A 57,671-nucleotide genomic window follows, 5' to 3' on the forward strand; every position below is an offset into this window, starting at 1 on the left:
GACCTGGCCGACCACCCAGTAGACGACCAGCCCGCCAAGGAGCACGAGGACCGCCACGTCGAACCAACGGCTGTACCGCTCGACCTGCTGCCACTGTGAACCGAGCGCGAACCCGGCACCGACGAACAGCGCGTTCCATGCCCCGCTGCCCAGCGTGGTGAAGGCGCTGAACCGGGTCAACGGCATCCGGTCGGCGCCGGCCGGCACCGAGACCAGGCTCCGCACGACCGGCACCATCCGGCCGAACAGCACCGCCCACCGACCGTACCGCTCGAACCAGCGGTCTGCCTTGTCCAGGTCTTCCAGATCGACCAGCGGCACCTTGTCCAACCAGCGTCGCAGTCGTGCCTCGCCGATCGCCGCACCCAGCCAGTAGAGCAGCAACGCGCCGGCCAGCGAGCCGATCGTCGCCCCGGCCCAGACCCCGACCAGATTCACCCGGTCCTGGCTGGCCAGGTAGCCGGCCATCGCCAGCACCACCTCGCTGGGGATCGGCGGGACGACGCTCTCCAACGCCACCAGCAGGCCGACCCCGATCTCGCCCAGCCGGGCGATGACGTCAGCCACCCAACCGGTCAGCCCACCGACCTGGTCCGGCGGGGTGTCGACGGTGACTGCCATGGTGCTCCCTGCGTCCGCGGTAAGCCCATCCGGTACCCGGCGGCCGACAGCGCTACACCTGCTCAACGACCGCTGGCGGCCGGCGACGTACCGAGCTCTCCCGGACCTGCAGCTTGGTGGGCAGGGTGACGGTGGTCGCGGCCCGGTCGGGGCTGGCGATCCGCTCGATGAGCAGCTGGGCGGCGGTCTCGCCCAACTGGTACGTCGGCTGGGTGACGGTGGTCAACGCGGGCCGAACCAGATGTGCCCACGGCAGGTCGTCGAAGCCGACCACACCCATCTCCGCCGGCACCGCGATGCCCTGGTCGACCAGGCACTCCACCGCACCGACGGTCATCAGGTTGTTTGCCGCGAACAGCGCGTCCGGTCGCGGTCGCAGCCGCAGCAGCTCCGTCATCGCCCGGTAGCCGCCGTCGGAGCGGAAATCGGCGTGGCGGACCAACTCCTCCTGGTACGGCTGTCCGGCATCGGCCAACGCCCGCTGGTAGCCGCCGAGCCGTCGGCAGGCGGTCCAGACGCCACGTCGGCCGGTGATGCAGGCGATCCGCCGGTAGCCCGAGTCGAGCAGGTGTGCGGTGGCCAGCCGGGCGCCGTGCTCGTTGTCCACCAGCACGGTGTCGATCCGGCTGCCGTGCAGCTGCCGGTCGACCACCACCACCGGCACCCGGGCGGCGATGAGCTGCCCCAGATCGGCGGCCGGCCCGGACGGGGCGATGATCACCCCGGCGACCTGTTCGGCGAGGACCGCGTTCAGGTAGCGGCTTTCCTTGACCGGATCCTCGTCGGTGTTGCACAGCACGACCGAGTAGCCGGCCTGCTGAGCGAGGTCCTCGACGCCGCGGACCAGGGCGGTGAAGAACGGGTTGCCGATGTCGCTGATCACCACCGCCCACAACGTGGTCCGGCTCCGGCGCAGATTACGGGCCACCGCGTTGGGCCGGTAGTCCAGCTCGTGCATCGCCCGCCGGACCCGGTCGGCCAGCGCGGGATCCACGTTGGTGTGGCCGTTGACGACCCGGGAGACGGTAGCTGGGGAGACCTTCGCTTTCCGCGCAACGTCGTAGATGGTCGCCATTGTTCATCGCCCTCTTTACTTGCTCCCGGCCCGAGGGTGCCGGTGACGGAACCCGGGACAATAATTACAGACCGGGCATGGAGCGCGATGGCCCAGCAGGTCGGACGCGCATGGCGGAGCGCATGCAGTCCGGCGCTGAGCTGCGATGCCGGCACCGTCCACTGTCGGGATACCGACATCAGCGACGGTTCCACAGCGGACGCCGGCCGGCAGGTGGCCGAGCCGGCCCGAGCGTCGGTGGCCGGCCTACGCCGGTGCGTCGGCCTCAGGACCGGCCGAGGCTCGGCTGCGGCGCAGCCAGAGAAGCCCGACGACCGGCAGCACCAGCGGAATGTAGCCGTACCCGCTGCCAAAGCCCGACCAGACCGTCTCGTCCGGGAACGCCGCCGGCACCGCGAAACTCACCGCGCCGATGCCGAGTACGCCGACCAGCTCCACCGTGCAGCAGCCGTATGCGATTCGGCGACCGACCGGGCCGTCGATGATCAGCCCGGCGGCCGCCACCAGGTACACCACCGCGGCGAAGGCGGAGAGCAGGTATGCCACCGGCGCCTCGCCGAACCGGGTGGCGATCTGTACGCCGGCCCGGGACGAGGCGGCGATCGCGAACAGAATGTAGACGCCGATCAGCACCCGGCCCGGCCCGCTGCGGGTCCGCGCCGTCCGCCCGGTCCGCGCCGTCCGCCCGGCCGTCGATGTCGGGTCAGCCACCGCCGACCGCCGTCCAGGTCTGCTGCAGCCGGACCACCAGCACCGGGATCACCAGGGCGAAGACACCGATGGTCAACGAACCCCACCGGGTCGGCTCCATCCGGCCCAGCACCCCCGCCATCGGCGGCAGGCTGAGCGTGGTGATCAGGTAGCCGGCGAAGACCGGTGGTTCACCGGGACGTTCCCCGCCGACCAGCGCCACCACGGCGGCCACGGTCAGTGCGAGCAGGGCGACCTCGACCACCGCCAGCCCGCCGTACTGGATCAGCCCCGGCGGCCGGTCCAACGCTGCGCAGAGCAGTGCCCAGCCGGCGACGGCCAGCGCGCCGACGATGACCACGGTGGCGATCGGCCCGTTCACCGCCGCACCGCCGTCTCAGCTGCCACAGTCACGCCGAACACCCTACTCACCAGCTACGCGACCCGCCGAGGTGCGCCCCCGCAGGTCGCCGAGGACCGGTGACCGGTGCTCCGATCCGCAGTGTCCGGACGGTGGCTCTCGGTATCAGCCGGAGTCTATAGTCAGTCCGGGACGGTCCGATCCACCCTGGGGAGGGTGTGGTGGTTGGCGTCGGCATCTGGGGCCTCCTGATCGCCAGCTGTCTCGTCCTGCTCGCCCTGCTAGCTCTGGCCGCGTTGGCTGCCCGTACGGCAGAGCACCCGACCGACCGGCGGGCGCTGCGGGCCGAGGCCGACGAGCTCGCCGCCGAGGCGCAGACCATCGCCGCCGCGGCCGACACCGCCCGGACCACCGCCGAGCAGCTGCGCGACCGGGCGGCCGCCGCTGAGCTGGCCCGCGACGACGCCTGGCAGCGGCAGGAAACCGCCGGCCAGGCCTATCAGCAGGCGTTGTTCGCCGACCAGGAGGACCGGCCGGCGGCCGTCGTCACCGGTGCGGCGCTGCCCGCCGAGCACGGGCGCGACGTCAGCCGGGCCGCGCTCACCGCGTACCGCCGGGGCGACATCTCGGTGCAGCAGCTGCGTGCGGTGTGGCGGCGGGCCGGCGGCGCGCCGCCGGACCCGACGGCGGGGGACCGGGCCGACCGCGCCGTCGACCGGCACCGCGTCCGCGACCAGGCCGCCCGCCGGGAGTACGACGTGGTCGCCGCCGCCGCGCGGCGTGCCGCAGAGGCGGCGTACGTTGCCGAACTGAGCGCCGCCGCGCTGGCCGAGGAGGCGGCGGCCGCCGCCGTTGACGCCGAGGAGGCCCGCTACGTCGCCGACCGGGCTGAGCGGTCACACTGAACACCGGTCGACGGAGGGAAACGTGGCAATGGCATTGCGGTTTGGTCTGTTCGGCACCGGGCACTGGGCGGCCGAGACCCACGCGGCCGGGCTGGCCGCGCACCCCGACGCGGAACTGGTCGGCGTCTGGGGGCGGGACCGGGCGAAGGCCACGGCGCTGGCGCAGCGGTACGGCGTCGCACCGTACCAGGATGTGGACGCGTTGCTCGCCGACGTCGACGCGGTCGCCGTCGCTCTGCCGCCCGACGTACAGGCCGAGATCGCGGTCCGTGCCGCCGACGCCGGCCGGCATCTGCTGCTGGACAAGCCGTTGGCGTTGACCCTGCCGGACGCCGACCGGGTCGTCGCGGCGGTCGACCGGCGGGACGTCGCGTCGGTGATCTTCTTCACCAGCCGGTTCAACCCGTCCATGATCGACTTTCTGGCCCGCCCGGCCGACGGTGCCTGGCACGGTGCCCGGGGAGCGCTGTTCGCGGCGATCTCCGAGCCCGGGAACCCGTACGGTGCCTCGCCCTGGCGGCGCACCTACGGCGGGCTGTGGGACATCGGCCCGCACGCGCTGTCGGTGGTGCTGCCGGTGCTGGGCCCGGTCGCCCGGGTCGCCGCGATGCCCGGCCCGGCCGGCGGGGTGCACCTGCTACTGCGACACACCGGCGGGGCCACCAGCACGCTGTCGCTCAACCTGGACGGCCCGGTGGCGGCGAAGACCTTCGACGTCACGTTCTTCGGCGAGCCCGGGATCGTGCCGGTGCCGCACCGGGACGTGACCACCGGGCAGGCGTTCCACTCGGCCATCGACGCGCTGCTCGGGCAGGTCACCGCCGGGTCACCGGGACACCCCTGCGACGTCCGGTTCGGCCGGCAGGTGGTGGCCGTCCTGGCCGCCGCCGACACCGCCCGGGTCGAGCAGCGCATCATCGACGTCCCGGCTGGAAGACCGGTCGCCTGAGCGATCCTCGCCGGCTGGCCTGCCACTGGCCGGAGCAGTGGCTCACCCTGTTCCGGCTGATCACCGCCCGCTGACCCGTCGCCTCAGCCGGTGGCCAGCGCCAGCCACTGGTGGCTGGCGACCTCGGCGCTGGGCGGCACCAGCAGCCGGTCGAGCGTGCCCGGTGTCGCGGCCACCAGGTCCCACAGCGCGCCGCCGGGCAGCCGGACCCGGGCCAGCGGGGTGCCCGCCGGATACGGCTGACCCGGCACCACCAGCCAGCGGTGCAGCCGCGCGGACCCGCCCGGGATGCCGAACGACAGCGGAACCATTCCGGTGGTCTCCGTCGACGCCCGGATGGTCCGCGGGCCGCTGCGCGGCAACCATCGGGCGGCACCGTGCACGGTCGCCAGTTCCGGCTGCTCCACCTGACGCAGCGGGCGCTGGAAGGCGTCGTGCACCGCCTGGGCCACGGCTGGCATCCGGGCCCCGCCGCCGACCAGCAGCACCGATCCGATGCTGGCCGGTGGCACCCCTACAGCGGCCAGCATCTGCCGGCAGCAGGCGATCGTCCGGTCCAGCAGCGGAGCCACCAGCTGCGCCAGGTCCGCCCGGGTCAGCCGGTACGCCGGAGTGTCCGGCAGCAGGAAGTCCTCCACCGCCGGAGTGTCGCTGAGCTGATGCTTGATCCGGTTCGCGAAGTCGGTGACCGCCATGCCGAGCCGCAGGGTGGCCGGTGCGGACTGGCTGGCGGCCGCGCTCGCCAGCAGCGGTGCCAGCCACTGCTGCCCGTCGGCGTGGATCCTGCCGGCCAACAGCGAGTCGATGTCCCGGCCGCCGCAGTCGTCGATCGCCGCGTGTCCGAGCACCTCGTGCCAGCGTTCGTCGATGCGCACCAACGCGGTGTCGAAGGTGCCCCCGCCCAGGTCGTAGACCAGCACCAGCTCGCCGGGGACCGGCGGTGGGCCGGCGACCGGGGCGAACGCGGCCGCAACCGGCTCCGGCAACAGCTCGACCGGGCCGAGACCGGCCGCTTCGGCTGCGGCGATCATCTGTGCGCGGCGCGGGTCGTCCGGGTCGTACGACGCCGGGACCGTCACCACCGTCCGGTGCACCGGCGCGCCGTACCGCCGCTCGGCCTCCACCCGTAGCGCGGTCAGCACCGCCGCGACCTGCTCGATCGGCCGGAACCGGCGGTCGCCGAGCATCATCGGCACGTCGGCGGCCATGCCGCGTTTGAACTCGGCGGCGTACGCCGTCGGCTCGGACCGCTTCCGCCGCTCGGCCAGCGCGCCGACGATCATGCTCTGACCGTCCCAGTGCACGGCGGACGGCCAGGTCGGCGCACCGGTGACCGGGTCCGGCACCAGCTGACCGGTCTCACCGGTGACCACCATCGCGGCGGAGGAGGAGGTGCCGAAGTCGACCACCAGGACGGGCTGGTCAGACATCCCAGACATCGATCAGGCTCCGCTCGTTGGACTCCCAGTTGGCCAGCAGGTGCCGGCTGTCGGCGCTGAACCCGACCCGGACCCGTTGCCCGGTGCCGCCCAGCACCCGGAACAGCTCCTGTCCGGTCGAGGTGTCCTGCAGGACCACTGCGGCGATGCCGTCGAGCGCGTCGGCGACCACGGCCCGTAGTTGCCCGTCGGCGCTGACCGCAGCCGTGCCGAACCCTTCCCGCCGGCTGTGGTCGGCGAACTCCGGCATCCGCTGCTCCCACCGGTCGTCGACGATGCGGTCGATGTGGGTGCCGGTACGCAGATCCCACAGGGTCGTCGCGGTACGCCGGGACCGGCCCACGGCTTTCGCCCGGCCTTCGGCCGCCGCCCGCCACCCGATCTCGTCGATCAGCACCCGGTGCGGCCCGCCCGGGTCGTGGAACCGGGCGCTGATCTTGCCGGTCTCGATGTCCCACACCGAGATGAACCCATCCGTGGCCCAGGCCACCACCGCCAGCCGGCCATCCGGGTCGACGAACACCCGGCCGGTCGGCTGCGCGCCGGCGGTGTGCTCCGGACGGAACTCGGCGCGGACCGTGTCGTCTGCGATCGCCCGGAGCCGGACCAGCCGGGCCGCCGGGTCGCACTCCACCAGATGCTCGCGGTCCGGGGTGAGCAGCCAGCTACCGGTGGACTCCAGGTGCCGCCGCCGGGGTGGCGGCTGGCGCTGCAGGGCCACCGCGTCCTTCGCGGTAGCCACCACCAGGACCGGGCCGACCAGGTCGCCCGGGTACGCCTGCTGGCCCAACTGCCGGCCGTGCTGGGCGGCGGTGAGCTCGAAGACCCGCTCGTCGGGGGTACGGACGTGGGCGAGCACCGCCCCGGCCGGGTAGGGCTCGCCCGGCGGTACGCACCAGCGCAGCAGCCGGGCCCGACCGCCCGGGATCTCCCACGAGGTCGGCTCGGTGCGCCACCGCTGCGGCTCGGCGGTGACGGTGCGGCCGCTGGCGCCGGCCGCGAACCGGGCCGCGCCGCGCAGCACCGCCAGCTCCGGGTCCGAGCCGCAGCGCAGCGGCCCCGGCGACCCGGCGTCGATGATGCCGAGGCCGGACCGCAACGTGGTGTGGACCGCCGGCAGGTAGGCGTTGCCGCCAGCGACGACCACTGCGGCCAGGTCGGCCGGTGCGGCGCCGACCGCGCCCAGCACACCTGCGGCGCCCTCCACCAGCCAGCGCAGCGCCGGTTCGGCGAACGCGTCCAGCCAGGCCCGGGTCAGCCGGTACGGCGGCGTGAGCGGGGTGAGGTGATCGACCACCTCGTCGGCGTCGACCAGTTGGTGTTTGAGTCGGCGGGCGAAGTCGATCGCCTCGTGGTAGGCGCGCAGCCCGGCGTCACCGGGTGCGGCGAGCATCGGCTCCAGCCAGGCCCGCCCCTCGGTGCGCAGGTCGTTGATGAGCAGCGCGTCGAGTTCCTGCCCGGCAGGGCTGGTCTGCTGAGCGAGTTGGACGGTGTGGCTGCCGTACACCTGCACCAGCGCGACGGTCCAGGTCGCGCCTAGGTCGCAGACCAGCACCAGAGCGCCGGCCGGCAGGTTGTCGCCGGTCGTCGGGTCCAGCGCCGCCGCCACCGCGCTGTCGATCAGCTCCACGTCGCGGAACCCGGCGGCCTCACCGATGGCGAGCATCGTGTCCCGGCGGGGGTCGCCGGGCAGGTAGTCCGCCGGCACGGACAGGGTCAGCCGGTCGATCTGGCCCCCGTACAGTTGGCGGGTCTCGTTGGCGACCACGGTGAGGTACACGGTGAGCGCCTCGGCGCCGGTGACCTCACGGTGCTCCAGCCACATGGCGGCCTGGGCGTCGACGGCCCGGCGTGGCCCGTCGATGTACCGCCGCGGCATGGCCCGTTTACGTACCTCGGACGGGGTGCCGACCAGGAATCCCTCGTCCGCCAGACACACCGACGACGGCCAGCTGGTCGCCCCGCTGGCCGGCTCCTTGACCAGGGTCGTCTGGTCGGCGACGACCAGCGCCACCCGGGTGCCCGAGGTGCCGACATCGACCACCATGATCGGCTCGGTCATGTTCCCGCCCTCACCACAGCAGTCCGGCGATTGATCGTCCTGGAAGTTCCGGGACAGTGTCCGTGAGTGCCGCCGTCACGTCCACCCTGGGCGATGTGCGCGGTACGCCACGGACAGGGGTGAACGTAACGGAAACTGGTCGCGTTGGTGGACCCGCCCCCGTGTGTTCGGTCACCAACTGCGATCGTCGCTGCTGGAGCGGCTAGACTCGGCGACTGCGAAGGGGAGTAGCTCCCAACATCGCGGTCGACACACTGGTGCTGCGCACCCGGCTGCGGCGACCCGGCGGTACGTCGGGTGGGCGAGACCTTCGACCCAGGCTTCAGCAGCCGGGTCGAGGTCCGCGTGCCACGATCCGGCCCCGACCGGATGAGAGGCACCATGGACGGCTTCCTTGCCGCGACCGCGATCAGCTTCGGCGTGATCTTCGTAGCCGAGCTGGGCGACAAGTCACAGCTGATGGCGTTGACCTTCGCCACCCGATTCAGGACCTGGCCGGTGCTGGTCGGTATCACTGCTGCCACCGCCGTCGTGCACCTGGTGTCGGTCGCCCTCGGGTACGGCCTCGGTGTGGCCCTGCCCACCGGCTGGATCGCGCTGGCCGCCGCGCTGGCGTTCATCGGGTTCGGCTTCTGGACGCTGCGCGGCGACACCCTCACCGACGAGGAGTCCCGCCGGGCGCAGCGGACCACCAGGACGGCGGTGATCGCCGTGTTCACCGCGTTCTTCCTCGCCGAGCTGGGGGACAAGACGATGCTGGCGACGATCACGTTGGCCACCCGGCACGGCTGGTTCGGCACCTGGCTCGGCTCCACGCTCGGCATGGTCGCGGCCGACGCACTGGCCATCGTGGTGGGCCGGCTGCTCGGCAGGCGGCTTCCCGAACGGGTGATCGCGTACGGGGCGGCCGCGCTGTTCTTCGTGTTCGGCTGCTGGCTGCTGGTCGAGGCGGTCGTCGAACTGGCCGGCTGACCCAGCGCGCGCCGGCTGGCCGGCTGATTCGGCGCACGCAGTGGTCGGCCGTGTGCACGGCAACACGCGTACCGACGGCCGGTTCTGGGTACCTTGAGTGGTATGCAGCACTTCACGATCGCCACCGTCGCTGAGCAGAGCACCGATTTCCGCCGGGTGCTCTGGACCGGTGAGCATTCCCAGCTTGTGATCATGACCATTCCGCCGGACGGCGAAATCGGCGAGGAGGTCCACGAGGACATCGACCAGATCCTCACCTTCGTCAGCGGTGTCGGCGAAGCGCTGGTGGCCGGCGAGCGGCGGGCCGTCGCCGCCGGGGACCTGGTCGCCGTGCCGGCCGGCACCAAACACAACTTCGTCAACACCGGTCCCAATCCACTGGTGCTCTACACCGTCTACGGCCCGCCGGAGCACGCCGACGGTGCGGTACACCACACCAAGGAGGAGGCGGACGCGGCGGAGGAGTCCGGCCAGGACGAGCCGCCCACGTCGTGACGGCGGCCTCCGCCGGGTACCTCGGCCACCCGCCGGCGGGGCCGGTTCAGCCCTCCGTCGCCCCGTTGAGCAGTGACGGATCGCGTCGGATCAGCTCCGCCAGGCGGGCCGCTGGACCGTCCTGGGTGGGCTGTCCGCGTGGCGGCCACTCCGGTGGACGCCCGGCGGTCGGCACCCCGGGCGCCGCCGGGTCGCCGGACGGCGGGTTCGGCCCGACCGCAGGCGTACCGCCGTCGACCGTCACCTGCACCCGGCCGTCCCGGTTGCCGACGGTGAGCTGCACGGCCTGACCGCCGTGGGCGAGGTGGACCGTGGCGGTCAACCCAGGGTGGCGCTCCACCACCTGCCGGACCGCCGCAGCGATCTCGTGCGCCGCCGACGCCGTCCGGTCGTTGCCCTGGCTGACCCGCTTCTGCAGCTGGTCGCGTCGGGCGAGCCGGGCGAGCGCGTCGTCCAGGTCACCACGCATCTGTCCTCCTCTGCTACCACCTCAGGATGGCTGACTCCGTACCGCTCGGTCCAGCGCCCGGTCCAGGACCACCAGCAGGGCGTCTCGGACCGACAGCCGGTCGCGGGCGTCGTACGCGACGACCGGAACGGCCGGGCCGGTCGCCAACGCCCACTTGACCTCGTCAATGCTATGACCAAGGCGGCCGTGGAAGGTATTTACTCCCACCACGAACGGCAGCCCGGCCCGTTCGAAGTAGTCAACGGCGGGGTAGCAGTCGTCCAGGCGTGAGCTGTCCACCACGACCAGTGCGCCCAACGCCCCCCGGGCCAGGTCGTCCCACATGAACCCGAAGCGGGTCTGACCCGGGGTGCCGAACAGATACAGCTTCAGACTCTGGTCGATCGTGACACAGCCGAAGTCCATCGCGACGGTCGTGGTGGTCTTGCCGGACTCTGGGCCGGGGTCGTCGACCCCGACGGAGACGGCGGTCATCTCCGCCTCGGTGGTCAGCGGGACGATCTCGGAGATGGCCCCGACGGTGGTGGTCTTGCCCACCCCGAAGCCACCCGCCACGACGATCTTGACCGGGATCGGCGCGGTCCGGGGTGGGGCGCGGTGCCGGGCTGTCGGGGGCGGTCCGGCGGTCGGCCGGTCAGGAGATGGCACGTAGTCCACGGATCACTCGCAGGATGGTGTCGGCATCGGCAGGGGCGTCGACGTCGGGTACGTGGACGTCGAGATGGGCGGAGGCGCGCAGATCGCCGACGAGCACCCGGGTCACCCCCAGGTGCAGCCCCAGCCGGGCGGAGAGTTCCGCGACGGAGATCGGGTCGGCGGCGAGCGAGATGATCGCCCGCAGTTCAGGGGCGAGGCCGGATCCCGAGGGGCCGGGGTCGAAGGGGTCCGGAACCCGCGCGGTCACCTGCGTCTCCAGGTTGATGTCCGGGTCCGCCCCGGTTACCCGACCGGCGGTCAGCACGAACGGCCGCAGCGTCGTCGCCGCGGCGTCGCCGTCCGACCGGTCCGGCACGCCGCCGTCGGACCCGCCGACGCCGGGCGGACCCCCGCCCGCCGCCGGGGTGTCACCCGACGGCGGGGTACGCAGGTAGGGGCGGATGCGCGGCTGCGGATCGACCGGCTCGTCCGCCCCGTACGGCGGTCGGGTCACGACTGGACGGAGTTCTTCAACTCGGCGATCAGCCGGGGAGTGAGCGGGCCACCGGCGCGCCCGGCGAACAGGGTCATCTCGTAGGCGACCGTGCCGAGGCTGGCCGAGCGGTCGGCGATCACCCCCAGCACCGACCCGGAGCTGATCGAACTGACCAGCAGGTAGCCGTCGGCCATGTCCACCACCACCCGGTTCAACGTGCCGAGCGAGTACCAGTTCGCCGCACCACCGGCCAGACTGGTCATGCCGGACACCACCGCCGCCAGCCGCTCGGCATTGGCCCGGTCCTGAATCGCGGACATGGCCATCAGCAGTCCGTCGGAGGAGACCGCGATGGCTTCGCGGACACCGGCGGTGCTGGAGGTGAACGAGTCCAGCAACCAGTTGAAGGTCTGCGCTTCGGCGCTCAGCGAGCCGCTGCCATTGCCGGCCGGGGTCGTCGGGCGTTCCGCGGTGTCCGGCGTGTAGGGACTGTTCATCCGTTGGTTCCTTTGCTGCCGTGCTGGAAGGTGGTGGTGATCTCGGTGAGCGCGCGCTGAACGCCCGTCTCGAACTCGTCCAGGGACTCCTTGGCCTGCTGCGGGTCCGGCGGCCAGGGCTGGCCCTTGCCGGGGGATGCGCTGGCCGGGGGCGGGTCGGGCAGGCTCGCGCCGGGCACCCGCTGGGTGAGGCGGTCCGACCTGGCGACCGTCGGGTCCTGCGCCACCTCCCGCTGCGCCCGCCGTACCCCGGCCTCGAACTCCTCCAGCAGTGCCCGTGCGGCGACCGGGTCGGCCGGTGCGTCGCTGAGCGCCGCCGGTCCGCCGCCGACCGGGTGCTGGGCACCGGGAACGCGTTGCCGCAGCGGCCCACGTCCCACCGGCTCGGCGGTGGGGGCTGCCGCCGGCTGATCCGGTGCCCTGGCTGGTTCGGCCGGCGTGCCGGTCGCTGGCGTACCCGTGCCGGCCGCAGTGGTGTCGGAGCCGGCGGCCGGGGCACCGGCCCCGGCCGCTGCGGTGCCGAACGCGTTCCACGGGGTTCCGGTGCCGAGCGACCGGGTGGCCCGCTGCACCGCCGACGAGTCGAAGCCAGCGCCGGAGCCGTCCGGCACGCCGGTGCGGACGCTGGCCCGGGCGACGGTCCGTTCCAGACGGGGTCCGCCGGGGGCCGCCGGCGTCACGGCCGTCGGCCTGTCTCCGGACGGACCGTCTCCGGGCGGACCGCCCGGTGCGGTGCCAATCAGCACGGCGTTGGCGGGGACCGTGCCGGGCAGCGGCGCGATGGTGGGCGCGACCGCTGGTGGCCGGCCGGTGGGACCGGTGGCCACGGCCCGTCCAGGGGCGCCGGTGGCCGGCACGATCAGGTCCGGTCCCAGGTCGACCGTCACCGTGACCCCGCCGCCCGGCGTTGCGGTCAACTCGACGGCCATCGCATGCCGGCGGGCGAGTCGGCCGACCACGAACAGGCCGAGGACCTCGGTCGGTACCAGGTCGAGCCGTTCCCGTCGGGTCAGCCGGGCGTTCTCCTCGGCCAGTCGTGCCGGGGACAGCCCGAGCCCACGGTCGATGACGCTGACCCGCAGGCCGTCGTCGAGCGGTCCGGCGGCCACGGTCACCCGGGTGTGCGGTGGGGAGAAGACGGTGCCGTTCTCCATCAGCTCGGCCAGCAGCAGCACCAGGTCGGCGATGACCGACGGCTGCAGGGCGTACCCGGCCGGTGCCTGCACGTCGACCCGGGTGTACTCCTCGATCTCGCCGAGAGCGAGCCGGATGACGTCGGAGACCGGCAGCGGGGCCATGTGCTCCTCGGCGCCGGTCGCCCCGGAGAGCACCACCAGGCTGCCGGCGTTGCGCCGCAGCCGGCTGGAGACGTGGTCGAGCCGGTAGAGATGCTGCAGCCGGCGCGGGTCGGTCTCCTCCCGCTCCAGCCGGTCGATGATCGCCAACTGGCGGCTCACCAGGTTCTGGGTCCGCCGTCCGACGTGGCCGAACATCTGCGCCACGTTGCGTCGGCTCGACACCTGTCGTTCGACGAGCCGGGCGGCGGTCTGCTGTACCCGTTCGAAGGCGCGGGCCAGATCGCCGATCTCGTCGGTGGCGGAAACCTCGACCGGGTCGAGGCGCACCGGGTCGGGGCGTTCCGACTCGTCATCGGCCACCCGTACCAGCTCCGCCTCGGCGATCCGGGCGACACGGTCGGCCGAGGAGGTGAGCCTGGCCAGCGGCTGGGCGACCGACCGGGCCACGTACAGACTCAACGCGACGACCGCCAGCAGGACCAGCAGCGCACCAGCCACCACGCTGTACGCGATGAACAGGATCTGTTCCTGCCGTCGGGTCACGTCGACTGTGACGTCGATGACGATCTTGCGTTCGACGAACCGGCCGAGGGCGATCAGCGATTCCAGGGCCGGGAACAACGTGGTTACGGACAGGCCGGCCAACGCTTGGGTCGGGTCGACTGTGAAGCCGTCCTGCGCGCCGGCCTGGGAGGTGGCGGTGAACCCGCTGCCGAGCCGCTGGTCGAGTGCCTCCTCGACCAGGCTGTAGAGGGCCACCTGATCGGCGGTGGCGAATCGGCTGAACCGGGCGGCGTTCTCCTGCGCGGCGACCAGGCTCATCGCGTACCGGGTGGCGGACTGCGGATCGCGGGATCCGACCACCAGCAGCATGTGAGTCGCTCCGGCGCTGATCGCGGCATCCAGCCGCAGCGCGGCGTCCAACGCTACGATCTGGCGTCCCTCAGGGGTGGCGACGTCGGCCGAGTCGACCAGCTTCAATCCATCGATCAACCGCTCGATGAGATCGCCGTACGTGGTCATCACCTGATCGCTGGTTGCCGTGCGGTCGCGTACCGCGGACCGGACCTCAGCGAGGTCGTCGACAGCGTCGACCGCTGCGGCCAGTTCGGTGCCGAGGTGGTCACCCAGCTCCGCCCGGAGGTCGGCGACCCGGTCGGTGACGGCCGCCTCCTGCAACACCAGTCGGGACCGATCCACGCTGTCCAGCAGGTAGCCGATCGCCAGCAGACGCTCCTGCTGCAGGTCCTGGGCGAGCGAGCCGATCTGGCCGCCGGTCTGCACGGTGCGGACCGTGTCGGCGGCTCGGCCGGCCAGCGCGGCGCGGTCGATCACGATCGGCACCGCCAGGGCAGCGACCGCGATCAGCGGGATCATGACCAGCAGGGCCAGTTTTCCCCGGATCCGGAGCCTATCGAGCAGCAACGGTCGGCCCCCATCGTCCGGTGCCCGGGTCGGCGGTGCCGGCGGGGGCGCCGCCGTGCGCCGTCGGGTCGAGTTTCGGCCAGCGGGTCGGCTGGTCCGCCGTGTCGGGACCGGGCTCAACCGGTTCCAACGGCTGGCCGACCCCGACATGGCCGCCACTGCCGGCACCGGGGCGACCGGGCTGAACGAGGTAGGCGATGACCATCGGGGCTACGGCCAGAGCGAAGGCCACCACCAGGGCGCCGACCGAGACCCACTGGCTGCGTTGCAGGGTGCTGATCCGGTCGGTGATCAGATTGTCCAGCTCGGCCAGCATGGTGCCGGTGAGTTCGGCCGCCGCCACCTGGGCATCGACCCGGAGCCCGACGAGGGGATCCAGGTCGGGCAGCGCTGCCCCGCCGCCCGGCCCGGCGGACCCGTCGCCCGAGACGACATCCGCGGGTTTCAGCGCGGCGGCGGCCGCGGCAATGGTGTCCATGCTGCGCCGGAACCGGTCGACCTGGGTGAGCAGGTTGCTGCTCATCGTCCGGCTGTCGGTGCTCTCCACCGCGGCCTGGACGTTGTCGGCCAGGTCGCCTGCGGGGGAGAGCACGTCGCCGACCGCGCTGATCAGTTCGACCAACGCCAGTGGCCGGTCCTGCGCCGGTCGGGTCGGCAGCAGCACCGCGAGATCCGCGAAGCGTCCGGTGGCGACGATCGCCTCCGGCAACTCTTCGGCCGCGCCGTCCTGCAGGTGGTAGGCGTCGCCTTCCGGGTCACGCGTCAGGTTCGAGCTCTCCCGGATCCTGTCGTACTGGGCCAGCAGCAGGTCGGTGGCCTGGCGGTACGCGTCGAAGGCTTCGGTCGGCCGGCTGAACTGCCGACCCGACAGGGATTCCACGGCGGAGCGCAGCGTCGCCCACCGTTGCTGGGCTCGTAGCGACGCGCCGATCCGCTGGTCGACCTCGGTGACCGCATCGAGGGCCCGAAGCAGCGCCTCGTCGTTGACCGGCTGACCGGCGACGGCAGCTGACTGCGCGTCGACCAGGGCCACGGTCAACTCGTTGAGCGCGCCGAGATACGCCACACCCTCGCGTTCGCGTTCGGCGAAGGCGATGTCCGCCGAGGTGCCGCGCCACAACTGGGTGAACAGCACACAGATCGGCACGAGCATCAATACGGTGATGACTGATCGGAGCAACGCCCCGTCGAGCCATCGCTTTCGGCCTACGGCGTCCTGTCCGGGTCGCCGTGCGGCATCGTGTGCGGGTTGCATCGCCCACCCCTCTGGCGGTAGCAGCAAAAACGGCGGACAGCGTCGAGTGCGCAGGATCGCGTCGTTCGTGCGGCCCACCGGCAGGGAAAGATAGATGTCCTGCCGGCGGGCCGGAACCATCCGTGAGGACGCCAGTTGCGCACCGTACGGTCGACTCGACCCACCGTGAGAAGGTGGCTACGAACAGTGAGAATCTGTTGATCAGTAACCGTTTTCTGTCTTATATGCAGCTTATGTCGTAATCAACGGCATCTGCGGGTGGTCAGCCGAATGGGTATTGGTATCGGGCAGACTGTCGGATCGGCGTTGGTCGACGCGGCTCCCCTACTATCGGGTAACTGCTAATCGATCGGACCGCCGACCGGCGGAGCCTCGCCTTCGCCCAGCAGATCGAGCACCAGCGCTGCGGTCCAGCTGAATGCCGCCGAGCCGACCCCGTCGCCGGTCTCCGGGTGGAAATACTCGTAGTAACCGGACCGGCGAACCAGTTCCAGCATCGCGTCACGCAGAGTTTCGGCCTGATCCAGATGGCCATGCTCACGAAGTCCCCGACGGAGCAGCCAGTTGATATTGATCCACACCGGTCCGCGCCAGTACCGCACCGGGTCGAAGTCGACGGCGGCCCGGTCGTAGCTGGTCACCGGCATCGACGCTGACAGCCCGAACCGGTGCGACTCGGCCGTAGCCACGAGCGCCGCGACCCGGTCGGGCGGTAGGCCGGGCAGGATCAGCGGGACCAGTCCGCTCACGCAGCGTGCCGGGCTGAGCCGTCCGGTCCGGACGTCCCGGGCGTGGTACATGCCGGTCCGCGGATCCCACAGTTGGTCGTCGACGGCCCGGGTGATCCGCGCGGCGCGGTCCAGGTGGACCGCTGGATCTGCGCCGACCACGGCGGCGATCCGGGCGAGCGCGTGTTCGGCGGCGGCCAGCAACGCGTTGAAGGTCGGACACTCGACCACGAAGTCGTGTCGGGCGGCCAGCTCGTCGTCCCGGTAGCCGCCGTCGCGGTACGCCAGTGCCAGCGCGACGAACCGGGCGTAGTCCTCATCGGTCGGCCGGTGGGACGCTGCGGCCACCCGGTTGTCATGCCGCTGCCGCCCGACGAGCACGCCGAGGTCGGCCGGTACGGCGGACAGCGCCGCATCCCAGGCCGGGCTGTTGTCCAGGCCGGACTCCCAGGGGTGCACGATGCTGGCCAACCCGTCCCCGCCGACGTCGCGACTGCTCGACAGGTAGTCCTGAGCGGCGACCAGCCGTGGGTAGAACCAGCGCAGCTCGGCTTCCGCCTGCGGCCCCGGTGCCCGTTGGTAGATCTCCCAGATGGCGACGGCGTGGGCGGGCGGCTGGACGATGCCGGTGCCGTCCGGGTGCCCGGGGCGGCGCAGCGGCACCTGCCAGAATCCCGGTCCGGGGAAGTAGTCGCGTTCGGCGACGTCCGGGTCGAAGACGATGTGCGGGACCCGTCCGTCCGGCCACTGCGCCAGGAACAGGCTGCGCAGGTCGTGCCAGGCCCGATCGGGGTCGATCCGGGCCAGGCCGATCGCGATGAACGCCGCGTCCCAGCTCCACTGGTGCGGGTAGAGGGTGCGCGACGGCACGGTGTGGTTGCGCGACCAGTTGGCGTCGAGCACGGCTCTGGCCATGTGCCACAGGTCGGCGGGCGTGCGTTCGGTGAGTTGTTCGGCCGGTAGCCGGTCCGTGACCGGGATGCTCGCGATGGCCGTGTGGGCGGTGCTGATACTGCTCATTCTTCCGTCCTGGTCAATCTCCCGCCGGGCCGTCGGCCAGGCAGAAACCACCGCCAGCGGTGGGGTGGTAACGACGAATGTACGCGCGGTGAACAGCATGTGCCCTTGTCACAGACGGCGGTAGGGTCTGTCGGCTACCGGACGATGAGTCGTCCGGTCAAGGAATACGTGCAGGTTGAAGGGGGTAGGCGGGGAGGATGGCAACGCATGGTGAGCAACCTGTGGCAACCTTGCCGTCCGGGATCGGGATGCCGCTGCTCGGGTTCGGCACCTGGCAGGCGTCGGGCGACGCCGGGTACCGGGCGGTCCGAGCGGCATTGGACGCCGGCTACCGGCACGTCGACACCGCCACGATGTACGGCAACGAGGCCGAGGTCGGCCGGGCGATCAAGGACAGCGGAATCGCCCGGGACGAGATCTTCGTCACCACCAAGCTGCCACCCGATCGGGTCGGGCGGGAGGCGGAGACGCTGGCCGTGAGCCTGGCCGCGCTGGGCACCGAGTACGTCGACCTGTGGCTGATCCACTGGCCTCCGGCCGGCGGTGCCGGCGTGCCGACCTGGCGCGAGTTCGTCGCCCACCGGGACACCGGTGCGGTGCGGGCGATCGGTGTCTCCAACTACGGCCTCGACCAGATCGACGAGCTGACCGAGCGGACCGGGGTGGTGCCGGCGGTCAACCAGGTGCCGTGGGCGCCGGCGATGCACGATCCGCGTACGGTGGCCGAGCACCGTGACCGCGGGGTGGTGCTGGAGGGGTACAGCCCGTTCAAGAACACCGACCTCGACGACCCGGTGCTGGTGCGGGTCGCCGCGGCCCACCGGGTGAGCGCCGCCCAGGTGGTGCTGCGCTGGCACATCCAGCACGGCATCGTGGTGATTCCCAAGTCGGTCACTCCGGAGCGGATCCGCGGCAACGCCGACGTCTTCGGCTTCACCCTCTCCGCCGAGGAGATGGCCACAGTCGACGCCCTGCGCGACTGAGACCACGACACCCCGGGCGGTGCGGGCCGGCCGCGGAGGGGGCCTCACCCCCCGCCGAGGCCGGCCCCGGCGTTCGCGGATCAGCCGGTGGTGCAGGTGGTGCCGTTGAGGGCGAAGCTGCTCGGTGAGGAGTAGTTGCCGCTGTAGCTGGCCTGGTAACCGAACGAGGTGGTCGCCCCCGGCGCCAGCGTGCCGTTCCAGCCCACGTTCCGGGCGGTCACCGACGATCCGCTCTGGGTGACGGTGGCGTTCCACGAGTTGCCGACCGTCTGCCCGGCCGGCAGCTGGTAGGCCAACGTCCAACCGTTGATGGTGCCACCACCGGTGTTGGTGACGCGTACGTCGGCGGTGTAGCCGTTGTTCCAGGTGTTCGCCGTGTAGCTGACCCGGCACCCGCCACCACCGGGCGGCTGACTGGTCGGCGGGGCGGTGGTCGGCGGGGCGGTGGTCGGCGGGGCGCCGCCGGTGGAGACCGAACCGGAAAAGGAGTTCACCCCGAGGCCGACGCCGCCGTTCCACGGCTCGAAGCCGGCCTGGACGCTGGTCAGGTACCAGGAGTTGGTGATTTGCCCTCGGGCCCGGACGTCGGCGATGAAGTCGAGCACGTTGAAGCTCCAACTGGTGATCGACGACGGGGCCAGGTAGGACACCACGTTGTTGGAACCGTTGCTGCCGGTCCAGACCTGCCAGTTGCGGCCGGCGACGGTGGCGTTGCCGACCGGCGAGCCGATCGGCTGGATGGAGCCCTGCCGGTGGAACCAGATCATGATCTCCATCTGGCTGACGCCGTTGGTGCGCGGGGTCGGGTCGAGCCAGATGTCGTACGAGGCGTTGTACGTCCCGTTACCGACGTACCGGTAGTTGATGCTGGTCGGCGCGTTGCTGATCCGGCTGACCTGGATCGGCAGGTTGGTGCCGGGAGAGCAGTTGGTGTAATGGCAGCCGTAGAAAATCGACGGGTACGACACCGGCGCGCCATTGGTCGGCGAGCTGCCCTGCTGCGAGGTCACCGAGAAGCCGGTGTCGGTCACGTTGATGCACTGTTCGGCGGTGGTGCCCCAGCGGTTGTTCTGCACCACGTAGCGGCCCTGAATGGTGGTGCTGCCGTATTGTTCGCAGATTCGCGTGTCGGCCTGGGCTGGTGTGGCGGCGACCACGGTGACGAGGCCGCCGGTGAGCAGCAGGACGGCTGCGGCGGCGGCGCGGATCGGACGTCGCATGGTTCTCCTTGTGTCCGTGGAGACGGCGGGTAGGAACCAACGTCGCGGGAGCGCTCCCATGATGGTAGATCACATCGACATGTATGAAAAGAATCAGCGGGAGATCAGCCCGCGGGCGGCGGCCATCTGGTCGGCGGCGGCCCGCAGTGCCTCGACCATCCGGGCCTCGCCGGCGGCGTCGATCCGGGTCGCTGGGACGGACAGGCTGATCGCGTCGGCGGCCGGCCGCCGCAGTGGCATCGCCATCGCCAGGCAGACGATCCCCTCAGCGTTCTCCTCCCGGTCGACGGCCCAGCCCTGGGCGCGGACCTCGGCCAGCGCGGCGTGCAGGGTGGCCGGGTCGGTGATGGTTCGCCGGGTCATCCGGCGCAACGGCCAGCTCAGCAGTTGGTCGACGACGTCGTCCGGATGTTCGGCGAGCAGCGCCTTGCCCAGTGCGGTGGCGTGCGCCGGCAGGTGTCGGCCGATCGCGCTGTACAGCCGCAGCGGGTGCACCGACTCGCGCTTGGCCAGGTAGACCACGTGCGGGCCGTCCAGCCGGCCGAGATGGACGGTCTCACCGAACTGCCCGGCCAGCGCGTCGAGCACGCCGTCCAGCAGGCTGACCGCGTTGTCGGCGGCCAGGTACGCCGCGCCCACCTGCAGCGCCCGTACGCCGAGGCCGAACCGGGTGCCGGTGGGATCGGTCTCCACCCAGCCACGGTGCATCATCGTGCGCAGAATTCCGTGCAGGCTGCTCTTCGGGATCTGCAGGACCCGTGTCAGTTCGCCGAGGGACCGGCGGTCAGGGGTGGCGGCCAGCGCCTCCAGCACCTCCAACGTCCGGCCGGCGGACTTCACCGGCTGGAAACCCTCCTGCGCCGCCATGGCGGTCACTCTAACCAGCGTCGCACCCGGTTGACAGCGATGTACCGCCGAGTATGGTCACGTACGTGACCGATGTTCATGATGCTGAACGTGAGTCGGCCGGTCGCGAGGCCGACCGGGGCGCGCACCACGGCGGCGACGTCGTCTCGGTGATTGGCGCGGGGCGGATTCTTCCGGTGGTCGTCCTGGCTGATCCGGCCGGCGCCGCGCCACTGGCCGAAGCGCTGCTCGCCGGCGGACTGCGTACCGCCGAAGTGACCTTCCGCACCCCGGCGGCGGCGGACGCCATCGCGGCGATGGCCGGGCACCCCGGCATGCTGGTCGGCGCCGGCACCGTACTCACCGTCGAGCAGGTGGACCGGGCCGTCGACGCCGGTGCCCGATTCGTGGTAAGCCCTGGCTTCGGACCCGCCGTCGTCCGTCGCTGCCAGGAGCTCGACCTGCCGGTTTTCCCCGGGGTGTCCAGCGCCACCGAGATTCAGATGGCCCTCGACGCCGGGCTGGACACGGTCAAGTTCTTCCCGGCCGAACAGCTCGGCGGGGTGGGCATGGTCTCGGCGCTCGCCGCGCCGTTCAGGTCGGTGCGGTTCATCCCGACCGGCGGGGTGAGCCCCGGCAACGTCGCGGACTACCTGGCCCACCCGGCGGTCCTCGCCGTCGGCGGCACCTGGATGGTCGCCCCCCGCCTACTCGACGCCGGCGACTGGGCCGAGGTGACCCGGTTGACCGCCGCCGCGGTCGCCGCCGCCCGCGCCGCCGACTGACCCGCCAGCCCGCGCCGCCGACTGACCCGCCCGACCTCGACCAGGACCGGTCCGACCTTTGACTGAGGAGTCGTGAGATGGCCGAACAGCACCCCGCCGACCGTGCCCCGCTGCACCCCCGGCCGGCCACCGAGTGCCGCTACGACCTTGTCTCGCTCGGCGAGGTCATGCTGCGGCTGGATCCGGGGGAGGGACGGGTGCGCACCGCCCGCAGCTTCCGGGCCTGGGAAGGTGGTGGCGAGTACAACGTCGCGCGGGGCCTGCGCCGCTGCTTCGGCCTGCGTACCGCAGTTGTCACCGCGTTCGCCGACAACGAGGTCGGTCGCCTGCTGGAGGATCTGGTGCTGCAGGGCGGCGTCGACACCGCGTACGTGCGCTGGCTGCCGTACGACGGGATCGGCCGGACCGTCCGCAACGGGCTCAACTTCACCGAGCGCGGCTTCGGGGTGCGCGGCGCGGTCGGCACCTCCGACCGGGGCAACAGCGCGGCCAGCCAGCTACGCCCCGACGACGTCGACTGGGACCACCTGTTCGGCACCCTCGGCGTGCGTTGGCTGCACACCGGCGGCATCTACGCGGCCCTGTCGCAGACCACACCGGACACGATCGAGGCGGCGATGACGGCCGCCCGCCGGCACGGCACGATCATCTCCTACGACCTGAACTACCGGCCCAGTCTCTGGAAGGCGGTCGGTGGACAGTCCCGGGCGCAGGAGGTCAACCGGCGGCTGGCCGGCTACGTCGACGTCATGATCGGCAACGAGGAGGACTTCACCGCGAGTCTCGGGTTCGCCGTACCGGACACCGACGAGCGCCTCACCGAACTGGAGGTCGCCAACTTCCAGCGGATGATCACCGAGGTGACCGGGGCGTACCCGAACTTCAAGGTGGTGGCGACGACGCTGCGTACGGTGCGTTCCGCGACGGTGAACGACTGGGGTGCGGTCGCCTGGTCGGCACCGACCGGTTTCGTGTCCGCCACCCACCGGCCGGGCCTGGAGATCCTGGACCGGGTCGGCGGCGGCGACAGCTTCGCGTCCGGCCTGGTCTACGGCCTGTTGGAGCTGGGCGACCTGGCGGTCGCGGTGGAGTACGGTGCCGCGCACGGAGCGCTGGCGATGACCACCCCCGGAGACACCTCGACGGCCAGCCTCAAAGAGGTGGCGGCGCTCGCCGGTGGCGGTGGGGCAAGGGTGCAGCGCTGAGGGTCCCGCCGGCACCGGTAAGCCGTTAAGATTTCCACCAATGGATGTTGCCTGGCGCCGTGGCGGGTGGCATTCGCGTGGAGCGAACAGGGTGGGATGGGCCTACCGCGGGCAGCGTTGCTGGCAGTAGTCTCTTGGCTTCAATGAGTGTCTATTCCCCCGGAGGCGGCGCGGACCATGGCTCAACCACCCGTGCGCGTGCTCATCGTCGGTGCCAGCGTCGCCGGGCTGGCCGTCGCCCGAGCACTGCGGCTGGCCGGCATTCGGCCCGAGCTGGTGGAGAAGCTGGCACCGACTGTCGTCGCCGGTGCCGGGATCTTCCTACCCGGCAATGCCATCCGCGCGCTGCGTGAGCTCGGGCTGGACAATCCGTTGCGTCCGCTCGGCGCGGTGATCCGGCGGCAGCGATTCCTCGACGCCACCGGAGCCGAGCTGTGCTCGGTCGATCTGGAACAGCTGTGGCAGGGGGTCGGGCAGTGCCGGGCGCTGCCCCGCGCGGACCTGCACCAGGTGCTGCTCACCGGCGCCGGCGGGGAGGTGCGGTACCACACCGAGGTGTGCGACGTGGAGGTCGGTGACGAGACCACCAAGGTCGCCTTCGGTGATGGCTCCTACGCCGAGTACGACCTGATCGTCGGCGCGGACGGGCGCCGGTCTGCGGTCCGTCGACTCGCCGAGATCGGCGGCGCGCCGCACCCGGTCGGCCAGATCGCCTATCGTAGCGTGGTCAGTGGCGGTCCGGAGATCACCGAGTGGACGGCACTGCTCGGGCAACGGTCCGGCATCGCGCTCGCCCCGATGGGCTACGGCCGGGTCTACCTCTACGCCGACGAGCCGTTGCCGGCCGGCTCCGCCCCGCCCGCCGACCCGTTGGTCCGGCTCCGCCAGCTCCTCGGCGACTACGGTGGGCCGGTGCGAGCGGTCCTCGACGCGGTGGAGAAGGTGCAGGTGGCCGTCACCGACGAGGTGGAGCTGAGCGGCTGGTCCCGGGGCAACGTGGTGCTCGTCGGGGACGCCGCCCACGCGACCGCGCCGACGCTGTCCCAAGGGGCGGCGATGGCGTTCGAGGACGCGCTGGTCCTGGCCGAGGAGCTGCGTGCCGCGCCGTCGGTCGTCGAGGCGCTCGCCAGGTACGAGAGCCGGCGTCGGCCGCGTACCCAGTGGGTCCTGGACCGGACCCGGGACCGGGACCGGACCCGCGACGTCGCCCCGGCCCTGCGCGACCCGGTGCTGCGCGCCAAGGGCGGCACGATCTTCCAGGAGCACTACAGGTTGCTCGTCGACCCGGTGTGACTCGACCCGGTGTGAACCGCCCGGCGGCCCGCAGCCGTCCGGGCACCCGGCGTGCGGACCGGCGGTGAACGGGGACTATCCTGCCTGCGAGGCACGGCCAGCGGATCATCAACCCGGGCGCCGTGGGATTGACGAGAACCGGAGGCCATTCGTGACCACCGTCGCACCGAAGCCGATCGCCAGCCGGCCCTTCCCGGTCCGCAGGCCGGTCCGCGGCTCGGCCATGGCGCGGCTGCTGCGCACGACCGACGCGAAGCAGATCGGGATCATGTACATGATCACCGCCTTCGCGTTCTTCATGATCGGTGGCCTGATGGCCCTGATCATGCGTGCGGAGCTGGCCCAGCCGGGGATGCAGTTCCTCTCCCCGGAGCAGTACAACCAGCTGTTCACCATGCACGGCACGATCATGCTGTTGTTCTTCGCGACGCCGATCGTGTTCGCCTTCGCCAACTACGTTACGCCGATCCAGATCGGTGCGCCGGACGTTTCCTTTCCCCGGCTGAACAGCTTCGCCTACTGGCTGTACCTGTTCGGTGGCACCTTGGCGATGGGTGGCTTCCTCACCCCGGGCGGCGCCGCCGACTTCGGCTGGTTCGCGTACACCCCGCTGAGCAGCGTCGAACACTCCCCGGGCGTCGGCGCCAACATGTGGATCGTCGGACTGGCGATCTCCGGTCTGGGTACCATCCTCGGCGCGGTCAACATGATCACCACGATCCTGACCCTGCGCGCGCCGGGCATGACCATGTTCCGGATGCCGATCTTCACCTGGAACATCCTGGTCACCAGCCTCCTGGTGATCATGGTCTTCCCGCTGCTGGCCGCCGCGCTGTTCGCGCTCGCCGCCGACCGGATGCTCGGTGCCCACGTGTACGCGCCGGAGACCGGTGGGCCACTGCTGTGGCAGCACCTCTTCTGGTTCTTCGGCCACCCCGAGGTGTACATCGTCGCGCTGCCGTTCTTCGGTATCATCAGCGAGATCATCCCGGTCTTCGCCCGCAAGCCGATCTTCGGCTACAAGGGCCTGGTGGCCGCGACGATCGCGATCGCCGCGCTGTCGATGAGCGTCTGGGCGCACCACATGTTCGCCACCGGCGCGGTGCTGCTGCCCTTCTTCAGTTTCCTGAGCTTCCTGATCGCCGTGCCGACCGGCATGAAGTTCTTCAACTGGATCGGTACCCTGTGGCGGGGGCAGATCAGCTTCGAGACGCCGATGCTCTGGTCGATCGGCTTCCTGGTCACCTTCCTCTTCGGCGGGTTGTCGGGTGTGCTGCTGGCCAGCCCGCCGATTGACTTTCACGTCTCGGACTCGTACTTCGTCGTCGCCCACTTCCACTACGTGCTGTTCGGCACGATCGTGTTCGCGGTGTTCGCCGGCATCTATTTCTGGTTCCCGAAGTTCACCGGACGGATGCTCGACGAGCGGCTGGGCCGGGTGCACTTCTGGCTGACCTTCGTCGGCTTCCACACCACCTTCCTGGTGCAGCACTGGCTCGGTGCCGAAGGCTTCCCCCGCCGGTACGCCGACTACCAGGCGATCGACGGCTGGACCACGCTGAACATGATCTCCACGGTCGGCTCGTTCGTCACCGGCATCTCCACCCTGCCGTTCCTGTACAACGTGTGGAAGTCGTACAAGACCGGACCGCTGGTCGAGGTCGACGACCCGTGGGGGCACGGGAACTCGCTGGAGTGGGCGACCAGCTGCCCGCCGCCGCTACGCAACTTCGACCGGATGCCCCGGATTCGCTCTGAGCGGCCGGCGTTCGACCTCAAGTTCCCGGAGCTGGCCGCCGGACACCACTCGGTCGCCGGGCCACCGGAGGGCGGTGCCAAGCCGTTGACCAGCGAGTCGGACGGCGGCGCCACGTACCAGGAGGACACCGCCAGCAACGTCGACCGGCGCTGACCCACCGGCTGGCACTACCCACGATCGGTCTACGACGCGGCCCCGGGCGCATTCCGCCCGGGGCCGCGTCGTGCCTCTGGGAGCCCGTCACCGCAGGCCGGCACCCGGTCCAGCATCGCCCGGCGGCGCAACTGCATGGCGACCATCGGCAGTGCCAGCAGCAGCCCCGCCGCGCCGATTGCCACGAAACCCCACGTCGGCGTACTGGCGTCGATCACCGCACCGGTCAGCGGCGCCCCGACGGCCATGCCCACGGTCATTGCCGAACCATGCAGGCCCATCGCCTCGCCGCGTACCGCCGCCGGGGCCAGCCGGGCGACCGCGTCGGACGTGGCGGCGATCGTCGGCGCGCAGAGCAGCCCGGCCGGGGCCAAGGCCAGCCCCAGCGTCCACCAGTTCCCGGCCCCGAGCCCGACCGGGACCGTGGCGGCGGCCAGCGCGACCATCAACCCGACCGGCGGCACCGCACGCCGGGTCGCTCCGTAGGCGAACCCGCCAACCAGTGAGTAGGCCCCCCAGCCGGCGAGCACGACGCTGGTCCAGACCAACTGGTCGCTCTCCCGCAGCGCGGCGATCAACGCCACGTCGGTGCCACCGAGCACCAGCGTCGACGCCGTGCCGACCGCGAGGACCCCGAGCAACTGCGGGGTCAGCCAGTCCCGGCGGGTGATCCGGACGCCCGCTCGGTCAGCTTCCTCGTGCCGGGCGCGGATCGGCGGGTCGACGACGAACAGCGCCAGCCCGGCGGCGACCAGGCCGGCGCCGACCGCGACCATCGCGATCCGGGGGGAGACCGCGGTGGCGAGCAGCACCGCGAGGGCCGGGCCGACCATGAAGGAAAGCTCGACCGACATCGAATCCAGGGCGTACGCCGGACGGCGCTGTTCCGCCGGGACCAGTGCGGCCAGCGACTGCCGGATCACCGAGAACACCGGCAGGCTGAGCAGGCCGGCGACGACCGCCGCGACCAGCAACGCGGGGTACGGCAGCGCCTGCGCCACGGCCCAGAAGACGCCCTGGGCGGCGGCCGAGACGGCCAGCACCGGACGTAGTCCACGCCGGTCGACCAGCCGGCCCAGCACCGGTGCGCCGATCGCGGCCCCGACGGTCAACGCGGTACCGGCCAGACCAGCCGCGCCGTACCCCCGGCCCTGGTCCAGCACGACGTACAGGGTCAGCGCCACTCCGGCGGCGGTGTTCGGCATCCGGGCCAGCACCGACAGGGCGAGCAGCCGGGCCACACCGGGCAGCGCGAGCGCCTGCCGGTAAGGAGTCAGGTTCATCAGTCGGTGTTACCTCCGGCCGGCATCATGCCCGCCGGGTACGACGCCGGCCAGCCGATATCCGCGCCGGCCAGCCCGACCTGCGGTCCGGCCCCGGCCGGCGCGGTCAGGCCGGTGGCCGGTCAGGCCGGGCGCAGTACCGGGGAGCCGGTCAACGTCACCCCGGCGGCCCGCATCGCGTCCATCGCCACCTCGGTGGTGTCCCGGGCCACCCCGGCGGTCAGGTCGAGCAGTACGGTGGTGTCGAAGCCGGCCCGAGCGGCGTCCAGCGCGGTCGCCCGTACACAGTGGTCGGTGGCGATGCCGACCACATCGACCCCGGTGATCCCGCGTTCCCGCAGCCAGTCGGCCAGGCCGATGCCGTCGTCGCTGTGGCCCTCGAAGCCCGAGTACGCCGCCGCGTGCCGGCCCTTGCGGAAGACCGCCTCGATCCGGTCGACGGCCAGCCCGGGATGGAACTCCTCCCCGCCGGTGCCCACCACACAGTGCGCCGGCCAGGTGTCGACGAAGTCCGGCGGGTCGCCGAAGTGCGCGCCGGGATCGACGTGGTAGTCCTTGGTCGCCACCACGTGCCGCCACCGCCGCTGCGGCGCCTCGGCGACGCTCCGGGAGATCGCCGCCGCCACGTCGGTGCCGCCGCCCACCGCGAGCGAGCCGCCTTCGCAGAAGTCGTTCTGTACGTCAACGATGATCAGTGCCCGGTGCATGGTCGTCGTCCTCCTGCTGCTGGCTCCTGAACGGTCGGTCACCGGTCGCGCCGGTCGCGGCCCGGCGGTCACTGCTCGGCTGGCACGACGGTCACCGGGATGGTCGGGTCACCGGCGGACAGCTTCAGCCCTTCCCACGGTATCGAGATCAGGCAGTGGCGCAGGTGCTCACGGGACTCGGCGATGGTCGGCCGGGCCAGTGGCTCGCCTGCGGCGACAAAGGACCGTTGCAGCACCCGGTCGCCGTTGGACCGGTCCGGCACCCCCTGCGAGACGACGATCTCCTCGGTGGCGGTGCCGGTCGGCTTGTGCCGGCGTACCGCCACCTTGCGGCCCCCGACGGTGGCCTTGTTCTCGGAGCGCTTGACCACCGGCCGGCCGTCGACCTCGACCAGCTTGTAGACCAGCCGGGCGGTCGGCGCGCCGGAGCCGGTCACCACGGCGGTGCCGGCACCGTACATGTCGACCGGCTCGGCGGCGAGCGAGGCGATCGCGTACTCGTCGAGATCACCGGAGACTATGATCTTGGTCTCGGTGGCGCCGAGCGAGTCGAGCAGCTCCCGGGACTGTTGCGCCAGGACCGACAGGTCGCCGGAGTCGATCCGGATCGCTCGCAGGTCCGGCCCGGCGACCTCGATCGCGTTGCGGATGCCCTGGCTGATGCTGTAGGTGTCGACCAGCAGCGTGGTGTCCCGTCCGAGCGAGGCCACCTGGGACGCGAACGCGGCCCGTTCGTCGTCGTGCAACAGGGTGAACGCGTGCGCCGAGGTGCCCGCCGTCGGGATGCCGTACCGGGCACCCGCAGCCAGGTTGGACGTCGCCGCGAAACCTGCCAGGTACGCGGCCCGGGCAGCCGCCACCGCCGCCTCCTCGTGGGTGCGCCGCGAGCCCATCTCGATCACCGGTCGGCCACGGGCCGCGGTCACCGCCCGCGCCGCCGCCGCCGCGATCGCGCAGTCGTGGTTCAGCACCGACAGCACCAGAGTCTCCAGCAGGACGCACTCGGCGAACGTGCCGGAGACGGTGAGGATCGGCGAGTTCGGGAAGAACAACTCACCCTCGGCGTACCCGTCGACGTCCCCGGTGAACCGGTAGTCGGCCAGCCACTGTGCGGTGTCGGCGTCGACCACCGCACGGTCGCGCAGGTGGCGGATGGTCTGCGCATCGAAGCGGAAGTCCCGGATCAGGTCGACCAGCCGACCCGTGCCGGCGACCACACCGTACCGGCGACCGGTCGGCAGCCGCCGGGCGAAGACCTCGAACACACAGTGCCGGTGGGCGCTGCCGTCGGCCAACGCGGCGGCGAGCATGGTCAGCTCGTAGTGGTCGGTCAGCAGAGCGGGGCTGGAGCTGGTCACCCGGTTACTGTACGGCCGCCCGGCGGGTGCGGCCCGGCCCGGCCGGGCCCGGTGGCCCCCGGCTCGTCGGGCAGGGCGCGCAGCGCCTCGGTCAGCTCGGCACGCCCGGTCACGCCGAGCTTGCCGTACGCCCGTTGCAGGTGGTTCTCCACGGTGCGGGGCGACAGGAACAACCGTCGCGCGATCTCCCGGCTGGCCACGCCGGCCGCCGCCAGCTTCGCCACCTGGTGCTCCCGCTCGGTCAGGTTGGGCTGACCGGCCAGCAACGCCGGGGTACGCACGTCGACGCACTGGCCGAGCGACCGGCCCAGCAGCACGTTGGTCTGTCCGGTCACCGGCGACCGGGCCAGTCGCTGCCGGCGTACCGCCATCGCGGCCGACTCGGCGGCGAACAGGTGCAGCCCGAGGCCGGCGAAGCCGCTGGCGGCGCGCAGCAGGGCACCGTACGGTCCGTTGGCGGCGCCCTGCGCCTGGCGCAGGACCAGCGGCGGCAGCGGCCCCTCGACCACCTTGGCGAGCTCGGTCAGCCGGTCCACCGCCAGGTCGGCCCGGTCCAGCCGGACCAGGTCGTGCAGCACCATCACCTCGTGGCCGGCGAGCCCGTCGGTCCGCAGCCGGTCCGCCAGCTCCCGCAGCATCTCCACTGCGCCGGTGACGTCCCCCTCGGCGACCGTCACCCAGCAGCGCGCCTGCTCCCGCCACGGATACAGGATCGCCATCCCGGGCGTCTGCGCCCGGTCCGAGTCGGCCATCGCTGCGGCGGCCTGGGCCGCCTCGCCACGCAGGGCAGCCGCGTGTGCGCGCTCGGCGTGGGCCAGCCCCGCGTACACCCGGCCGGTGGCCAACGTGGCGCATGCCTGCAGGCTGTGTCGCAGCGCGTCGTCGAGCCGGCCGCGCAGCCGGGCGGCCTGCGCCCGGATCACCGACAGGTATCCGGACCCGAGCCGGAAGTCACCGGCGTCGGCCAGGTCGGCGAACTCCTCGGCGACGATCGCCTCGATCCCGGCCAGGTCGCCGGCGAGCACCAACCGGGTGCCGCGGGCGAGTTCCAGCGCCAGCTGCAGGTAGGGGAGTTCGGTACGCCAGTGCGGGGCGTCGGCCTCGACCCGGGCGATGGCCCGGCCGCTGCCGGTCAGGTCGCCCTGCGCGGCCTGCAGGTGGGCGATGGTGCACTGGGCCAGCCCGTGGGCGGCGTGACTGGCCGCCGGCCGGTCGAGTACGGCGTGTGCCAGCCGCAGCGCGGCGTCACACTCCAGCCGGTGCAGCCGCATGATCGCCTCGAACGAGTCGACCCGGACCCGCTCGGCCGGGTCAGTCAGCTCACGGGCACCGGCCGCCAGGTCCTCCAGCGTCGACTCGTTGCCGAGCCCCCAGTAGGCGACCAGTCCCAGCACCATCAACCAGCGGCTGCGTCGTTCGTCGGTGGTGACCTCGTCGCGGACCGCCTCGATGGTGGCCAGGGCCCGCTCGGGCTCGTCGCGGAACATCAGGATGGTCGCCCTCAGCTCGGCGGCGTCGAACCCACCGCCGACGTCGAACGCCCGGGCAGCCAGCCGGTCGGCCAGTGGGATGTCGTACCCGGTGAACGCCCGGCCGGCCGCGTCGAGCAGCATCGCCGGGTCGTCGGCGGTGTTCGACTCGAGTCGCCAGACGGCGACCCTCAGCAGGTCCTCCCGGCGCCGTGCCCCGGCCTGCTCCACGAGCGAGGCGAGCTGCGCCTGCAGCCGCTGCGCCCGGGTGACCGGGCACCGGCGGCGCACCACCTCGCCGTACAGTGGATGGGCCATGTGCACGTCCTGGCGGCGGTCGTCGATGTCGACCCGGATCAGCCCGCGTTCCTCGGCGGCCTCCACGTCGGCGTGCCGGCTGGTCCGCAGCAGCAGTCGCAGCCCGATCGGCTGGCCGAACGCCACCAGCTCGACGACACCGCGAACCGGCGGGCTGAGCTGGCCGATCCGGGTGTCGATCAGGTCGGTCAGGCTCGGTGCCAGCTCCAGCCGGCCGGTCCACCGCCACACCCCGTACGTCTGGGTCAGCTCCTGCCCGGACTGGGCCGCGATGACGAGCTCCCGCAGCAGCAGTGGGTTTCCTTCGGACAGCCGCCACAGCCGTTCGGCCGACGTGGGATCCAGCGGCCCACCGAGCAGCTCCATCAGCAGGCCGGTGCTGTCGACGACGCCCAGCGGCGACAACTCGTCGTGCACCACGAGATCGTCAGCCCACAGTGCCCGGATCGGCAGTGGCACTGGCTCACCGCTGCGTAGCGTACCCAGCACAGTGGCCTGACCGGAGCGGGCGATCAGGTTCGTCACCGCCGCCGACGAGGGATCGAGCAGATGCGCATCGTCGATGGCGAGCACGATAGGCCGGCCGGCGGCCCGTTGCCGCAGCGACTCGACGGCCCAACGCAGCAGCGCTGACGGGGACAACCCGGGTGGCTGGTCCGCCGGGAGGACCTGGGCGAGGCCGGCGAACGGCAGGCCGGCGGCGCTGACGCTGCCCGAGGCGGACCAGACCGCGTAGGTATCGGTCGGCAGTCGACTGACGACTTCCCGGAGCAGCCGGCTCTTGCCGATTCCGGCGGAGCCACTGAGGATCAGGCCGCGACCGCCGTCGGTGGCTGCGGCGAACAGCCGGTCGAGCTCTTCGGACCGTCCCACGAAGCTCCACAGGCCCATGGCAGGGGAGCATATAGAACAGTCGCGGAGGGGGAAGGGCGCGGCCGGTTCGCAGTTGAGTATGAAGTGTTCGATCAGTTGAGTAACGGTGGTCGTCACTGCGTAAGTGATTGTGCACGTAGCGTCGGTGTACTGGTATTTCGTGGCGATGACGCCCGAAGGAGCTCAGCTTGTGGAGTCTGTGACAGTACCGTCGAATCGCCTGGCTACCCGCTCCGCTGCCCGCGTGCCCCGGCAGCGCAGGCGGCCGCGCCGCCCGGGTGACCTGGCCGTGGACCTGCCGATGGCCGCCCCGGTGCCATCGCCGTCCCCGGCTGACGAACCGGTCGCGGCCGTCGTGGTCGGAGCCGCCGCCAACAGCCGCCGGGCCGTGCTGACCGCGTTTCTCGACGGTGAATCGTTGCCCGACCTCCGTCCGCCCGAGAGTTTCCTGGTCGTCCGGCACGGGACGGTCGAGCGGATCGCGGCTTACCTGCCGGGCTGGTCGCAGCCGTGGATCGTCCCGGCGCGGTCGGCGCGGTCCGGTGCCGGGCTTGCCCTGCCCCGTCCACCGCGCAGGGTCGAGGTGAGCCGGCCGGACGCCTCGCTGCGCCGGCTCAGCCTGGTCGATTCGCCCGACCTGGAGACGCTCCGGTCGGCCGGCGCGACGGTGCTGCTCGACGCTGCGGTACGCGGCGGCGCGCTGGTCTTCGTGGTTGGTGCCGGGCCGCCGCCCGGGCAGGTCGAGCACGAACTGCTGCGCCGTGCGCTGCGCGCCGGTGTCGCGGTGTTCGTCGCCATCACCGCAGCCGGCGTGCAGAGCGCGGGCGAGTCGTTCCAGCGGGCGGCGCTGCTGGCCGCCGTACCCGAGCTGGAACAGGCACCCTGGCATTCGGTCGACGCGGCAACCGGCGACGCGGCCTTTCTCCGCCGGGAGGTGACCGACTGGGCCGCCCGGGAGGCGCTGCACCGGGCCGGAGCCGGTCTGGCCGATCAGTTGGCGTACGACGAGCCGCCGCCGCTGCCGCGCGGTGGGCCGGCAGCCGACTGGCCCGAGCAGCTGGACCGGGTGGTGCGACGGATCGGCCAGCGGGTGCGGCACACCCTGGCGATCGAGTTGGCCAATCTGCACGTGGCTGCGGTACGCGAGCTGCTGTTCGGCAATGGACCGGCCGGGATACCCGGCTTCCTGGACCGCGAGTTCCTGGCTCTGTCGTTGCATGCCGGCGCGGCCTGCGCCGTCGGGGTGGACGACGCGGTGGACGAGGTGGTCGAGCATGTGTTCAGGGTCGATCCGGCGCAGCGGCTCGGTCCGCTGCTGCGTGAGCAGCTCCGCCGTCGGGTGCTCGGGGATCCACCCACGGCGGTCGCGGAAGGACTTCTGACGACCGCTGCGGGCCAGTGCGAGCCGGTCCCGTCCATCGCAGCCGGGCCGTCCCCCGTCACCGGGCCGTCCCCCGTGGTGGTGGACGTCTTCGCCGGGTACCCGGCGCAGCGGTCCCGGTGCACCGTGCCGCCGATCGGCGTAGCGCTCGCCGCCGACTGCTGGCATCCGCGCGGTGGGCCGACCGGGATGGCGCCGGACCAGGCCCGGTCCTGGATCCAGCAGGCGCTGCGGGCGGTGGAGATCGCGCTGTCCCAGGAGATCGCGTTGCGGTTCGCCGCGGTACGGCGTGGCCTGGCCAACCTGCTGGCTGATGCGATCGACAGCGGCGACGCGCCGGGCTGACCGTGGTGGGCGTTGTCCGCCCCGGCCCCACCGGTGGCACGATGGGGGAATGGCGGCTCCCCAGGTTGCTCCGGTCGAGACGCCGGACACGGTCGAGATGCCAGGTGACGAACGCCTGTGGGTGACCATCGTCTGGGACGATCCGGTCAACCTGATGACGTACGTGACCTGGGTTTTTCAGAAGCTGTTCGGGTACAGCCAGGCCAAGGCCGAGGAGTTGATGCTCGACGTGCACAACAAGGGCCGGGCGGTGGTGTCCAGCGGGCCCCGGGAGCGGATGGAGCTCGACGCGTCCCGGCTGCACGCCTACGGGCTCTGGGCGACGGTCGATCGGGCATGAGCATGTTTCGTCGCCGCAACGGGCGCGTCGTCGCCGTCTTCTCCCCCGACGAGGTACGGGTGCTGCGCAAGGTCGCCGGCGAGGTGGTGGGTTTGCTCACCGACGGATTCGAACGGGACGACCCGGTGGTCGACCGGCTCTTTCCGGACACCTACCGGGACGATCCGGCGAGCTCGGCGGAGCTGCGGCGGTACACCGAGAGCGACCTCAAGACGGCAAAGATCGACCAGGCGGGCGCGGTGCTCGCCGCGCTGCCGGCCGACGCCGACGACACGGGCGCGGAGGTCCGCCTGGACGGCGAGGCGGCCGAGGCGTGGCTGCGCGCGATCAACGACGCCCGGCTGGCGATGGGCGTCCGGTTGCAGGTGCGGGCCGACACCGATCTCGGCGCCGAGCTGGCGGCGGCCGAGCGGGACGATCCGTCGTCGAGCCGGCTGTTCCAGCTGTCGGTCTACGCCTATCTGGGCTATTTGCAGGAGTCCCTGCTCGGCGCGTTGCTCGACTAGCGCCGAGCAACGCGCCGACCAGTGTCGGGCAGTGTCGGGCAGCGTGACGACCGCCACGGGCCGGCCGGGCCGGAGAAGCGGAGAAGGCGGTAGGCTGGGGTGGTGCTGAGCATCGACCGGTCGATCATCGACGCGATCGTCGCCCATGCCCGTCGGGACCACCCCGACGAGGCGTGCGGCGTCGTCGCCGGACCGGCCGGCTCGGACACGCCGACCCGGCACATCCCGATGCAGAACGCGGCCCGCTCGATGACGTTCTACGAGTTCGACTCGATGGAGCAGCTGCATCTGTGGCGGGAGATGGACGACCGGGACGAGGAGCCGGTGGTGATCTACCACTCGCACACCGCGACCGAGGCGTACCCGTCCCGCACCGACGCGGCGATCGCCGGCTGGCCCGAGGCCCACTACCTGCTGGTCTCCACCCGTGACCCGGAGGTCACCGAGATCCGGTCGTTCCGCATCGTGGACGAGGTGGTGACCGAGGAGCCGGTCAATCTCATTGACGCCGGTGTCGACCCGCACGCGGTGCAGTCGTACCTGTTCGGGCAGACCCCGACCACGGTCGACTACGAGTGTTCGTCCGGCCGCTGACCCTGGCGCCGTACCGCACCGCAGTCTGGTCCGACCTACCGTTGCAATAGGAGCACGTCAATGTCTATCGAAGTTCGCGTCCCCACCATCCTGCGCAGCTACACCGGCGGCGCCAAGGTCGTCGAAGGCAACGGGGACACCCTCGCCGCCCTGCTGGACGACCTCGACGCCAAGCACTCCGGCCTGCGTGGCCGGCTGATCACCGACGAGGGCAACCTGCACCGGTTCGTCAACATCTACGTCAACGACGAGGACGTCCGGTTCCTCGGTGCGCTCGAGGCCAAGGTCGCCGACGGGGACACCGTGACGATCCTGCCCGCGGTGGCCGGCGGCGCGGGCGACGTCGTCGCCTTGGCCGCCGCCAACACCGTCAGCGGCTGAGCGGCCCGCCATGACGCGCTACGACAGCCTGCTCGACGCGTGTGGCGGCACCCCGCTGGTCGGCCTGCCCCGGCTCTCCCCGGTGGTGCCCGACGGGGCACCACCGGTACGGCTGTGGGCCAAGCTGGAGGACCGCAACCCGACCGGCAGTGTCAAGGACCGGGCGGCCATGTTCATGGTCCGCGCCGCCGAACGGGCCGGGCGGCTCCGGCCCGGCGACACCATCCTCGAACCGACCAGCGGCAACACCGGCATCTCACTCGCCATGGTGGCGAAGCTGCGCGGCTACCGGCTGGTCTGCGTCATGCCGGAGAACGTCTCCGCCGAACGGGTCCAACTGCTCCGGATGTACGGCGCCGAGATCATCTTCTCGCCGGCCGCCGGCGGCTCCAACCAGGCGGTGGCCACGGCCAAGCAGATCGCCGCCGAGCACCCCGACTGGGTGATGCTCTACCAGTACGGCAACAGCGGCAACGCCCAGGCCCACTACGAGACGACCGGGCCGGAGCTGCTGCGCGACCTGCCCACGGTCACCCACTTCGTCGCCGGGCTCGGCACCACCGGCACCCTGATGGGCACCGGGCGCTACCTACGGGAGAAGGTCGACGGCATCGAGGTGGTCGCCGCCGAGCCCCGCTACGGCGAGCTGGTGTACGGGTTACGCAACATCGACGAGGGCTACGTGCCGGAGCTGTACGACGCGAGCGTGCTCACCCGGCGGTTCTCGGTGGGTACCCGCGACGCGGTGCTGCGGACCCGGCAGTTGGTCGAGGTGGAAGGGCTCTTCGTCGGCTTCTCGACCGGTGCCGTACTGCACGCCGCGCTCGCCGTCGCGCACGAGGCGGTCAAGGCCGGCCGCCGTGCCGACGTGGCGTTCCTGGTCGCCGACGGCGGCTGGAAGTACCTCTCCACCGGTGCGTACGGCGGCACGCTGTCCGACGCCGAGGAAGCGTTGGAAGGTCAGCTCTGGGCCTGAGCCGCACCGGTCGGCGTCGTCTGTGGCCTGGTGCTCCGGTGCAAATGATTGGTTGCGCTATGGGCGATCCTGGGGCGGGTTGTCGAAGTCGCTCCAGTTGTTCGCGCTTCGGTGTCACGTTGACGACAAGTTGCAGCGGATCTTTCATACCGCTGCTGGCTGCGGCGTAGGCTGCCGAGCGTGGCAGAGCCGCTGGTGGAGATCTTCGATGGCATGAACGGCGCATCGCCGGTGTCTCACCGCGTCCGTGGGAACAGTTGATGCGTCTGACCGTACTCGGCTGCGCCGGGAGTTTCCCCGGACCCGAGGCCGCCTGTTCGGCCTACCTGGTCGAGGCGGACGGGTTCCGCCTGCTCGTCGACTTCGGCTCGGGTTCGCTGTCCGCCCTGCAGCGGTACGCCGGCCTGCACGCGGTCGACGCGATCCTGCTCACTCACCTGCACTGTGACCACATGCTAGACGCCTGCACCTACGTGGTGGTGCGGCGCTACGCCCCGGACGGTCCGTACCCGCCGCTGCCGGTCTACGCCCCGGCCGGCGCACCCGACCGGATCGCCACCGCGTACAACATCAGCGGCGAGCCGGTCGATGACGTCTACACCTTCTACGGCCTGCAACCCGGCAGCTTCCCGATCGGTCCGCTGCAGGTCACCGTCGACCGGGTCAACCATCCGGTGGAGACCTACGGGGTACGCGTGGAGCACGGCGACCGGGTGCTGACCTACTCGTCGGACACGGCACCCTGTGAGGCGCTGCTGCGGCTGGCCCAGGACGCGCACGTCTTCCTCTGCGAAGCCAGCTACCTCGACGGGGTGGACAATCCGCCGGACCTGCACCTGACCGGCCGCGAGGCGGGGGAGGCCGCGACCAAGGCGGGCGTCGGCCGGCTGCTGCTGACCCATCTGGTCACCGCCTGGGGCAGCGAGGCGTCGACGTTCGAGGCGGCGGCGTCGAGCTTCGACGGGCCGGTCGAGATCGTCCGGGCCGGTGCCCGTTACGAGGTCTGACCGGTCGACTCCGGCCAACCGGTCTCTTGCCGCAGAGTTCGCCCGCTGGTCAACGCGGCGTAGCCTCGGCCACCCGCACGGGCGCGAACGTGACACCCATGCGCGTCGCGATCGTCACCGAGTCCTTCCCACCAGACCTCAACGGGGTGGCGCACTCCGTGGTTCGGGTCGCCGAACACCTGGTCGCACGCGGGCATGAACCGTTGGTCATCGCACCGGCACCGGCCGCCGCCGAGCGGGCGGAGGCCGGCACCCACCCGTACCCGGTGATCCGGGTGCCGAGCCTGCCGGTGCCGCTGTACCGAAGCTTCCGGCTCGGTCTGCCGAGCCGCCGGCTCACCGAGGTGCTGGCCGACCACACCCCGGACGTCGTACACCTGGCCAGCCCGTTCGTGCTCGGCGCGCGGGGACTGACGGTGGCCCGCCGGTTGCGGCTACCCACCCTGGCGGTCTACCAGACCGACGTGGCCGCCTACGCCCGCGCGTACCACCTGGGGTGGAGCGTGGCGACGGTCTGGCGCTGGCTGCGCGAGATCCACAACGCGGCGGACCGCACCCTGGCCCCCTCGACCGCCGCGGCCGCCGACCTGACCGCCAACGGCATCGACCGGGTACGCATCTGGGGCCGCGGCATCGACCCGGTCCGGTTCGACCCGGCTCACCGCTGCGAACGGACCCGCAGCGAGCTGGCCCCCGGCGGCGAGACGCTGGTCGGCTACGTCGGCCGGCTCGCCGCCGAGAAGCGGGTGGACCTGCTCGCCGAGACCAGCCGGCTGCCGGGCGTACGGGTCGTGGTGGTGGGTGACGGACCGGCCCGCAAGGAGCTGGAACGCGCCCTGCCGGCGGTCCGCTTCCTCGGTGCCCGGCACGGCCGTGACCTGGCCCGGCTGTACGCCAGCTTCGACGTCTTCGCCCACACCGGGCCGCACGAGACCTTCGGCCAGACCGTGCAGGAGGCGCAGGCCAGCGGCGTACCGGTGGTGGCGCCGGCCGCCGGCGGGCCGATGGACCTGGTCACGCCCGGGGTGACCGGGCTGCTGGTGCCACCCGGTGACCCGACGGCGCTCGCCGGGGCGGTCGCCGGGCTGGTCGCCGACCCGGCCCGGCGGGCCCGGTACGGCCGGGCCGCGCGGGCCGCGGTCGCCGGCCGCACCTGGGCGGCGATCGGCGACGAGTTGATCGAGCACTACCGCGCCGTGCTGGACGCACCCGGCGTCGTGGCCCGCCTGCCGGTCGCCGCCTGACCGGTCCGGTGTGACCCGGACGGGGCCCGCGGCGGCGCGGCACATAGGCTCTGCGCATGGCACGACCCGACGGACGCACCCACGCTCAGCTACGACCGGTGACCCTGACCCGCAACTGGAGCATGCACCCGGAAGGGTCGGTGCTGGTCGAGTTCGGGCAGACCAAGGTGCTCTGCACCGCGAGCGTCACCGAGGGGGTGCCCCGCTGGCGGAAGGGCTCCGGACTGGGCTGGGTGACAGCCGAGTACGCCATGCTGCCGCGCGCGACCACCACGCGGTCGGACCGCGAGAGCGTCAAGGGCCGGCTGGGCGGCCGGACCCACGAGATCTCCCGGCTGATCGGCCGCAGCCTGCGCGCCGCCGTCGACCTGAAGGCGCTCGGGGAGAACTCGATCGTGCTGGACTGCGACGTGCTGCAGGCCGACGGCGGAACCCGGACCGCCGCGATCACCGGCGGCTACGTCGCGCTGAACGACGCGGTCAACTGGCTGGCCGACCGCAAGGCGCTCAGCGGCAAGCCGGACCGGGTGATGCGGCGCTCGATCGCGGCGGTCAGCGTCGGCGTGATAGACGGCGAGCCGCGGCTGGACCTGTGCTACCTGGAGGACGTCGCGGCCGACGTGGACATGAACGTGGTCTGCACCGGCGACGGGGACTTCGTCGAGGTGCAGGGCACCGGCGAGGCGGCGGTGTTCGGCCGGGACCAGCTCGACGCCATGCTCGACCTGGCGGTCGCCGGCTGCGCCGAGCTGACCGCCGCGCAGCGTAAGGTGCTGGACCGGTGAGCGCGGCACCGGCCGGGCGTACCCGGCTGCTGCTCGCCACCCGCAACGGCAAGAAGCTGGCCGAGCTGCAGCGGATCCTGGACACCTCGCTCGGCGCCCACCGGGTCGAACTGGTCGGGCTGGCCGACCTGGAGGCCTACCCGGAGGTGCCCGAGTCCGGCCTCACCTTCGGTGAGAACGCACTGCTCAAAGCCAGGGAAGGATGCCGGTACACCGGGTTACCGACAGTCGCCGACGACTCCGGTCTGGCCGTCGACGCGCTGGGCGGGACGCCCGGAGTGTTCAGCGCCCGGTGGTCCGGCCGGCACGGCGACGACCTCGCCAACCTGAATCTGGTGCTGGCTCAGCTCGCCGACGTGCCGGACGAGCACCGGGCGGCGTCGTTCGTCTGCGCGGCGGCTCTGGTGCTGCCCGGCGGCAAGGAACACCTGGTCGAGGGACGCCAGTCCGGCCGGCTGTTGCGCGCCGGTCGCGGCGACGGCGGCTTCGGTTACGACCCGATCTTCCTCGGTGACGGCCAGGAACGGACGAACGCCGAGCTCAGCCCGGCTGAGAAGGACGCGATCAGCCATCGTGGCAAGGCATTTCGGTTGATGGCGAAGGTCGTCGCGAAGACCCTCGGATGACGCCGGTAAATTTAATTAGTGCTTAGATCTCCGGTTACTCGGCGTATATCTGAGCTCACCCCCGTTAGGCTCGCGCGGCAAGCTCGTGCCACAGGGGGGCTGTTTTCTTGAGTAGACACAGATTGAGCGATGCCATCGCGCGTACCGGGTCCGGCCGTCGCCGGTTGATCGTCGGCGGCGTCAGCGCCGCGCTGCTGGCCGGCATGGTGGTCACCGCCCTGCCGTTGCTCGCCGACGACGAGGTCACCGTGTCGGCCACCGCCGACACCACCGCTACCGACGTGCCGCAGGACGGTGACAACGGGGCGAAGAGCACATTGGCCACCTGTCCCGCGCTCTGCGAGCGCAACCCGCGGGGGGCCCGGGACGCGATCGTCGAGTTCACCGTCGACCAACTGCCGAAGACCGTTCGCAATCTGCGGGTCCGTCTGCAGCTGTACTCCTGGCAGGACCTGGACGCGCGGGTCACCGCGTACCGGACCGCAGTTGACGCCCGTCAGCCGCGGCCGTCGCTGGCCGGGGCGGACGGGGTCGCCCGTACCGTCGACCGGGCGCTCGCGACGCTGCCGACGGTCCGCAAGGGCTACAACGAGTGGGACGTGTCCGCGCAGGTCGCCGGCAACGGCACCTACACGTTCGCGCTGCGCCAGACCGGGCTGAACCAACGCGTCTACTGGCCGTCGGTCGAGTACCGCGACCAGTCGATCCGGCCCCGCCTGATGATCAGCTACGAGCCGGCGGCGGAAGCGCCCAGCAGCCCGCCACCGGCCGCGGCACCCACCCCGTCCGCGCCGCCTAGCGCGCCGGTGCCGACCACGGCTGCCCCGTCGGCGTCCGCGTCGGCGTCCGCGTCGCCGACCGTCACGCCCAGCGCGTCGGCCAGCCCGCCGGCCCCCGGCGCCGGCTGCGGCTCGGTTTCGGACCTGCTGGTGCCCGCCTGCGGTGCCTGGTGGGGGATGTACTCGCCAACCAGCGCCGCGAAGGGCTGGAACCATGGGGGTGCGGTCGCCGAGGTGGAGACTCAGGTCGGGCGCAAGTTCGACATCGTGCACCGCTATCACGACTTCTCGAACGCCGGCAGCAACGGGGCGTTCCCCGACAAGTTCGAGCAGGAGCAGATGCGTGGCGGCCGGCTCATGTTCTTCGCCTGGGAGTCCCGAATCTTCTCCTCCGGCACCACGTTGAGCTGGCGGGATGTCTACAGCGGCCGGTACGACTCGGTGATCGACGACGTGGCCGGCCGGATCAAGGCGACCGGGGTGCCGGTGTTCATGGGCTTCGACCACGAGCCGGAGGACGAGCCGGTGAAGGGCAGCGACGCCGACTTCGTCCGGGCCTGGCGGCACGTGCACCAACGCTTCGCGAAGGCCGGCGCGGACAACGCGGTGTGGGTGTGGGTGATGATGGGCTGGTCGGGGCATTACGACCGGTACGCCGGCCTCTACCCGGGCGATGCCTATGTGGACTGGGTCGGCTATGACCCGTACAACTTCTACGCCTGCAACGGCGGCAAGACCTGGAAGGATCCGCACACCACGGTCGGCGGGTTCTACCGCTGGCTGGACGAGCACCGCATCGGAGTGGGCAAACCCCGGATGCTGGCCGAGTTCGGCAGCAACTTCCACCCGGACGACCCGGCGGCCAAGCAGCGGTGGTTCGAGCAGTTCCCGGCGGCGATCAAGGCGCATCCGAAGATCAAGGCGGTGATCTACTTCAACTCCGCCGGATCGACGACCACATCGGCCACCTGCAACATGACGATGAACCACAACCCGTCCGCGCTGGCCGGATTCACCAAGGCCGGCAAGGACTCCTACTTCCGGCAGCCGCTGCCGGGTCGGAGCTGACCTGGTAGGACGCTCAGCGATCCTGGTAGAAACCCGATTGGTCGCCGTCCGATCGGTGGATGTCTGACCCGGCTGGGGTTGGCGCACGCTGTCTGAGACAATTTCCCATCTGGAGGGAAGCGTGAACCAATCCCAGCCTGGCTGGCGTCTGTCCAGCGGCCGTCGTCCGTGGGCGTTGTCCCTGGTCGCGACCGCCGCAGTGCTAACACTGATCATCGATGCGACGGCTGCGGGCGCCGCCGTCGTCCCCACCCCGGCTCCGGCCGCTCTGGTCTCGACCAATCCGGCGGACCACACTCCACACGCCCGCAACGGTGAGACCCGGGCGTTCGCCGAGATCGGCGGCGTGATCTTCGTCGGTGGCACCTTCACCGAGGTCCGGCCGACCAGCTCGGCGACCTGGGAGGCCCGGCCGTACCTGTTCGCCTACCAGCGGTCCACCGGCGCGCTGGTCGCCGGGTTCCAGCCCGACCTGGACGGTGCGGTGAACACCCTCGAGGTCACTCCGGCCGGTGAGCTGATCGTCGGCGGGGTCTTCCGCAACGTCAACGGTGAGTCCCGCCGCAACCTGGTCGCCCTCGACCCGGCGACCGGTACCACGGTGCCGTCCTGGGAGGGCCGCTCCGACGGTGGCGTCGTCCGCGACATGGAGGTCAGCGGCGACTGGCTCTACATCGGCGGTGCGTTCAACTGGGTCAACGGCACCCAGCACGCCGGGCTCGCTCGGCTGGACGTGGATACCGGCGCGATCGATCCGACCTTCGACGTCGACATCGCGGTGGGCCGGCACGACGTGCCGCCGTACGTGTGGACGCTCGACGTCGCACCCGACGGCGACACGCTGGTCTTCGGCGGCAACTTCCGAGAGGTCGAAGGACTGACCCGGGAGCAGATCGCGATGGTCGACCTGACCGGTACCCCGACCCTGGTCGACTGGGACAGCAACCACCGGTTCGCCCCGAGCTGCTCCTGGCGTACCTTCACCCACTACGTGCAGGACATCAGCTTCGGCGACGACAGCAGCTACTTCGTCGTCGGTACCAACGGGGGAGCGGGCTGGCCGACCGCGTACTGCGACGTGCTGGCCCGCTACGAGACCGCCACGCGGGGCAGCGGCCTCGACGCCACCTGGCTCAACTTCACCGGCAACGACACAATCACCTCGGTGGTGGTCCGCGACGGCATCGCCTACACCGGCGGGCATTTCCGCTGGCTGAACAACCCGAACCGCAGCGACAACGCCGGTGACGGCGCGATCGACCGGCTCGGCATCGGCGCGGTGACCGTGGCGACCGGGATGCCCGTCAACTGGAACCCGCGGCGCAGCGGCGGATCGGCGCTGCCGTCCGGCGCGAGCAGCTGGGGTTCTGCGGTGCCGGTGCTCTGGTTCGGCTCGGACGGCCTCTACTTCGGCCACAACTCCGACGGCATGGGCAACGAGTACCACGGCCGGCTGGGGATGTTCCCCGACGCGGGTGGACGGACCGTCGTGCCGCGCAACCCGCCGACCGGCGGCACCGGCTACCTCTACCTGCCGGCCGCCAACGGCGACCTGGCCAAGGTGCCGTTTGACGGCGCGACGCTTGGCACGGCGACCGTCACCAACCAGCCGAACCTGGTCGACGCGGGCGCGGTGTGGCGAGTGCACGACCGGATCTACTGGGCCCGCCCGGTCGCCGGTACCGACACCGGCAGTCGGCTGGACATCTCGATGTTCAACGGCAGCAGCGTCGGCGGTCCGTGGGAGAGCTCAGGCTACAACTCCTGGTTTGATGCGTTGTCGCTGAACGCCGCGTTCTACCTGGACGGCCGGCTCTACTACACCCGCTCCGGCAGCGGCAACAACCAGCTGTTCTACCGGTACTTCGAACTCGACGGCAACTACCTCGGCGCCACCGAGTTCACCGTACCGACTGATGGCGTCACCTGGAGCTCGGTCCGTGGCATGGCCTGGGTGGCCGGCGCCATCGTGTTCGGTTCGTCCGACGGGCGACTGCGGTCGGTGCCGTTCGACCCGACCGCCGACGTCGCGGTGGCCGGCACCTCGGTGACCGTGCTGGCCGAGCCCGACCCGGCGTTCGACTGGACCAACCGGTCGATGTTCTTCGCGGTGGAGTGACCGGGCGGCATAGCGCCCCCGGTAAGCGAGGTGGGTCGGCGGCAGCATCCCTGCTGCCGGCCCACCGGCCATTTGTAGGGTGAGGCATCGTTGCACAGGGGAGGCGGACCGGTGGGGTCGAGCACACGTCGGCATGGCGCGTTGCTGCGGGTGTTGTTCGCCGTAAAGCGGGCCTACTACCAGCTGCGCTATCCCCGGCTGCGGCTCGGCCGGGACGTCGAGATCCGGGGCCGGGTCCGGCTGCGCCGAGGGGTACGGGTGACGATCGGCGACCGGACCCGACTCAACAAGCTGGTCCGCTTCGCCGGCACGGGTGAGGTCACAGTCGGTGCCGACTGCCTGCTCAACGCCACCTGGATCGGCAGTTGGACCACCGTCGAGGTCGGCGACCGCTGTCTGTTGTCCGACTGCGAACTGATGGACAACGATTTCCACAATCTTCCGCCGCAGCTGCGGCACGCGCCGCCCGGCCCGGCGACCCGGGCACCGGTTGTCGTCGGGGACAACGTCTGGATCGGGGCGCACGTCCTGGTGATGAAGGGCGTCCGGATCGGCCACGACAGCGTCGTCGGCGCCGGCACGGTGGTTCGCGTCGACGTACCTGACCGGGTCGTCGTGATCGGCAATCCGCAGCAGATTGTGAAGAAGTTCGATGAGTGATCAGCCAGCCCGGACCGTGACCCTCACCGACCTGCTGCGGATCCCGAGTCTGCGGTGGATGACGGTTGTCGCGGGTGCCGTCACCGGTCTGCTGTTGGCGATCGGCTACCTGGTGGTGGCCCCACCCGCCGCCTCAGCCACCGCGGTCGTCGCGGTCCGGCCGGTGGTCACCGACGCCTTCACCTACCCTGGGGCCGGTGCCGACCGTTCGGTCAACATGAACGTCGAGAGTGGCATCGCGGCCAGCACCGAGGTGCTCTCCCGGATCGCCGAGGCCCGGTCTTCCGACGTCGTGGAGGTCCGCCGGGCGCTGGAGATCGAGGTCCCCACCGGCGGCCAGATCCTACGGTTCACCTACTCGACCGGCACGGTCGACGACGCCGTCGACACCGTGAACCTGGCGGCCGCTACCTACCTGCAGGTCCGCCAGGAGATGTACGAGCGGCAGCGGACCGACATGCTGGCCTCCTACGACGAGAGCATCGTCAAGGTGGCCGAGCAGCAGGACGCGGCGCAGCGGCGGGTCGCCAACGCGAACAGTACCCCGGCGGCCGACGCCGCGCTGGCCGAGTTCGGCTCGCTGAGCAATCAGTTGACCGAGCTCAACGCAGCCCGTACCGAGATCGCGGCGATCGACGTCACGCCCGGCTGGATCACCCAGAGCGCCCAGCAGCAGCTGTCCACCGACGGTCCGCCCGGGATCCTGTACCTGCTGGCCGGCCTGCTGGTCGGCGCAGTGCTCGGGGTGCTGCTGACCTACCTGCGGGAGTCGGTGGACCGGCGGATCCGCAGCGAGGCGGAGGCCAGCGAAGTCGCCGGGCTGCCGCTGCTGGGCACCGTACGCCGCCGCGGGTTGCGGGTCGACGCGCGTACCGTCGATGCCGACGTCCGGTACGTCGGCATGGCCATCGCCGAACAGCTCCGCCAAGCGGTCCGAACCCCGGTGGTGGTGATCTCGTCGCGCAACCGGGAGGACACCACCCCGATGACAGCGAGCCTCGCCGTTGCGCTCGCCGCCGACGGGCGGGACGTCTACATCGGCGACGACAGCCACCGGGTGACCGCGCTGCGCGACGCGCTGCTCGCCGACCGGCGCCGGGTGCCGTCCGGGCCGTTCGTTCCGGCGCAGCCGGGCGGTGGGGCACCGACCCCGCCGGGTGCTGCGGAGCAGCGCTCCGGCGACAGCGGCGACCCGGAGAGCACCCTGATCTTCTCCCTGCCCAACGTCGACCAGGACCATACGGTGATCCTGCCCCGGGTGACCGACACGGCGGACGCCCCGGCCGGTCCCGCCCGGCGACCGTCGCCCCGGCCGACCCCGGGTACCGGGCAGGCACGGCCGTCGGGCGGGGACCGGGCCGCGGCCGGCGATCGCCCGACCGGTGACGGCGGCCCGGTGGTGGCCACCATCCCGGTGCGTACTCTGCCGGCGGACGCGCTCACCGTCGGGGCCGGCATGGTCCGGATCGGCCTGTACGCCCAGGCGCCGCGCGACGGGGAGATCGTGCTGTTCAACGCCCCACCGGCCGAGTCGGACGAGCGTGGCGTGCGGGAGGCACGGGCCGGCACCGCGATCGTCGTGGTCGAGCGGGACCGTACCCGGCTGGCCGACCTGCGCCGGTTGACCGACCGGCTGCGTGCCGCCGGGGCCGAGCCGCTCGGCTTCGTGCTCACCGGCAGCGGCCGTGGTTGACCAGGCCCGGCACCCCCCAGCGCTGCCGATCTGGCCGCTGTGGCTGATGTTCGGCCTGGTGCCGGTCTGGTGGCTCTGCGGGCTGTTCTACTTCGGCTGGCCGGTGCTCGGCTCGCTGCTGCTGATCGTCATGTTCGTCCGGGGGCAGATCCCGTTGCCCGCCGGCGCCGGGCTCTGGCTGGCCTTCCTGGCCCTCGTGGTGGTCAGCGCCACCCAGCTGGCCGACGTCGGCGCGCTGCTCACCTTCACCTTCCGGTTGTTGTTCTACGTCACCGCGATCGTCGTCTGCTGCTACGTGTACACGATGGCGAGGGAGCGGGACGCGTTGACGGTGGTGCTCGGCCCGCTGTGCGCGTTCTTCGTCGCCCTGGTGCTGCTCGGCTGGCTCGGCCTGCTGATGCCCCGGTTCGGCATGGTCACCCCGTTCGAACTGGTGCTACCGGGTGGGTTGTCCGGCAACCCGTTCATCCGGGACATGGTGCACGCCCAGGCGACCGAGTACAGCGCCCGCTCGACCGATCCGATCTTCCGGCCGGCGGCCCCGTTCGCCTACACCAACACGTTCGGCAGCACATTTGCCATCACCCTGCCGGCGGTGGTGGCCTGCCTGCTGCTCGGTGCCCGGGGTCCGGCCCGGACGGTCCTGCTGGTCGCCCTGCCGTTGTCACTGCCGCCAGCGTTCCTGACCCTCAACCGGGGCATGTTCCTCAGCCTCGGCGTGGGGCTGGCCGTGCTCGGCCTGCGGGCCGCGGCCCGGGGCAACGTCAAGGCGTTGGCGTCCATGCTCGGGATGCTGGCCGCCGGCGGGCTGGTCACCCTGTTCATTCCAATCGGCGAGCTGATCGAGCGCCGGGTGAGTGTCAGCGACACCAACACCGACCGGCTGTCGCTCTACCTGGAGGTGCTGCGCTGGGTCCAGCGGTCACCGGTGCTCGGTTTCGGCGCACCGGTGCAGGTCGACACGGTCACCGCCGACGCGCCGATCGGCACCCAGGGTCAACTGTGGGCGGTGCTGTTCAGCCACGGTGTTCCGGCGTTGGTCTGCTTCATCGGTTGGTTCGTGATCGTCGGGCTCCGCTGCTGGCCGGCCCGGACGGCGGCCGCGCAGTGGCTCTCCGTCGTGCCGCTGATCGGCCTGGTCCAACTGCCCTTCTACGGCCTGGTCAACCAGAACCTGACTGCGATCTTCTACGTCGCCGGGGTGGCGTTGGTGCTCGTCGACCGGGAACGTCCGGGCCGCCCGCCCAGTCAGCGTCCAGTTCCGCAGCGCCTGGTCGGGGCCGTACGGTGACCGCCGAAACCGATCAGCGGGAGACCCGGCGCAGCGCCCGCAGCGGTGCCATCGGCCTGGCCGGCGCGGCGGTCAGCGGGCTGTTCGGCTTCGTCCTCGCGGTGGTCATCACCCGCGGCTACGGGCCGACCGGTGCGGGCGCGTTCTTCGCCGCCGTCGGACTGCTCACCGTGGCCACCGCGGTCTGCACCCTGGGGGCCGAGACGGGGCTGCTCTGGGCGTTGCCCCGGCGCCGTACCGGCGCCACCGGGGACGCCGCCCGGATGCTGCCGGTGGCGTTGCTGCCGCCGCTGGTGTTCGCCATCGTGGTGGCCGTCGTCGGCCTGCTGGTCGCCCCGCAGCTCGCGATCGGCCTGTTCGACCGGGCGAGCACGGACGCCGTACGCCTGGTTCAGCTCTGCGCGGTCGGGTTGCCGATGCTCGTCGCCACCGGTCTGATGCTCGCGGCCGTACGCGGGGTCCGACCGATCGGCGGCTACGTGGCCGTGCAGTTCTTCCTGCTGCCGATCGGCCGGCCGGTGCTGGTCGGCATCGCCGCGCTGGCCAGCGGCGCGGTGCTGCTCGGGCTGGCCGGCTGGCTGGTGCCGGCGCTGGCGGCCCTGCTGGTCTGCGCCGGTCTGGTCGCCGGACCGCTCGGTCTGGGGCGCGGCGCCCGGCTGCGGGCCGGGTCGGCGGACTGGCGTGGCTTCTGGCGGTTCGCGCTGCCGAGGGCCGGCTCGGCCGCCATCGACGCCGGCAGCATGTGGATCGGGGTGCTGTTGGCGGTGGCGCTGGCCGGGCAGGCCGAGGCGGGCATCTTCGGCGCGGTCGGTCGGTACATCCTGGCCGGTCAGCTCGCCCTGCAGGGCCTGCGGGTCGCGGTCGCGCCGCAGCTGTCCCGGCTGCTCGGCGCGGACCGGCCGGCCGAGGCGGCAGCGGTGCACCGGCAGACCACCAGCTGGGCGATCGTGCTCTCCTGGCCGGTCTATCTGCTGCTGGCGGTCTTCGCACCGGGCTTCCTGAGCATCTTCGGACCGGAGTTCGCCGCTGGTGCCACGGCGATGACGGTGCTGGCCGTCGCGATGCTGGTGAACATCGCGGTCGGCAACGTGCAGACGTTGCTGCTGATGAGCGGCCACAGCGGCCTGCACCTGGTGGCCACGCTGGTGAATCTGACGGCGACGGTGTCGTTGGCGTTCTGGCTGGTGCCCCGGCACGGGGTGCTCGGCGTGGCGGTGGCCTGGGCCGCCGGGATCGTGCTGGAGAACCTGATCGCGGCGACCGCCGCCCGGCTGGTGGTCGGGCAACCACTGGTGGACCGGTCGGTGTCGGTGGCGGCGGCGGCGACGCTGGCCGGTGTCGGGGCGGTCAGCGTGGTCGCGGTCGTCGCGGCCGGCCGGGACGTGGCCGGCCTCGGAACCGCGTTGGCCCTGGTCGGCGCGGTCGTGATCGTAATGTCGGCGCTGCCGGGTGTGCGGCGCCGGGTGTGGCGCAGCGTCAGACAGAAAGGTGGGTGAGAAGGCTTTGACGTCCATCAGGGATCGTATCAAGCAGGCGGTACCGACCCAGGTGACCGACCGGGTACGCGAGTCGATGGTGCTCTACGGAGTACGTACCAGTCACCGTCGCCCGCTCCCGGACTTCCTGATCATCGGCACGAAGCGCGGCGGCACCACGTCGCTGTGGAACTACCTGATCCAGCATCCGCTGGTGCCCCGGCTGTTCCCGGCCTGGAACACCAAGGCCACCCACTACTTCGAGGAGCACTGGTCGCGGGGGGAGGCGTGGTACCGGTCGCACTTTCCCACGGATCGCCAGCGCGCCGCGCTGGCCGCCCGGTACGGCGGCCCGGTGCGCGCCGGTGAGGCCGCTCCGCTGTACATGTTCCACCCGACGGCCGCCGAGCGGGTCCAGCAACTGCTGCCCCAGGTACGGCTGATCGTGCTGCTGCGCGATCCGGTCGAGCGGGCGTACTCGCACTGGAAGGAGCGGCGGACCGAGGGCAAGGAGCCGCTGGATTTCCCGCAGGCGTTGGCGAGCGAGCCGGAGCGGACCGCCGGTGAGCGTGACCGGCTGATCGCCGATCCGAACTTCTTCTCCGAGCCGTACGACTGGTACACCTACCGGGCGCGTGGGCGCTACCTGGAGCATCTCGAGCCCTGGCTGGACCGGTTCGACCGCGCCCAGTTCCTCTTCCTGACCAGCGAGGAGTTCTACCGCGACACCCGGTCGGCCTACTTGCGTACGCTCGATTTCCTGGGCCTGCCCGGGCATGAGCTGCCGACGTTCAAGGTGTACAACGACCGCCGGTCGGCGCCGATGGACGACGCGCTGCGTGCCGAGCTGACCGCCTACTACCAGCCGCACAACGATGCGCTGGCGCAGCGGCTGGGGCTGCGGCTGGACTGGGCCGGGGCGCCGCGATGACCGGCACCGACCCACGTCGCCGCGACGATGGTCTCGGCTGGGTCACCCGGGCGGTCTTCCCGGACGAACGGGTCCGGCTGACGCTGCTGCCGGCCGGGGCGTCGCAGCCGGCGCTGGATCCGGCCGACCGGCTGCTGGCCCGGTACGCGGTGGTGCCGTCACCGGCCCGGGCCCGGTTCCTGTTGCCGTTGGGACCGCGTCGGGTGACCGCCGCCTCGGTCTGGGCGTACAACGCGCTGCGCCCGCTGCGGGTGCGACTGCCCCGGGCGTTGCTCGGTCTGGCGGCCCGGACCGGGGTGCTGCAGGTGACCCGGCCGGCGGTGCTGACCGTGTCGGCACCGGGCGGCACCGGGTCGGCCGGTGTTCCGCCGGCCGGGCCAGCCGGGCCGGAGCCGGCCGGGCAGCTGACGCTGGTCGACCATCTGGCGGCGCACTCCGGCGGGGCCCGCTGGTACGCGGCGATCGGGGTCCGTCCGCCGGACCCGAACCACAAGCCGACGGTGCAGTTGTTCGACGCGGCCGGCCGGCCACGCGGCTACGCCAAGATCGGTTGGAACGACGCCACCCGGGAACTGGTTCGTGCCGAGGCCGCCGCGTTGGCGGCGGTGGCGCCGGTCGCGGGGGTGGGCGAGCATCCGGTGGTGCCGAGGTTGCTGGCCGCAGGCGAGTGGTCCGGTCAGGCGGTCACCGTCGTCGAGCCGCTGCCCGCCGACGTGCGGGGGGTCGGGTTGGGCGAGCCGCCGCAGGTCGCGGCGGTGCTGGCGGTCGCCCGGCGGGGTGGTGCGCCGGCCGCGCCGCAGCCGCTGGCCGGCTCGGCCTTCCTGGACCGGCTGCGGCGCTCGGCCGCTGCGGCCGCCAGTGACCCCGACGGTACGGCGGCGGCCGGTCGACCCGACGGTACGCCGGCGGCCGGCGGGCCTGCCGCCGGCGCCGCCGACCCGCTGGCCGGACGCCGGCTGGCAGCGGCGGTGGAACGGCTGGCCGACCGGTTCGAGCAGGTGCGGGTCGAGTTCGGTCACTGGCACGGCGACTGGGTGCCGTGGAATCTCGGCCGGTACGCCGGCCGGCTGGTCGCCTGGGACTGGGAGCACAGTGGTCCCGAGGTGCCGGTCGGCTTCGACCTTGCACACGACGCCTTCCAGCGCAAACTGGTGCTCGACGGGGCTTCGGCGGCGAGCGCGGCGGCTGCTGTGGACGCCCAGCTGCACCGGCTGGCCGCAGCGTTGGGTGTGGACGCCGAGCAGCGGCGGCTGATCGTCCAGAGTTACCTGATTGAGATGTGGCTGCGGACCTGGCGGCTGGCGACCGGTGGCGCCGGCTGGAATCCGGCGCTGCACCCGGCACTGCTGGACGTGATCGAGCAGCGGGGCGCCGACTGACAGTCGCCCTGGATCGTCTCATATATTGAGACACCCTTGTCGTGTGCCCGACGTCAGGATTGTCGATCATGTGATTGCCAGCTTGTCGGCGGTGGCGCCGGGGTCTGCTCACCTACTAATCCTACCGAACGGATAGAAAATCTCTCACATATTTAGGCACGGATAGTAACTGTTTGGGGAAATGCTCAGTTGTCGGACGGTTTCGGTGCGTAGTTGCGAACTGCGGTGGTCGGGGATGTTGTCGCAGGTCAAGTGGATCGACGGGAAGGTGTCAAGCGACCTCCGCCAATTTTCTTTCCGGCCGTGGTCGCATATATTGTTAAACCAAACAGTGGTTGGCCGGCTAGTGAACTCTGGGGGAATCTGTGGCCAACAACGTGCCTGACGTTGACAGTGCACCCACGCTCATGCTCGTCGGCTCGAGTGGTGGTCACCTCGCGCAGTTGCTCGCGCTCGAGCCGTGGTACGTCAACCGCACCCGGTGCTGGGTGACCTTTGACACGCCGGACGCTACCTCGCTGCTGCGCGGTGAGGATGTCATGTGGGCGCACCATCCGACGACCCGGAACCTGCGGAACCTCGTCCGCAACGCCCGGCTCGCGGTGCGGATCTTCCGGCAGCGGCGGGTCGCCGCCGTGATCACCACCGGTGCCGGAGTGGCTTTTCCCTTCGTGTTCCTTGCCTGGTTGCGCGGGGTGCCGGCGATCTACATCGAGGTCTATGACCGCATCGACACGGCGACGCTCACCGCGCGGCTGTGTCGCCCTTTCCTGTCGGCGATGCTCGTGCAGTGGGAGGAGCAGCGGCGCCAGTACCCGGAGGCGACCGTCGTCGGCAACCTGCTATAACTATGCGCATTTATAAACGACGATGACATGTCAACGTAACAAGAGTAGAAGTGGCCAGGTCAAGGAGTTGATCGTGGTGGAATCCGCGTTGTCGAACACCGGGCCGACCAGCGTCGCCGCACGAATCCCCCGGCAGCGCGGTGGGTCGCGTACCGGCACCATCCTGGTCGCCGTCGGAACCGACCGGCACCGGTTCGACCGGCTGATCGGCTGGCTGGAGGACTGGCACGCCGCTGCCGCCGACCGAGCCGAGCTGATTGTGCAGTACGGGCACAGCCGGGCACCGGAGCTGGCCGGGGCGATCGACTTTCTCGACCACGACGCGCTGCAACAGGCTATGCAGCGGGCCACCCTGGTGGTGTGCCACGGCGGCCCGGCGACCATCCTCGAAGCCCGTCGGCACCGGCATCTGCCGATCGTCGTACCCCGGGATCCCACTCTGGACGAGCACGTCGACGACCATCAGATGCTGTTCGCCCGCCGGCTGGCCGACGCCGGGCTAATCCGGCTCTGCCAGTCGCGTACGGCGCTGTTCGAGGCGCTGGAGGCCGGGCTGCGCGCCCCGGCGAGCTTCGGCGTCACCGCCGACGCCGGCACCGACACGGCACGACTCGCGGCCGTCGCCCGGGTCGGCGAGATCATCGAAGGGCTGATCTCGTCGGCGAACCCGCGCCGCGTGCTCAGCCGGCGGTCGCGTTGACCGCCGGCCGGGCCCCGACGATCAGCGTCGTGGTCCCCACCCGGGACCGGCCCGAGCTGCTACGCGAGGCCATCGCCGCGATTTGCGAGCAGGACTATCCGGCACCTGTCGACGTGGTCGTGGTCTACGATCAGTCCACCCCGGACACCACGTTGGCCAGTGACGACCCGCATCGGCCGGTCCGGGTGATCAGCAACGGCCGGACCGCCGGCCTGGCCGGTGCCCGCAACAGCGGCATCCTGGCCGCGACCGGCGAGCTGGTCGCGTTCTGCGACGACGACGACCGGTGGCTGCCCGGCAAGCTCGCCGCCCAGGTCGACGAGCTGCTCGCCCACCCGGACGCCGAGTTCGTCAGCTGCGGCATCCAGGTCAGCTACGACGGCACCGTCAACGACCGGGTGCTCGACCTCGACAGCGTCTCGCTCGCCGCACTGCTGCGCGACCGGATGACCGAGCTGCACCCGTCGACGTTCCTGATCCGGCGCGCTGCGCTGGTCGACGGCTTCGGGCTGGTCGACGAGGAGATTCCGGGCAGCTACGCGGAGGACTACGAGTTCCTGCTCCGGGCCGCCCGCAGCGCCCCGTTGCGCAACCTGCGCACGCCGTACGTGCTGGTCCGCTGGCACAAGCGGTCCTACTTCGCGCAGCGCTGGGACACCATCGCCACCGCCCTGCAGTGGCTGCTGGACCGCTACCCGGAGTTCGCCACCGAGCCGGCCGGCGAGGCCCGGGTCGCCGGACAGATCGCCTTCGCCGAGGCCGCGGCCGGGCACCGCCGCGGGGCGATCCGCTGGGCCCGGCACACCCTGGCCCGCAACCCGCGCGAGCCGCGCGCCTACCTCGCCCTCGCCGTCGCCAGCCGGGCGGTACGGCCGGACCTGGTGCTCCGTACCCTGCACAAGCGCGGCCGGGGAATCTGACGACACGGCCTGGGCGCGCAGCGGTCCGCTGAGACGAGCGGGGCATAGCTGTGCCTCCCGGCGCTCCGAGCGGATATCGGTGAAGGTAAGCGGAGGTAGTTCGGTAGCCTGCTATCCGTGGCCAGTTCCGATATCCGTGTGCGCTTCGCGCCTTCCCCGACGGGCATGTTCCACGTCGGTAATGCCCGGTCTGTCCTGTTCAACTGGGTGCTGGCCCGACAGTCGGGCGGGACGATGGTGCTGCGGATCGAGGACACGGACGCGGCGCGGAACCGTCCGGAGTGGGTCCAGGGCATCCTGGACGCGATGGAGTGGCTCGGCATCGGTCCGAGTGAGTACGAGGGCCCACTGTTCCAGTCCGACTATGCCCAGCACCACCGCGAGGCCATCGACCGGCTGCTCGCCGCTGGGCGCGCGTACTACTGCGACTGCGCCCGGGATCAGGTCATCGCCCGGACGGGCAGCGAGCACAAGGGTTACGACGGCTTCTGCGGGGACCGTGGTCTGCCTGCTGGGGAAGGTCGCGCGTTGCGGTTCCGTACGCCGGACGACGGCTCGACCGTGATCGTCGACCTGGTGCGAGGCAAGCCGACCTTCGACAACGCGCTGATCGAGGACTTCGTGATCGCCCGTGGCGACGGGTCGCCGGTGTTTCTGTTGGCGAACGTGGTCGATGACATGGTCATGGGCGTCACCCATGTGATCCGGGCTGAGGAGCACCTGCCGAACGCGCCGAAACAGCAGTTGCTGTGGGAGGCGTTGGGCGCCGAGCCGCCGGTGTGGGTGCACGCGCCGATCCTGGTCAACGAGAAGCGGCAGAAGTTGTCCAAGCGCCGGGACCGGGTTGCTCTGGAGGACTTCCGTGCCGAGGGTTACCTGGCCGAGGCGATGCGTAACTATCTGATGTTGCTCGGCTGGGCGCCGTCGGGTGATCGGGAGATCCTGCCGTGGGATGACATCGTGGCGGAGTTCCGGCTGGAGGATGTCAATCCGTCGCCGGCGTTCTTCGATGTGAAGAAGCTGCGGGCCTTCAACGGGGACTACATCCGGGCGTTGTCGGTGGAGGCGTTCATCGAGGCGTGCCAGCCGTGGTTGAGCGGCGACATCGTGCCGTGGCGGCCGAAGGCGTACGACGCCACCGCGTTCGCCGCTGTCGCCGAATTGGCGCAGACCCGGATCGCGCTGCTGTCGGAGATCGTGCCGATGGTCGACTTTCTGTTCCTCGATGAGCCGGTCGCCGATGAGGCCGCGTGGGCGAAGGCGATGAAGGCCGATGCCCCGGCGCTGCTGGCCGCGGTGGTCGAGGCGTACGGGACGTGCGAGTGGCGGGCCGAGGTGCTCAAGTCGACGCTGGAAGAGATCGGCGCGCAGCGGGGACTCAAGCTGGGCAAGGCGCAGGCACCGGTCCGGGTCGCGGTGACCGGCCGTACGGTCGGGCTGCCGTTGTTCGAGTCGGTCGAGATCCTCGGACGTGAGCGAACCTTGGCTCGCCTGCGAGCCGCACTCGACCGCCTGAGCTGAACCCTCTTCTGTGACCGGCGGATCGACCCCGCCGGTCACCCCTGGTCGTCGATCGATCCGCTCCCCGAGTCTTTCCCGGATGACCTGCCTCCCTGACGGAGGCGGGTCGGAGCATGATTGGCGTACCTGATGAGTCTTGAGAAACTGCTGGCCGACCGGCTGGCGCAGGCGTTCGCGGCGGTGGCCTGCGGGCCGGTCGATCCGGTCGTGCGGCGGTCGCAACACGCCGACTTCCAGTCCGACGCAGCCCTGCCCTTGGCGCGTCGGCTCGGCCGCCCGCCACGGGACATCGCCATCGAGGTGGTCGGCCGGGCGGAGCTGGCGGACCTGTGCACAGCTGTCGAGGTGTCCGGACCAGGGTTTATCAACCTGACGGTCGCCGACCCGGCCCTCGGCTCACTGCTGTCGACGATGGCCGCTGACACCCGGCTCGGCGTCGCGCCCAGCGCCATCCCGGCAACGGTGGTCGTCGACTACTCGGCGCCGAACGTGGCCAAGGAGATGCACGTCGGGCATCTGCGGTCGACGGTGATCGGTGACGCCGCCGTACGACTGCTGGAATGGCTCGGCCACCGGGTGATCAAGGCCAACCACCTGGGCGACTGGGGCACCCCGTTCGGGATGCTGATCGAGCATCTGCTGGACCTGGGCGAATCGGAGGCCGCCCACGAACTGTCCGTCGGTGACCTGGACTCGTTCTACAAGGCGGCCAGGGTCAAGTTCGACGCCGACGACGCGTTCAAGCAACGGGCCCGGCTGCGGGTGGTCGCCCTGCAGAGCGGCGACGAGCAGACCCTGCGGCTGTGGCGGATGCTCGTCGCCGAGTCGGAGAAGTACTTCCTCACCGTCTACGACCAGCTCGGCGTCCTGCTCACCGACAAGGACTTCTACGGCGAGAGCTACTACAACGACATGCTCGCCCCGGTGACCGACGAACTGGACCGGCTCGGGCTGCTACGCGACAGCGGCGACGCCGCCTGCGTCTTCCCCGACGGCTTCACCGGCCGCGACGGACAGCCGCTGCCGATCATCGTGCGTAAACGCGACGGCGGATACGGCTACGGTGCCACCGACCTCGCGGCGATCCGCCACCGGACCCGTGACCTCGGCGCGACCCGGCTGCTCTACGTCGTGGGCCTACCGCAACGGCAACACTTCGAAATGGTGTTCGCGGTCGCCCGCCAGGCCGGCTGGCTACACCCGCCGGCCGTGGCCGAACACATCGGGTTCGGCTCGATCCTCGGCCCGGACGGCAAGATGCTGCGCAGCCGCGCCGGTGGCTCGATCAAACTCGTCGGCCTGCTCGACGAGGCCGTGACCCGGGCCGCCGAACTCGCCCGGCAGAAGAACCCCGACCTGCCCGACGCGGCTATCGCCGAGGTCGCCCGCGCGGTCGGCATCGGCGCCATCAAGTACGCCGACCTGTCCACCGACCGGATCAAGGACTACGTCTCCGACTGGCAACGGATGCTGTCCCTCGACGGCAACACCGCCCCGTACCTGCAGTACGCCCACGCCCGGATCCGGTCCATCTTCCGCCGCGCCGGAATCGAGCCCACCGGTACGCCGATCGTGGTCATGCACCCGGCCGAACACGCCCTCGCCCTCGAACTGGCCAACTTCGGCGCCGTCGTCACCGGCGTCGAACAGACCCTAGAGTTCCACCGGCTCGCCGGCTACCTGCACACCCTCGCCACCACCTTCAGCGGCTTCTACGAACACTGCCCGGTCCTGCGCGCCGAAGACGAGGTACGCGACAGCCGGCTCGCCCTGTGCGACCTGACCGCCCGAGTCCTGCGCCAGGGCCTGCACCTACTGGGCATCGCCACCCCGGACCGCATGTAGCTGATCACGTCTCCTACGCCGCCCGGATTCTCGGCAAACAGGAGGTCGGCTGCGTGTCGAATGGCGGTGCGAGGTCGCCGAAATCGGTGCCGAGAACCTCGTCGCTGATTCGGAAGACCTCGGGTGCCACGGGCCCGACCCGGCCACCGCCCGGCATGCGGGCGGTGGCAAGGGTCGCGGTCAGCAGCCAACCGCGCGGGGACGGAGTGACGACGAGAGCCCCATCGGCTCCACTCGGATCGGAAACCAGCCGGTCGCCATCCCAGCGGACCGACGCCTTCCGAGTGGCCCTCTCGTCGGCCCTTGTTGCGGCGCCGAAGATCGTGCAGGTGGCGCCTGCTGCGAAGGTATCTGCCACCAACTGTTTGACGACGCTGGTGTCGGGCTCGATCCCGTCTCTCGCGAGGAGGTTGACCGCGTGCAGCAGGACTCGACGTGCGGAGGGCGCCGCTTCCATAGCGGAGGTGAGCCGGGCGTTGAGGTCGGTGGGGAGGAAGCCGCTGGTGGTGAGGATGCCATCGACGGAGAAGCCGCCCCGGTAGCCGAGACGTTCGCGTAGACCGGCCCCGATCCGTTCGGTCTGGGCGACGAGGTCGGCGGTGTCCCAGAGGG

52 protein-coding genes (2 of these 52 only partly in view) are annotated in these 57,671 nt (G+C 71.4%); 32 read left to right on the forward strand and 20 right to left on the reverse strand.

Going from position 1 to position 57,671, the window contains the following annotated elements; all coding sequences use genetic code 11:
- From O7610_RS29330 to O7610_RS29345, 4 genes are all read right to left on the reverse strand, one after another.
- Positions 1–621: the 5' portion of a DedA family protein gene (locus tag O7610_RS29330; RefSeq protein WP_281553565.1), read on the reverse strand. Its footprint begins 48 nt before the window's first position; only the first 621 of its 669 coding nucleotides appear in the window; it begins with the start codon at positions 619–621; the stop codon falls past the left edge of the window.
- Positions 622–673: 52 nt separating this feature from the next.
- The gene (locus O7610_RS29335) at positions 674–1,696 is read right to left on the reverse strand and encodes a LacI family DNA-binding transcriptional regulator (protein WP_281553566.1); all 1,023 of its coding nucleotides are present in this window, start codon (positions 1,694–1,696) and stop codon (positions 674–676) included.
- Between the two features lie 246 nt (positions 1,697–1,942).
- A complete protein-coding gene (locus O7610_RS29340; protein ID WP_348650107.1) occupies positions 1,943–2,407 on the reverse strand; it encodes a hypothetical protein in 465 nt (154 codons plus the stop codon).
- Positions 2,400–2,768 (reverse strand): hypothetical protein, encoded by a 369-nt coding sequence (locus tag O7610_RS29345; RefSeq protein WP_281553567.1) that lies wholly within the window; start codon positions 2,766–2,768, stop codon positions 2,400–2,402. Before O7610_RS29345 ends, O7610_RS29340 begins: the two co-directional genes overlap by 8 nt.
- Positions 2,769–2,968: 200 nt before the next feature.
- Between O7610_RS29345 and O7610_RS29350 the strand changes: the two genes are divergently transcribed.
- Together O7610_RS29350 and O7610_RS29355 are read left to right on the forward strand one after the other, a co-directional pair.
- Positions 2,969–3,652 (forward strand): hypothetical protein, encoded by a 684-nt coding sequence (locus O7610_RS29350; RefSeq protein WP_281553568.1) that lies wholly within the window; start codon positions 2,969–2,971, stop codon positions 3,650–3,652.
- A gap of 28 nt (positions 3,653–3,680) precedes the next feature.
- Positions 3,681–4,601 carry a Gfo/Idh/MocA family protein gene (locus tag O7610_RS29355; protein ID WP_281553569.1) on the forward strand — a complete coding sequence of 307 codons (921 nt, stop codon included), beginning with the start codon at positions 3,681–3,683 and terminating at the stop codon, positions 4,599–4,601.
- 83 nt (positions 4,602–4,684) lie between these two features.
- On the opposite strand, the gene O7610_RS29360 is transcribed toward O7610_RS29355, so the two are convergent.
- Complete coding sequence (locus O7610_RS29360) at positions 4,685–6,040, reverse strand: Hsp70 family protein (RefSeq protein WP_289212308.1); 1,356 nt, start codon at positions 6,038–6,040, stop codon at positions 4,685–4,687.
- A complete protein-coding gene (locus O7610_RS29365) occupies positions 6,024–8,102 on the reverse strand; it encodes an Hsp70 family protein (protein ID WP_281553571.1) in 2,079 nt (692 codons plus the stop codon). The genes O7610_RS29360 and O7610_RS29365 overlap by 17 nt, the downstream gene beginning before the upstream one ends.
- A 381-nt stretch (positions 8,103–8,483) precedes the next feature.
- Here O7610_RS29365 and O7610_RS29370 point away from each other — a divergent pair, with 381 nt between their 5' ends.
- Both O7610_RS29370 and O7610_RS29375 read left to right on the forward strand, forming a co-directional pair.
- Complete coding sequence (locus O7610_RS29370) at positions 8,484–9,074, forward strand: TMEM165/GDT1 family protein (RefSeq protein ID WP_281555462.1); 591 nt, start codon at positions 8,484–8,486, stop codon at positions 9,072–9,074.
- A 102-nt stretch (positions 9,075–9,176) separates the two neighbouring features.
- A complete protein-coding gene (locus O7610_RS29375) occupies positions 9,177–9,569 on the forward strand; it encodes a cupin domain-containing protein (protein ID WP_281553572.1) in 393 nt (130 codons plus the stop codon).
- 46 nt (positions 9,570–9,615) lie between these two features.
- Here O7610_RS29375 and O7610_RS29380 read toward each other — a convergent pair whose 3' ends face one another.
- The 7 genes from O7610_RS29380 to O7610_RS29410 form a co-directional block, all read right to left on the reverse strand.
- The gene (locus O7610_RS29380; RefSeq protein WP_281553573.1) at positions 9,616–10,038 is read right to left on the reverse strand and encodes a hypothetical protein; all 423 of its coding nucleotides are present in this window, start codon (positions 10,036–10,038) and stop codon (positions 9,616–9,618) included.
- 21 nt (positions 10,039–10,059) lie between these two features.
- Positions 10,060–10,695, reverse strand: a complete 636-nt coding sequence (locus O7610_RS29385) for a GTP-binding protein (RefSeq protein ID WP_475053005.1) — start codon at positions 10,693–10,695, stop codon at positions 10,060–10,062.
- The gene (locus O7610_RS29390; RefSeq protein ID WP_281553574.1) at positions 10,673–11,188 is read right to left on the reverse strand and encodes a DUF742 domain-containing protein; all 516 of its coding nucleotides are present in this window, start codon (positions 11,186–11,188) and stop codon (positions 10,673–10,675) included. Before O7610_RS29390 ends, O7610_RS29385 begins: the two co-directional genes overlap by 23 nt.
- Complete coding sequence (locus tag O7610_RS29395) at positions 11,185–11,667, reverse strand: roadblock/LC7 domain-containing protein (protein WP_281553575.1); 483 nt, start codon at positions 11,665–11,667, stop codon at positions 11,185–11,187. The genes O7610_RS29390 and O7610_RS29395 overlap by 4 nt, the downstream gene beginning before the upstream one ends.
- Positions 11,664–14,342 carry a nitrate- and nitrite sensing domain-containing protein gene (locus O7610_RS29400; RefSeq protein ID WP_281567407.1) on the reverse strand — a complete coding sequence of 893 codons (2,679 nt, stop codon included), beginning with the start codon at positions 14,340–14,342 and terminating at the stop codon, positions 11,664–11,666. Before O7610_RS29400 ends, O7610_RS29395 begins: the two co-directional genes overlap by 4 nt.
- A gap of 34 nt (positions 14,343–14,376) precedes the next feature.
- The gene (locus O7610_RS29405) at positions 14,377–15,543 is read right to left on the reverse strand and encodes a hypothetical protein (RefSeq protein ID WP_281553577.1); all 1,167 of its coding nucleotides are present in this window, start codon (positions 15,541–15,543) and stop codon (positions 14,377–14,379) included.
- A 443-nt stretch (positions 15,544–15,986) separates the two neighbouring features.
- The gene (locus tag O7610_RS29410) at positions 15,987–17,393 is read right to left on the reverse strand and encodes an MGH1-like glycoside hydrolase domain-containing protein (protein ID WP_348650106.1); all 1,407 of its coding nucleotides are present in this window, start codon (positions 17,391–17,393) and stop codon (positions 15,987–15,989) included.
- 248 nt (positions 17,394–17,641) lie between these two features.
- Between O7610_RS29410 and O7610_RS29415 the strand changes: the two genes are divergently transcribed.
- Positions 17,642–18,376 carry an aldo/keto reductase gene (locus tag O7610_RS29415; RefSeq protein ID WP_281555465.1) on the forward strand — a complete coding sequence of 245 codons (735 nt, stop codon included), beginning with the start codon at positions 17,642–17,644 and terminating at the stop codon, positions 18,374–18,376.
- 80 nt (positions 18,377–18,456) lie between these two features.
- On the opposite strand, the gene O7610_RS29420 is transcribed toward O7610_RS29415, so the two are convergent.
- Both O7610_RS29420 and O7610_RS29425 read right to left on the reverse strand, forming a co-directional pair.
- Entirely contained in the window at positions 18,457–19,596 is a 1,140-nt protein-coding gene (locus O7610_RS29420; protein ID WP_289212309.1) for a glycoside hydrolase family 12 protein, read from the reverse strand.
- Between the two features lie 93 nt (positions 19,597–19,689).
- Complete coding sequence (locus O7610_RS29425; RefSeq protein WP_289212310.1) at positions 19,690–20,463, reverse strand: IclR family transcriptional regulator; 774 nt, start codon at positions 20,461–20,463, stop codon at positions 19,690–19,692.
- 65 nt (positions 20,464–20,528) lie between these two features.
- On the opposite strand from O7610_RS29425, the gene eda reads away from it, so the two are divergent.
- From eda to ctaD, 4 genes are all read left to right on the forward strand, one after another.
- Positions 20,529–21,227, forward strand: a complete 699-nt coding sequence (eda, locus tag O7610_RS29430) for a bifunctional 4-hydroxy-2-oxoglutarate aldolase/2-dehydro-3-deoxy-phosphogluconate aldolase (RefSeq protein WP_281553580.1) — start codon at positions 20,529–20,531, stop codon at positions 21,225–21,227.
- A gap of 77 nt (positions 21,228–21,304) precedes the next feature.
- A complete protein-coding gene (locus O7610_RS29435) occupies positions 21,305–22,432 on the forward strand; it encodes a sugar kinase (protein ID WP_281553581.1) in 1,128 nt (375 codons plus the stop codon).
- Between the two features lie 177 nt (positions 22,433–22,609).
- Complete coding sequence (locus O7610_RS29440; RefSeq protein ID WP_281553582.1) at positions 22,610–23,725, forward strand: FAD-dependent monooxygenase; 1,116 nt, start codon at positions 22,610–22,612, stop codon at positions 23,723–23,725.
- Positions 23,726–23,876: 151 nt separating this feature from the next.
- Positions 23,877–25,637: an aa3-type cytochrome oxidase subunit I gene (gene ctaD / locus O7610_RS29445; RefSeq protein ID WP_281553583.1), complete on the forward strand. Its 1,761-nt coding sequence runs from the start codon at positions 23,877–23,879 to the stop codon at positions 25,635–25,637.
- Positions 25,638–25,666: 29 nt separating this feature from the next.
- Here the strand turns inward: ctaD and O7610_RS29450 are convergent, their stop codons facing one another.
- The 4 genes from O7610_RS29450 to O7610_RS29465 all read right to left on the reverse strand — a co-directional run bounded on the left by O7610_RS29450 (position 25,667) and on the right by O7610_RS29465 (position 31,645).
- Positions 25,667–26,920 (reverse strand): MFS transporter, encoded by a 1,254-nt coding sequence (locus O7610_RS29450; RefSeq protein ID WP_289212311.1) that lies wholly within the window; start codon positions 26,918–26,920, stop codon positions 25,667–25,669.
- A 122-nt stretch (positions 26,921–27,042) separates the two neighbouring features.
- Entirely contained in the window at positions 27,043–27,627 is a 585-nt protein-coding gene (locus O7610_RS29455; RefSeq protein ID WP_281553585.1) for a nicotinamidase, read from the reverse strand.
- 68 nt (positions 27,628–27,695) lie between these two features.
- The gene (locus O7610_RS29460) at positions 27,696–28,985 is read right to left on the reverse strand and encodes a nicotinate phosphoribosyltransferase (protein ID WP_281553586.1); all 1,290 of its coding nucleotides are present in this window, start codon (positions 28,983–28,985) and stop codon (positions 27,696–27,698) included.
- Positions 28,982–31,645 (reverse strand): LuxR C-terminal-related transcriptional regulator, encoded by a 2,664-nt coding sequence (locus O7610_RS29465; protein ID WP_289212312.1) that lies wholly within the window; start codon positions 31,643–31,645, stop codon positions 28,982–28,984. Before O7610_RS29465 ends, O7610_RS29460 begins: the two co-directional genes overlap by 4 nt.
- A 289-nt stretch (positions 31,646–31,934) precedes the next feature.
- Between O7610_RS29465 and O7610_RS29470 the strand changes: the two genes are divergently transcribed.
- The 23 genes from O7610_RS29470 (at position 31,935) to argS (ending at position 57,059) form a co-directional block, all read left to right on the forward strand.
- On the forward strand, positions 31,935–33,371 hold the full coding sequence (locus tag O7610_RS29470) for a P-loop NTPase family protein (protein WP_289212313.1): 1,437 nt from the start codon (positions 31,935–31,937) through the stop codon (positions 33,369–33,371).
- A gap of 49 nt (positions 33,372–33,420) precedes the next feature.
- Positions 33,421–33,711: an ATP-dependent Clp protease adapter ClpS gene (clpS, locus tag O7610_RS29475; RefSeq protein WP_289212314.1), complete on the forward strand. Its 291-nt coding sequence runs from the start codon at positions 33,421–33,423 to the stop codon at positions 33,709–33,711.
- Positions 33,708–34,217: a DUF2017 domain-containing protein gene (locus O7610_RS29480; protein WP_123600186.1), complete on the forward strand. Its 510-nt coding sequence runs from the start codon at positions 33,708–33,710 to the stop codon at positions 34,215–34,217. The genes clpS and O7610_RS29480 overlap by 4 nt, the downstream gene beginning before the upstream one ends.
- 102 nt (positions 34,218–34,319) lie before the next feature.
- A complete protein-coding gene (locus O7610_RS29485) occupies positions 34,320–34,811 on the forward strand; it encodes a M67 family metallopeptidase (protein WP_278167444.1) in 492 nt (163 codons plus the stop codon).
- Positions 34,812–34,871: 60 nt separating this feature from the next.
- Complete coding sequence (locus O7610_RS29490; protein ID WP_281553591.1) at positions 34,872–35,192, forward strand: MoaD/ThiS family protein; 321 nt, start codon at positions 34,872–34,874, stop codon at positions 35,190–35,192.
- A 10-nt stretch (positions 35,193–35,202) separates the two neighbouring features.
- The gene (locus O7610_RS29495; protein WP_289212315.1) at positions 35,203–36,168 is read left to right on the forward strand and encodes a PLP-dependent cysteine synthase family protein; all 966 of its coding nucleotides are present in this window, start codon (positions 35,203–35,205) and stop codon (positions 36,166–36,168) included.
- Between the two features lie 260 nt (positions 36,169–36,428).
- A complete protein-coding gene (locus tag O7610_RS29500; RefSeq protein ID WP_281553593.1) occupies positions 36,429–37,175 on the forward strand; it encodes an MBL fold metallo-hydrolase in 747 nt (248 codons plus the stop codon).
- A gap of 98 nt (positions 37,176–37,273) precedes the next feature.
- Positions 37,274–38,419 (forward strand): glycosyltransferase family 4 protein, encoded by a 1,146-nt coding sequence (locus tag O7610_RS29505; protein ID WP_281553594.1) that lies wholly within the window; start codon positions 37,274–37,276, stop codon positions 38,417–38,419.
- Positions 38,420–38,475: 56 nt separating this feature from the next.
- Positions 38,476–39,204, forward strand: a complete 729-nt coding sequence (rph, locus tag O7610_RS29510; protein ID WP_281553595.1) for a ribonuclease PH — start codon at positions 38,476–38,478, stop codon at positions 39,202–39,204.
- Positions 39,201–39,830: an RdgB/HAM1 family non-canonical purine NTP pyrophosphatase gene (gene rdgB / locus O7610_RS29515; RefSeq protein WP_281553596.1), complete on the forward strand. Its 630-nt coding sequence runs from the start codon at positions 39,201–39,203 to the stop codon at positions 39,828–39,830. Before rph ends, rdgB begins: the two co-directional genes overlap by 4 nt.
- 122 nt (positions 39,831–39,952) lie before the next feature.
- Positions 39,953–41,677, forward strand: coding sequence for a glycoside hydrolase family 26 protein (locus O7610_RS29520; RefSeq protein ID WP_289212316.1), 1,725 nt, complete (start codon positions 39,953–39,955; stop codon positions 41,675–41,677).
- Positions 41,678–41,858: 181 nt separating this feature from the next.
- Positions 41,859–43,796 carry a hypothetical protein gene (locus O7610_RS29525; protein WP_475054366.1) on the forward strand — a complete coding sequence of 646 codons (1,938 nt, stop codon included), beginning with the start codon at positions 41,859–41,861 and terminating at the stop codon, positions 43,794–43,796.
- A gap of 111 nt (positions 43,797–43,907) precedes the next feature.
- Positions 43,908–44,456, forward strand: a complete 549-nt coding sequence (locus O7610_RS29530; RefSeq protein WP_281553598.1) for an acyltransferase — start codon at positions 43,908–43,910, stop codon at positions 44,454–44,456.
- Positions 44,449–46,149 carry a lipopolysaccharide biosynthesis protein gene (locus O7610_RS29535; protein WP_281553599.1) on the forward strand — a complete coding sequence of 567 codons (1,701 nt, stop codon included), beginning with the start codon at positions 44,449–44,451 and terminating at the stop codon, positions 46,147–46,149. Before O7610_RS29530 ends, O7610_RS29535 begins: the two co-directional genes overlap by 8 nt.
- Positions 46,150–46,195: 46 nt before the next feature.
- Complete coding sequence (locus O7610_RS29540; protein WP_281555467.1) at positions 46,196–47,440, forward strand: O-antigen ligase family protein; 1,245 nt, start codon at positions 46,196–46,198, stop codon at positions 47,438–47,440.
- On the forward strand, positions 47,437–48,936 hold the full coding sequence (locus O7610_RS29545; protein ID WP_289212317.1) for a lipopolysaccharide biosynthesis protein: 1,500 nt from the start codon (positions 47,437–47,439) through the stop codon (positions 48,934–48,936). The genes O7610_RS29540 and O7610_RS29545 overlap by 4 nt, the downstream gene beginning before the upstream one ends.
- Positions 48,937–48,943: 7 nt before the next feature.
- Positions 48,944–49,846 carry a sulfotransferase domain-containing protein gene (locus tag O7610_RS29550; RefSeq protein ID WP_289212318.1) on the forward strand — a complete coding sequence of 301 codons (903 nt, stop codon included), beginning with the start codon at positions 48,944–48,946 and terminating at the stop codon, positions 49,844–49,846.
- Positions 49,843–51,225, forward strand: coding sequence for a hypothetical protein (locus O7610_RS29555; RefSeq protein WP_289212319.1), 1,383 nt, complete (start codon positions 49,843–49,845; stop codon positions 51,223–51,225). Before O7610_RS29550 ends, O7610_RS29555 begins: the two co-directional genes overlap by 4 nt.
- 407 nt (positions 51,226–51,632) lie before the next feature.
- Positions 51,633–52,073: a glycosyltransferase family protein gene (locus O7610_RS29560; RefSeq protein WP_281555468.1), complete on the forward strand. Its 441-nt coding sequence runs from the start codon at positions 51,633–51,635 to the stop codon at positions 52,071–52,073.
- Positions 52,074–52,161: 88 nt separating this feature from the next.
- Positions 52,162–52,773 carry a glycosyltransferase gene (locus O7610_RS29565; protein ID WP_475051327.1) on the forward strand — a complete coding sequence of 204 codons (612 nt, stop codon included), beginning with the start codon at positions 52,162–52,164 and terminating at the stop codon, positions 52,771–52,773.
- Positions 52,770–53,693 carry a glycosyltransferase family 2 protein gene (locus O7610_RS29570; RefSeq protein ID WP_278167458.1) on the forward strand — a complete coding sequence of 308 codons (924 nt, stop codon included), beginning with the start codon at positions 52,770–52,772 and terminating at the stop codon, positions 53,691–53,693. Before O7610_RS29565 ends, O7610_RS29570 begins: the two co-directional genes overlap by 4 nt.
- A 117-nt stretch (positions 53,694–53,810) precedes the next feature.
- The gene (gene gltX / locus O7610_RS29575; protein WP_289212320.1) at positions 53,811–55,214 is read left to right on the forward strand and encodes a glutamate--tRNA ligase; all 1,404 of its coding nucleotides are present in this window, start codon (positions 53,811–53,813) and stop codon (positions 55,212–55,214) included.
- Positions 55,215–55,343: 129 nt separating this feature from the next.
- A complete protein-coding gene (gene argS / locus O7610_RS29580; protein WP_289212321.1) occupies positions 55,344–57,059 on the forward strand; it encodes an arginine--tRNA ligase in 1,716 nt (571 codons plus the stop codon).
- Positions 57,060–57,072: 13 nt separating this feature from the next.
- Here the strand turns inward: argS and O7610_RS29585 are convergent, their stop codons facing one another.
- A protein-coding gene (locus tag O7610_RS29585) for a hypothetical protein (RefSeq protein ID WP_289212322.1) crosses the window boundary here: on the reverse strand, positions 57,073–57,671 show its final stretch. It continues 754 nt past the right edge of the window; 599 of the gene's 1,353 nt are visible here — the last part of the coding sequence; its start codon lies beyond the right edge, outside the window — the gene reads right to left on this strand; the stop codon is at positions 57,073–57,075.

Source organism: Solwaraspora sp. WMMA2065 (assembly GCF_030345075.1).
In the GTDB taxonomy this organism is placed as follows: Bacteria; Actinomycetota; Actinomycetes; order Mycobacteriales; family Micromonosporaceae; genus Micromonospora_E.

What these genes read in the sequence shown, in the direction of transcription:
- O7610_RS29360 (WP_289212308.1), bottom strand. Translation starts at nt 6,040, where the DNA reads ATGTCTGGGATGTCTGACCAGCCCGTCCTGGTGGTCGACTTCGGCACC.
- O7610_RS29395 (WP_281553575.1), bottom strand. Translation starts at nt 11,667, where the DNA reads ATGAACAGTCCCTACACGCCGGACACCGCGGAACGCCCGACGACCCCG.
- O7610_RS29450 (WP_289212311.1), bottom strand. Translation starts at nt 26,920, where the DNA reads ATGAACCTGACTCCTTACCGGCAGGCGCTCGCGCTGCCCGGTGTGGCC.
- O7610_RS29405 (WP_281553577.1), bottom strand. Translation starts at nt 15,543, where the DNA reads ATGCTCGTGCCGATCTGTGTGCTGTTCACCCAGTTGTGGCGCGGCACC.
- O7610_RS29455 (WP_281553585.1), bottom strand. Translation starts at nt 27,627, where the DNA reads ATGCACCGGGCACTGATCATCGTTGACGTACAGAACGACTTCTGCGAA.
- O7610_RS29555 (WP_289212319.1), top strand. Translation starts at nt 49,843, where the DNA reads ATGACCGGCACCGACCCACGTCGCCGCGACGATGGTCTCGGCTGGGTC.
- O7610_RS29335 (WP_281553566.1), bottom strand. Translation starts at nt 1,696, where the DNA reads ATGGCGACCATCTACGACGTTGCGCGGAAAGCGAAGGTCTCCCCAGCT.
- O7610_RS29380 (WP_281553573.1), bottom strand. Translation starts at nt 10,038, where the DNA reads ATGCGTGGTGACCTGGACGACGCGCTCGCCCGGCTCGCCCGACGCGAC.
- O7610_RS29500 (WP_281553593.1), top strand. Translation starts at nt 36,429, where the DNA reads ATGCGTCTGACCGTACTCGGCTGCGCCGGGAGTTTCCCCGGACCCGAG.
- O7610_RS29505 (WP_281553594.1), top strand. Translation starts at nt 37,274, where the DNA reads ATGCGCGTCGCGATCGTCACCGAGTCCTTCCCACCAGACCTCAACGGG.
- clpS (WP_289212314.1), top strand. Translation starts at nt 33,421, where the DNA reads ATGGCGGCTCCCCAGGTTGCTCCGGTCGAGACGCCGGACACGGTCGAG.
- O7610_RS29400 (WP_281567407.1), bottom strand. Translation starts at nt 14,342, where the DNA reads ATGATCCCGCTGATCGCGGTCGCTGCCCTGGCGGTGCCGATCGTGATC.
- O7610_RS29410 (WP_348650106.1), bottom strand. Translation starts at nt 17,393, where the DNA reads ATGAGCAGTATCAGCACCGCCCACACGGCCATCGCGAGCATCCCGGTC.
- O7610_RS29415 (WP_281555465.1), top strand. Translation starts at nt 17,642, where the DNA reads ATGCCGCTGCTCGGGTTCGGCACCTGGCAGGCGTCGGGCGACGCCGGG.
- O7610_RS29365 (WP_281553571.1), bottom strand. Translation starts at nt 8,102, where the DNA reads ATGACCGAGCCGATCATGGTGGTCGATGTCGGCACCTCGGGCACCCGG.
- O7610_RS29420 (WP_289212309.1), bottom strand. Translation starts at nt 19,596, where the DNA reads ATGCGACGTCCGATCCGCGCCGCCGCCGCAGCCGTCCTGCTGCTCACC.
- O7610_RS29495 (WP_289212315.1), top strand. Translation starts at nt 35,203, where the DNA reads ATGACGCGCTACGACAGCCTGCTCGACGCGTGTGGCGGCACCCCGCTG.
- O7610_RS29425 (WP_289212310.1), bottom strand. Translation starts at nt 20,463, where the DNA reads ATGGCGGCGCAGGAGGGTTTCCAGCCGGTGAAGTCCGCCGGCCGGACG.
- O7610_RS29535 (WP_281553599.1), top strand. Translation starts at nt 44,449, where the DNA reads ATGAGTGATCAGCCAGCCCGGACCGTGACCCTCACCGACCTGCTGCGG.
- O7610_RS29490 (WP_281553591.1), top strand. Translation starts at nt 34,872, where the DNA reads ATGTCTATCGAAGTTCGCGTCCCCACCATCCTGCGCAGCTACACCGGC.
- O7610_RS29355 (WP_281553569.1), top strand. Translation starts at nt 3,681, where the DNA reads ATGGCATTGCGGTTTGGTCTGTTCGGCACCGGGCACTGGGCGGCCGAG.
- O7610_RS29435 (WP_281553581.1), top strand. Translation starts at nt 21,305, where the DNA reads ATGGCCGAACAGCACCCCGCCGACCGTGCCCCGCTGCACCCCCGGCCG.
- O7610_RS29370 (WP_281555462.1), top strand. Translation starts at nt 8,484, where the DNA reads ATGGACGGCTTCCTTGCCGCGACCGCGATCAGCTTCGGCGTGATCTTC.
- O7610_RS29375 (WP_281553572.1), top strand. Translation starts at nt 9,177, where the DNA reads ATGCAGCACTTCACGATCGCCACCGTCGCTGAGCAGAGCACCGATTTC.
- O7610_RS29560 (WP_281555468.1), top strand. Translation starts at nt 51,633, where the DNA reads ATGCTCGTCGGCTCGAGTGGTGGTCACCTCGCGCAGTTGCTCGCGCTC.
- O7610_RS29540 (WP_281555467.1), top strand. Translation starts at nt 46,196, where the DNA reads ATGTTCGGCCTGGTGCCGGTCTGGTGGCTCTGCGGGCTGTTCTACTTC.
- O7610_RS29480 (WP_123600186.1), top strand. Translation starts at nt 33,708, where the DNA reads ATGAGCATGTTTCGTCGCCGCAACGGGCGCGTCGTCGCCGTCTTCTCC.
- argS (WP_289212321.1), top strand. Translation starts at nt 55,344, where the DNA reads ATGAGTCTTGAGAAACTGCTGGCCGACCGGCTGGCGCAGGCGTTCGCG.
- rph (WP_281553595.1), top strand. Translation starts at nt 38,476, where the DNA reads ATGGCACGACCCGACGGACGCACCCACGCTCAGCTACGACCGGTGACC.
- O7610_RS29440 (WP_281553582.1), top strand. Translation starts at nt 22,610, where the DNA reads ATGGCTCAACCACCCGTGCGCGTGCTCATCGTCGGTGCCAGCGTCGCC.